63 protein-coding genes, 2 tRNA genes and 1 pseudogene (1 of these 66 running past the window's edge) are annotated in these 57,671 nt (G+C 43.6%); 15 read left to right on the top strand and 51 right to left on the bottom strand.

The window, feature by feature from the left end; all coding sequences use genetic code 11:
- Positions 1-155: 155 nt before the first annotated feature.
- The 3 genes from DEH07_01470 to DEH07_01480 all read right to left on the bottom strand — a co-directional run bounded on the left by DEH07_01470 (position 156) and on the right by DEH07_01480 (position 3,087).
- Positions 156-794 carry an MBL fold metallo-hydrolase gene (locus tag DEH07_01470; protein ID HBY03222.1) on the bottom strand — a complete coding sequence of 213 codons (639 nt, stop codon included), beginning with the start codon at positions 792-794 and terminating at the stop codon, positions 156-158.
- A 150-nt stretch (positions 795-944) separates the two neighbouring features.
- Positions 945-2,276 carry a tRNA (N6-isopentenyl adenosine(37)-C2)-methylthiotransferase MiaB gene (gene miaB / locus DEH07_01475; GenBank protein ID HBY03223.1) on the bottom strand — a complete coding sequence of 444 codons (1,332 nt, stop codon included), beginning with the start codon at positions 2,274-2,276 and terminating at the stop codon, positions 945-947.
- A gap of 94 nt (positions 2,277-2,370) precedes the next feature.
- Positions 2,371-3,087 carry an N-acetylmuramoyl-L-alanine amidase gene (locus tag DEH07_01480; protein ID HBY03224.1) on the bottom strand — a complete coding sequence of 239 codons (717 nt, stop codon included), beginning with the start codon at positions 3,085-3,087 and terminating at the stop codon, positions 2,371-2,373.
- 155 nt (positions 3,088-3,242) lie between these two features.
- On the opposite strand from DEH07_01480, the gene DEH07_01485 reads away from it, so the two are divergent.
- Entirely contained in the window at positions 3,243-3,491 is a 249-nt protein-coding gene (locus DEH07_01485) for a hypothetical protein (protein HBY03225.1), read from the top strand.
- Positions 3,492-3,619: 128 nt separating this feature from the next.
- Here DEH07_01485 and aroF read toward each other — a convergent pair whose 3' ends face one another.
- From aroF to dprA, 17 genes are all read right to left on the bottom strand, one after another.
- Entirely contained in the window at positions 3,620-4,636 is a 1,017-nt protein-coding gene (gene aroF / locus DEH07_01490) for a 3-deoxy-7-phosphoheptulonate synthase (GenBank protein ID HBY03226.1), read from the bottom strand.
- A gap of 113 nt (positions 4,637-4,749) precedes the next feature.
- Positions 4,750-5,367: an N-(5'-phosphoribosyl)anthranilate isomerase gene (locus DEH07_01495; protein ID HBY03227.1), complete on the bottom strand. Its 618-nt coding sequence runs from the start codon at positions 5,365-5,367 to the stop codon at positions 4,750-4,752.
- A gap of 1 nt (position 5,368) precedes the next feature.
- A complete protein-coding gene (locus DEH07_01500) occupies positions 5,369-6,151 on the bottom strand; it encodes an indole-3-glycerol phosphate synthase TrpC (GenBank protein ID HBY03228.1) in 783 nt (260 codons plus the stop codon).
- Entirely contained in the window at positions 6,148-7,182 is a 1,035-nt protein-coding gene (gene trpD, locus DEH07_01505; GenBank protein ID HBY03229.1) for an anthranilate phosphoribosyltransferase, read from the bottom strand. The genes DEH07_01500 and trpD overlap by 4 nt, the downstream gene beginning before the upstream one ends.
- Positions 7,163-7,786 (bottom strand): anthranilate/aminodeoxychorismate synthase component II, encoded by a 624-nt coding sequence (locus DEH07_01510; GenBank protein ID HBY03230.1) that lies wholly within the window; start codon positions 7,784-7,786, stop codon positions 7,163-7,165. The genes trpD and DEH07_01510 overlap by 20 nt, the downstream gene beginning before the upstream one ends.
- A 98-nt stretch (positions 7,787-7,884) precedes the next feature.
- Positions 7,885-9,360: an anthranilate synthase component I gene (gene trpE / locus DEH07_01515; protein ID HBY03231.1), complete on the bottom strand. Its 1,476-nt coding sequence runs from the start codon at positions 9,358-9,360 to the stop codon at positions 7,885-7,887.
- A 195-nt stretch (positions 9,361-9,555) separates the two neighbouring features.
- Positions 9,556-10,200 carry an RNA polymerase sporulation sigma factor SigH gene (locus tag DEH07_01520; GenBank protein ID HBY03232.1) on the bottom strand — a complete coding sequence of 215 codons (645 nt, stop codon included), beginning with the start codon at positions 10,198-10,200 and terminating at the stop codon, positions 9,556-9,558.
- Between the two features lie 132 nt (positions 10,201-10,332).
- Complete coding sequence (locus DEH07_01525; GenBank protein HBY03233.1) at positions 10,333-10,848, bottom strand: NYN domain-containing protein; 516 nt, start codon at positions 10,846-10,848, stop codon at positions 10,333-10,335.
- Entirely contained in the window at positions 10,826-11,596 is a 771-nt protein-coding gene (locus tag DEH07_01530; GenBank protein HBY03234.1) for a 23S rRNA (guanosine(2251)-2'-O)-methyltransferase RlmB, read from the bottom strand. Before DEH07_01530 ends, DEH07_01525 begins: the two co-directional genes overlap by 23 nt.
- A gap of 57 nt (positions 11,597-11,653) precedes the next feature.
- Positions 11,654-12,085, bottom strand: a complete 432-nt coding sequence (locus tag DEH07_01535; protein HBY03235.1) for a ribonuclease III — start codon at positions 12,083-12,085, stop codon at positions 11,654-11,656.
- 106 nt (positions 12,086-12,191) lie between these two features.
- A complete protein-coding gene (locus DEH07_01540) occupies positions 12,192-13,640 on the bottom strand; it encodes a cysteine--tRNA ligase (GenBank protein HBY03236.1) in 1,449 nt (482 codons plus the stop codon).
- A gap of 191 nt (positions 13,641-13,831) precedes the next feature.
- On the bottom strand, positions 13,832-14,617 hold the full coding sequence (locus DEH07_01545; protein ID HBY03237.1) for a GTP-sensing pleiotropic transcriptional regulator CodY: 786 nt from the start codon (positions 14,615-14,617) through the stop codon (positions 13,832-13,834).
- A 71-nt stretch (positions 14,618-14,688) separates the two neighbouring features.
- The gene (locus tag DEH07_01550; GenBank protein HBY03238.1) at positions 14,689-16,086 is read right to left on the bottom strand and encodes an HslU--HslV peptidase ATPase subunit; all 1,398 of its coding nucleotides are present in this window, start codon (positions 16,084-16,086) and stop codon (positions 14,689-14,691) included.
- A gap of 18 nt (positions 16,087-16,104) precedes the next feature.
- Complete coding sequence (locus DEH07_01555; protein HBY03239.1) at positions 16,105-16,689, bottom strand: HslU--HslV peptidase proteolytic subunit; 585 nt, start codon at positions 16,687-16,689, stop codon at positions 16,105-16,107.
- 30 nt (positions 16,690-16,719) lie between these two features.
- Positions 16,720-17,625, bottom strand: a complete 906-nt coding sequence (xerC, locus tag DEH07_01560) for a tyrosine recombinase XerC (GenBank protein HBY03240.1) — start codon at positions 17,623-17,625, stop codon at positions 16,720-16,722.
- On the bottom strand, positions 17,625-19,790 hold the full coding sequence (locus DEH07_01565) for a type I DNA topoisomerase (GenBank protein ID HBY03241.1): 2,166 nt from the start codon (positions 19,788-19,790) through the stop codon (positions 17,625-17,627). The genes xerC and DEH07_01565 overlap by 1 nt, the downstream gene beginning before the upstream one ends.
- A gap of 107 nt (positions 19,791-19,897) precedes the next feature.
- Positions 19,898-20,989 carry a DNA-protecting protein DprA gene (dprA, locus tag DEH07_01570; GenBank protein ID HBY03242.1) on the bottom strand — a complete coding sequence of 364 codons (1,092 nt, stop codon included), beginning with the start codon at positions 20,987-20,989 and terminating at the stop codon, positions 19,898-19,900.
- Between the two features lie 508 nt (positions 20,990-21,497).
- On the opposite strand from dprA, the gene DEH07_01575 reads away from it, so the two are divergent.
- Both DEH07_01575 and DEH07_01580 read left to right on the top strand, forming a co-directional pair.
- A tRNA-Gly gene (locus DEH07_01575) sits at positions 21,498-21,571 on the top strand.
- A gap of 29 nt (positions 21,572-21,600) precedes the next feature.
- Entirely contained in the window at positions 21,601-22,203 is a 603-nt protein-coding gene (locus tag DEH07_01580) for a hypothetical protein (protein ID HBY03243.1), read from the top strand.
- Here DEH07_01580 and DEH07_01585 read toward each other — a convergent pair whose 3' ends face one another.
- The 4 genes from DEH07_01585 to DEH07_01600 form a co-directional block, all read right to left on the bottom strand.
- Positions 22,204-23,868, bottom strand: coding sequence for a ribonuclease J (locus DEH07_01585; protein HBY03244.1), 1,665 nt, complete (start codon positions 23,866-23,868; stop codon positions 22,204-22,206).
- A gap of 175 nt (positions 23,869-24,043) precedes the next feature.
- On the bottom strand, positions 24,044-24,268 hold the full coding sequence (locus DEH07_01590) for a hypothetical protein (protein HBY03245.1): 225 nt from the start codon (positions 24,266-24,268) through the stop codon (positions 24,044-24,046).
- Between the two features lie 51 nt (positions 24,269-24,319).
- Positions 24,320-25,300 carry a stage II sporulation protein P gene (locus DEH07_01595; GenBank protein HBY03246.1) on the bottom strand — a complete coding sequence of 327 codons (981 nt, stop codon included), beginning with the start codon at positions 25,298-25,300 and terminating at the stop codon, positions 24,320-24,322.
- Between the two features lie 160 nt (positions 25,301-25,460).
- A complete protein-coding gene (locus tag DEH07_01600) occupies positions 25,461-25,799 on the bottom strand; it encodes a hypothetical protein (protein HBY03247.1) in 339 nt (112 codons plus the stop codon).
- Positions 25,800-25,929: 130 nt separating this feature from the next.
- Here DEH07_01600 and DEH07_01605 point away from each other — a divergent pair, with 130 nt between their 5' ends.
- Positions 25,930-26,196 (top strand): 30S ribosomal protein S20, encoded by a 267-nt coding sequence (locus DEH07_01605; GenBank protein ID HBY03248.1) that lies wholly within the window; start codon positions 25,930-25,932, stop codon positions 26,194-26,196.
- On the opposite strand, the gene holA is transcribed toward DEH07_01605, so the two are convergent.
- The 6 genes from holA to DEH07_01635 form a co-directional block, all read right to left on the bottom strand.
- A complete protein-coding gene (holA, locus tag DEH07_01610; GenBank protein HBY03249.1) occupies positions 26,193-27,287 on the bottom strand; it encodes a DNA polymerase III subunit delta in 1,095 nt (364 codons plus the stop codon). The genes DEH07_01605 and holA overlap by 4 nt on opposite strands.
- The gene (gene mobB / locus DEH07_01615) at positions 27,284-27,787 is read right to left on the bottom strand and encodes a molybdopterin-guanine dinucleotide biosynthesis protein B (protein HBY03250.1); all 504 of its coding nucleotides are present in this window, start codon (positions 27,785-27,787) and stop codon (positions 27,284-27,286) included. Before mobB ends, holA begins: the two co-directional genes overlap by 4 nt.
- Positions 27,784-28,221 (bottom strand): MOSC domain-containing protein, encoded by a 438-nt coding sequence (locus tag DEH07_01620; protein ID HBY03251.1) that lies wholly within the window; start codon positions 28,219-28,221, stop codon positions 27,784-27,786. Before DEH07_01620 ends, mobB begins: the two co-directional genes overlap by 4 nt.
- A 41-nt stretch (positions 28,222-28,262) precedes the next feature.
- Complete coding sequence (gene moaC, locus DEH07_01625; GenBank protein ID HBY03252.1) at positions 28,263-28,697, bottom strand: cyclic pyranopterin monophosphate synthase MoaC; 435 nt, start codon at positions 28,695-28,697, stop codon at positions 28,263-28,265.
- A gap of 73 nt (positions 28,698-28,770) precedes the next feature.
- A complete protein-coding gene (moaA, locus tag DEH07_01630; GenBank protein ID HBY03253.1) occupies positions 28,771-29,748 on the bottom strand; it encodes a GTP 3',8-cyclase MoaA in 978 nt (325 codons plus the stop codon).
- A gap of 113 nt (positions 29,749-29,861) precedes the next feature.
- Positions 29,862-30,815, bottom strand: coding sequence for a hypothetical protein (locus DEH07_01635; protein HBY03254.1), 954 nt, complete (start codon positions 30,813-30,815; stop codon positions 29,862-29,864).
- A 117-nt stretch (positions 30,816-30,932) separates the two neighbouring features.
- Between DEH07_01635 and DEH07_01640 the strand changes: the two are divergent.
- From DEH07_01640 to DEH07_01650, 3 genes and pseudogenes are all read left to right on the top strand, one after another.
- Positions 30,933-31,148: pseudogene (locus DEH07_01640) on the top strand (hypothetical protein).
- Positions 31,149-31,275: 127 nt separating this feature from the next.
- A complete protein-coding gene (locus tag DEH07_01645) occupies positions 31,276-33,036 on the top strand; it encodes a formate--tetrahydrofolate ligase (GenBank protein HBY03255.1) in 1,761 nt (586 codons plus the stop codon).
- Positions 33,037-33,066: 30 nt separating this feature from the next.
- Complete coding sequence (locus DEH07_01650; protein HBY03256.1) at positions 33,067-33,798, top strand: hypothetical protein; 732 nt, start codon at positions 33,067-33,069, stop codon at positions 33,796-33,798.
- Between the two features lie 12 nt (positions 33,799-33,810).
- Here the strand turns inward: DEH07_01650 and DEH07_01655 are convergent, their stop codons facing one another.
- The 3 genes from DEH07_01655 to DEH07_01665 all read right to left on the bottom strand — a co-directional run bounded on the left by DEH07_01655 (position 33,811) and on the right by DEH07_01665 (position 35,932).
- Entirely contained in the window at positions 33,811-34,491 is a 681-nt protein-coding gene (locus DEH07_01655; GenBank protein HBY03257.1) for a rhomboid family intramembrane serine protease, read from the bottom strand.
- Positions 34,492-34,579: 88 nt separating this feature from the next.
- The gene (locus DEH07_01660) at positions 34,580-35,449 is read right to left on the bottom strand and encodes an ATP phosphoribosyltransferase (GenBank protein HBY03258.1); all 870 of its coding nucleotides are present in this window, start codon (positions 35,447-35,449) and stop codon (positions 34,580-34,582) included.
- A gap of 33 nt (positions 35,450-35,482) precedes the next feature.
- Complete coding sequence (locus tag DEH07_01665) at positions 35,483-35,932, bottom strand: nucleoside-diphosphate kinase (protein HBY03259.1); 450 nt, start codon at positions 35,930-35,932, stop codon at positions 35,483-35,485.
- A gap of 147 nt (positions 35,933-36,079) precedes the next feature.
- Between DEH07_01665 and DEH07_01670 the strand changes: the two genes are divergently transcribed.
- Complete coding sequence (locus tag DEH07_01670; protein HBY03260.1) at positions 36,080-36,721, top strand: nitroreductase; 642 nt, start codon at positions 36,080-36,082, stop codon at positions 36,719-36,721.
- A gap of 47 nt (positions 36,722-36,768) precedes the next feature.
- Here the strand turns inward: DEH07_01670 and DEH07_01675 are convergent, their stop codons facing one another.
- From DEH07_01675 to DEH07_01745, 15 genes are all read right to left on the bottom strand, one after another.
- Positions 36,769-37,212, bottom strand: coding sequence for a universal stress protein (locus DEH07_01675; protein ID HBY03261.1), 444 nt, complete (start codon positions 37,210-37,212; stop codon positions 36,769-36,771).
- A 28-nt stretch (positions 37,213-37,240) separates the two neighbouring features.
- Positions 37,241-38,029, bottom strand: a complete 789-nt coding sequence (locus tag DEH07_01680; GenBank protein ID HBY03262.1) for an ABC transporter permease — start codon at positions 38,027-38,029, stop codon at positions 37,241-37,243.
- A gap of 1 nt (position 38,030) precedes the next feature.
- A complete protein-coding gene (locus tag DEH07_01685) occupies positions 38,031-38,807 on the bottom strand; it encodes an ABC transporter (GenBank protein ID HBY03263.1) in 777 nt (258 codons plus the stop codon).
- Positions 38,808-38,840: 33 nt separating this feature from the next.
- Complete coding sequence (locus tag DEH07_01690; protein ID HBY03264.1) at positions 38,841-40,037, bottom strand: VWA containing CoxE family protein; 1,197 nt, start codon at positions 40,035-40,037, stop codon at positions 38,841-38,843.
- A 10-nt stretch (positions 40,038-40,047) separates the two neighbouring features.
- Positions 40,048-40,914 carry a MoxR family ATPase gene (locus tag DEH07_01695; protein ID HBY03265.1) on the bottom strand — a complete coding sequence of 289 codons (867 nt, stop codon included), beginning with the start codon at positions 40,912-40,914 and terminating at the stop codon, positions 40,048-40,050.
- A 104-nt stretch (positions 40,915-41,018) separates the two neighbouring features.
- Complete coding sequence (locus DEH07_01700; protein ID HBY03266.1) at positions 41,019-41,519, bottom strand: HIT family hydrolase; 501 nt, start codon at positions 41,517-41,519, stop codon at positions 41,019-41,021.
- Between the two features lie 122 nt (positions 41,520-41,641).
- Positions 41,642-43,279 carry a diguanylate cyclase gene (locus DEH07_01705; protein ID HBY03267.1) on the bottom strand — a complete coding sequence of 546 codons (1,638 nt, stop codon included), beginning with the start codon at positions 43,277-43,279 and terminating at the stop codon, positions 41,642-41,644.
- 62 nt (positions 43,280-43,341) lie between these two features.
- A complete protein-coding gene (locus DEH07_01710) occupies positions 43,342-43,560 on the bottom strand; it encodes a hypothetical protein (protein ID HBY03268.1) in 219 nt (72 codons plus the stop codon).
- Complete coding sequence (locus DEH07_01715) at positions 43,494-44,117, bottom strand: hypothetical protein (protein HBY03269.1); 624 nt, start codon at positions 44,115-44,117, stop codon at positions 43,494-43,496. The genes DEH07_01710 and DEH07_01715 overlap by 67 nt, the downstream gene beginning before the upstream one ends.
- Positions 44,118-44,134: 17 nt before the next feature.
- Positions 44,135-44,605, bottom strand: a complete 471-nt coding sequence (locus DEH07_01720) for a hypothetical protein (protein HBY03270.1) — start codon at positions 44,603-44,605, stop codon at positions 44,135-44,137.
- Positions 44,606-44,742: 137 nt separating this feature from the next.
- On the bottom strand, positions 44,743-45,873 hold the full coding sequence (gene alr / locus DEH07_01725) for an alanine racemase (GenBank protein HBY03271.1): 1,131 nt from the start codon (positions 45,871-45,873) through the stop codon (positions 44,743-44,745).
- Between the two features lie 16 nt (positions 45,874-45,889).
- Positions 45,890-47,443, bottom strand: coding sequence for a bifunctional ADP-dependent NAD(P)H-hydrate dehydratase/NAD(P)H-hydrate epimerase (locus DEH07_01730; protein ID HBY03272.1), 1,554 nt, complete (start codon positions 47,441-47,443; stop codon positions 45,890-45,892).
- Positions 47,444-47,445: 2 nt separating this feature from the next.
- Positions 47,446-47,826, bottom strand: a complete 381-nt coding sequence (gene acpS, locus DEH07_01735; GenBank protein ID HBY03273.1) for a holo-[acyl-carrier-protein] synthase — start codon at positions 47,824-47,826, stop codon at positions 47,446-47,448.
- A gap of 23 nt (positions 47,827-47,849) precedes the next feature.
- On the bottom strand, positions 47,850-48,647 hold the full coding sequence (locus DEH07_01740; protein ID HBY03274.1) for a DNA-binding response regulator: 798 nt from the start codon (positions 48,645-48,647) through the stop codon (positions 47,850-47,852).
- Positions 48,619-49,806, bottom strand: a complete 1,188-nt coding sequence (locus DEH07_01745) for a sensor histidine kinase (GenBank protein HBY03275.1) — start codon at positions 49,804-49,806, stop codon at positions 48,619-48,621. The genes DEH07_01740 and DEH07_01745 overlap by 29 nt, the downstream gene beginning before the upstream one ends.
- Positions 49,807-50,216: 410 nt before the next feature.
- On the opposite strand from DEH07_01745, the gene DEH07_01750 reads away from it, so the two are divergent.
- The 4 genes from DEH07_01750 (at position 50,217) to DEH07_01765 (ending at position 52,251) form a co-directional block, all read left to right on the top strand.
- Positions 50,217-51,140, top strand: coding sequence for a sugar dehydratase (locus tag DEH07_01750; protein ID HBY03276.1), 924 nt, complete (start codon positions 50,217-50,219; stop codon positions 51,138-51,140).
- A gap of 193 nt (positions 51,141-51,333) precedes the next feature.
- A complete protein-coding gene (locus tag DEH07_01755) occupies positions 51,334-51,591 on the top strand; it encodes a prevent-host-death protein (GenBank protein HBY03277.1) in 258 nt (85 codons plus the stop codon).
- Positions 51,584-51,916 carry a type II toxin-antitoxin system mRNA interferase toxin, RelE/StbE family gene (locus tag DEH07_01760; protein ID HBY03278.1) on the top strand — a complete coding sequence of 111 codons (333 nt, stop codon included), beginning with the start codon at positions 51,584-51,586 and terminating at the stop codon, positions 51,914-51,916. The genes DEH07_01755 and DEH07_01760 overlap by 8 nt, the downstream gene beginning before the upstream one ends.
- Positions 51,917-51,987: 71 nt before the next feature.
- Positions 51,988-52,251: a prevent-host-death protein gene (locus DEH07_01765; protein HBY03279.1), complete on the top strand. Its 264-nt coding sequence runs from the start codon at positions 51,988-51,990 to the stop codon at positions 52,249-52,251.
- 179 nt (positions 52,252-52,430) lie between these two features.
- On the opposite strand, the gene DEH07_01770 is transcribed toward DEH07_01765, so the two are convergent.
- A tRNA-Pro gene (locus DEH07_01770) sits at positions 52,431-52,509 on the bottom strand.
- A 106-nt stretch (positions 52,510-52,615) separates the two neighbouring features.
- Here DEH07_01770 and DEH07_01775 point away from each other — a divergent pair.
- Together DEH07_01775 and DEH07_01780 are read left to right on the top strand one after the other, a co-directional pair.
- Positions 52,616-54,394: a fibronectin/fibrinogen-binding protein gene (locus DEH07_01775; protein HBY03280.1), complete on the top strand. Its 1,779-nt coding sequence runs from the start codon at positions 52,616-52,618 to the stop codon at positions 54,392-54,394.
- An 11-nt stretch (positions 54,395-54,405) separates the two neighbouring features.
- A complete protein-coding gene (locus tag DEH07_01780; GenBank protein HBY03281.1) occupies positions 54,406-55,227 on the top strand; it encodes an Asp23/Gls24 family envelope stress response protein in 822 nt (273 codons plus the stop codon).
- On the opposite strand, the gene DEH07_01785 is transcribed toward DEH07_01780, so the two are convergent.
- Together DEH07_01785 and DEH07_01790 are read right to left on the bottom strand one after the other, a co-directional pair.
- A complete protein-coding gene (locus DEH07_01785) occupies positions 55,216-55,824 on the bottom strand; it encodes a non-canonical purine NTP pyrophosphatase (GenBank protein ID HBY03282.1) in 609 nt (202 codons plus the stop codon). The two genes, DEH07_01780 and DEH07_01785, sit on opposite strands and share 12 nt — an antisense overlap.
- Positions 55,825-55,836: 12 nt before the next feature.
- The gene (locus tag DEH07_01790) at positions 55,837-56,613 is read right to left on the bottom strand and encodes an MBL fold metallo-hydrolase (GenBank protein HBY03283.1); all 777 of its coding nucleotides are present in this window, start codon (positions 56,611-56,613) and stop codon (positions 55,837-55,839) included.
- Between the two features lie 198 nt (positions 56,614-56,811).
- Here DEH07_01790 and DEH07_01795 point away from each other — a divergent pair, with 198 nt between their 5' ends.
- Positions 56,812-57,671, top strand: partial view of a glycosyl transferase family 1 gene (locus tag DEH07_01795; protein ID HBY03284.1) — the 5' portion only. The gene runs 445 nt beyond the window's last position; 860 of the gene's 1,305 nt are visible here — the first part of the coding sequence; it begins with the start codon at positions 56,812-56,814; its stop codon lies off the right edge, out of view.

The raw sequence follows: 57,671 nt of genomic DNA on the forward strand, positions 1-57,671 counted from the left end.
TTTTTGGGCTGTGAATAGTAACGAAGGGGTTTTTATTTGTGTAATCACTGGAACGATATCTTGGCTGCCAGCCTGGACATATTAACATAAAATGAAACAGTGTTAAAAGGCGGCAGATTAGAATATTTCTTTAGGCGCCTACTTGATATTGACAGTTATGGTTTTGTAAGATTTAACACTACTACCTGCAATTTTTCATGTTTTTTTCCGGGAGAAAGGTCCAGTTGGTCAGCAACTATATGTTCCGGGAAATATATTAAAAAATTATCCACCGGACTTATCGGCAGTTTCAGGTGTGGTGTTTTATAATGCATAGGCACGACGTAACTTGGTGTAATCAGGGATATCACCTCTTTAGCCTCAGAGGCGTCAATTGTATAAAGGCCTCCTACGGGAATTAGAAGTACATCAATATTCCCTATTTCGCCAAGCAGTTTCTGATCAGGTATGTGGCCGAGGTCTCCGAGGTGACAAACACGAAAGCCGTCTTCCTCAAAAACAAAAATTAGATTTTTCCCTCTGAGTGAACCTTTAGCGTTATCATGATAACAGGGGATACCTGTTATTTTTAAACCATTCACCCTATGTTCACCGGCAGTTTGAATAACTCTTGGTTTTCCCGAAACCATTTCTACGGCATTGTGATCAAAGTGCTGGTGGCTGACCGTGATCAGGTCTGCCGCTGCCCGGGGCTGTGGGTAACCAACGGAGTCATCAAAAGGATCGGTAATGATTGCAGTTCCGTCAATGCTTCTAATTAAAAAACAGGCATGTCCCAACCAGGATATTTTCAATTCTAACTACCTCCCTTGAGGAAACAATATTCTTTGGAACATTCTTCGTTATACACAAAATTCCTTCATCTGAAAATAAGATTTTCATAATTTTTGGCGCCGCTGGCGGCATGTGGAACTATCCTGAAAATCGATGTTCATTAGGGAGTTTTAGCAGTAATTATCCAGCCATTTGCCTTCCAGATGGGTAAGCTTCCCTTCCGTTATTTCAACTTCTGCGATTTTTCCATTTAGATAATGTGGTCCCGGAAATATAACCGTCTTGTTGGAACGCGTCCGGCCGCTTAAAAGTTGGTTGTTTGTCTTGCTTGTCCCTTCAACAAGTAGCCAGTGTTTTTTTCCAACTTCCCGCAGATTTATTTCTTTGCTTATTTTGTTTTGAAGATCAACTAAGACTTTAATTCTTTTACTTTTTACATGATCAGGGATCTGTCCTTCCATTGAAGCTGCCGGTGTTCCCTGGCGCTTGTTGTAGACAAAGGTGAAAGCGCTGTCGAAACGTATTCTTTCGATTAAGTCCAACGTATCCTGAAAATCCTGATCGCTTTCACCGGGAAATCCAATCATGATATCAGTTGTAACGGAAACGCCAGGAATGCTTCGCCGGATTGATTCCACAAGGTTAATATAATGTTCCCTGGTATATCCCCTATTCATCCTCTTCAGAATGTGGTTGCTTCCGGCTTGTACAGGCAGGTGAATGTGTTCGCATATCTTTTCGCAGCTTGAGATAGTTTCAATAAGTCGCTGGTTAAAATCACGCGGGTGTGATGTTACAAATCTAATTCTGTCAAGACCGCTTATTTTGTTAACCTCAGTAAGAAGTCCTGCAAAATCTGAAGGCTGTTCCAAATCCTTTCCATAAGAATTAACATTCTGGCCAAGAAGGGTAATTTCTCTGTAACCATGGGCGATCAGGTCTTTTACCTCTGAAATAATATGTCCAGGCTGGCGGCTGCGTTCGTTTCGCCGTACATAGGGGACAATACAGTAAGTGCAATAGTTATTGCAGCCGTAAGTAACAACCACCCAGGCACGGAAGCCGCTTGCCCTCTTAATCGGAAGCCCTTCAATAACAGGGTTAATTTGGTGTGAGAGTTGTAAAACTGTTTTTTGACTGTCCTGTGCAGTTTTTAAAAGTTCCGTAAAGTTATGATAGTTTTCAGTTCCATAGATAAGATCTACAAAAGGAAAACGATTTTTAATCTTTTCCGCTGTCCGTTCCTGCTGAGTCATACATCCGCCTATGCCTATAAATAATGCTGGTTTTTCATATTTGAGCTTCCGGAGTCTTCCCAACAGGCCATATATTTTGTTTTCAGCGGTTTCCCTTACGCAACAAGTATTTATTAACAGAATATCTGCCTGTTCCTTATTTTCAGCGGCTGTGTAACCGATGTTTTCCAGGATACCTGCCATAACTTCGGAGTCGTGCATATTCATTTGGCAGCCAAAAGTAAGGATGAAATATTTTAATGGCATATCCTGTATATTCTTCTTTAAGATGATTGCTTCTCTCCTTTTCACAGATCAATATGTTGAATGCAAATAACTATCTTGAAAATTAATTTACTCTTTATAGAATACCCAGTTTATCAAGTATATCAGCAAGTATTTCCATTGTGATTGGTTTATTTTTTTCAAAATGTTCGGTTAGTTTTGCTTTTCTGATCAGTTTTACAAGAGGAGTTTCCTGGTATGAATAATCTAAATCCGGTAAAAGCTGAAGATTAACGCCGAGGAAAGAGGCAATTCCGCTGGCAATAGCCCATCCCGCCCTTTCCTGAAAATCATCAGTTTTTAACAAGGTCTCTTCCTGCGGGTTGGTAATAAATGCTACTTCAACCTGTGCGGAAGGGCATTTTGTGTGGCGTAAAACTGCCAGATCCGCCTCTTTTAAACCCCTGTTCAGCAAACCCAGAGCGGGAGAAAGCCTGTTGTTTATATTTGCTGCAAGCAGCTTACCCTTTTCGTTGCCGGTATAGTAATAAGTTTCCACTCCGTGATCTTGTTCTTCTATGGAGCTGTTACAGTGAATGGAGACTAAACAGGCTGCGTTAATACTGTCCGACATACTCGCTCGGGCAATCTGATCAGCCATTGAGTTTCTTGTAAGGGCTTTATCTTCCGTACGCGTGAGGTAAACATCTACTGTGGAAGACAGATATAACTGTGTCTTTTTAGCAATAGACAAAGCAACCTGGGATTCATTTGTACCATTTGGACCTATCGCACCCTTGTCATAACCACCATGTCCGGGATCAAGAACAACGGTTAATCCTTGAACAGGCATTAATTAATCCACTTCCCTAAGAAAGAGAGCTATCCTGAAAAATGGCGCTATTTTTGTGTTTCCTTTTCTTGAACAGGATCATTTTCACCGTAAAACAGCTTCATGCATGTGGTGCAGTAAAAGCGGTAAGTTGGTGAGTCTCCTCCAATAAAACAATGCGAGTTTTCTTTATAAATAGGCAGGGAACAACCATAACAAAGTATAAAAGGGATGACCTTTGTTTTCCCTGCATATTCGAAATTCAATCCTTTGACAGATTCATCCGTTTAAATCATCCCCTTTTCTTAACCGTTATTTGCCCCGGCTGCCAGGAGTTGCATTTGTTGCTAGCGTCAATATATACAAAAGAAACCTCTTTTGTTACTACAAAAATAAAAATGCAATTCTTGACGGAGCCGGTGTGATTAATTATTTTCTTTGAAAGTCACTTTTATCCTGCGTTATTTTAAAAATAATTTAATACGTGCTTTCTTTATAAAAAAACCGCCTTTTAAACGGCGGTTAACAATTTACTGATCTACTGCTTTGTTATTTAAAGATTCTTTCCCATTACCTTGGCAATATTACGCAAATCAGCCATCATAGCGGCGAATTTTACCGGGTTAAGTGATTGCGGACCATCACACCAGGCTGTCTCGGGACTTACATGAACTTCAATTATAAGCCCGTCCGCTCCGGAAGCTATGGCAGCACGAGACATTGCCGGTACAAATCTCCACTTTCCAATCCCATGGCTGGGATCGGCAACAACCGGAAGGTGGCTTAAATGTTTGACTACGGGAATAGCACAGAGATCCAGGGTGTTGCGTGTATAAGTATCAAAACTGCGTATACCGCGCTCGCACATAATTACGTTATGATTTCCGCCGGCCATAATATACTCCGCCGCCATAAGCCATTCTTCTATAGTGGCTGACAGACCCCTTTTAAGAAGGACTGGTTTATTAACAGAAGAGACTTCCTTTAACAAAACGAAGTTCTGCATATTACGGGCGCCGATTTGTATTATGTCGGTATACTCATTGACTACTTCCACAGTGCGCGTATCCATTACTTCAGTAACAATATAAAGACCTGTGGCTTCCCTGGCCTCAGCGAGCAGCTTGAGTCCTTCCTCCTCCAATCCCTGAAAAGAATATGGCGATGTCCGGGGTTTAAAGGCGCCGCCGCGCAGAATAGTAGCGCCTGCCTCTTTAACCTGCCAGGCTGTTTCAAAAAGCTGTTCCCGGCTTTCAACGGCGCATGGCCCTGCCATTATATGGATCGTATCGCCACCTATAACCAGATTCCCTACCTTTACTGAGGAATCCTCTTGTTTGAAAGACCTGCTGGCCATTTTAAACGGCTGAAGAATGGGAATGATTTTTTCTACCCCAGGCATTACTTCCAGACTGAGGACTTCGGGATAATTACGCTTGTCTCCAACAACGCCGATTAATGTTTGCTCCATACCGCGTGAAACATGCGCCTGTAATCCAGCGTTTTCGACCCGTCTGACAACATCGTCGATCTGTTCCTCTTTCGCCCCGTTAACCATAACAACAATCATTTCTCCAACCTCTTCCCGTATGCTCTTTTTTCTCTGTCTATATAATGTTAGCATAGCTGTTTCCCTCAAGCAATCTCTTTTTTATCAAGAAAGAGCCATCTTTATTTCTTTTATTATAAGTGAGTTACCTCTTTCACCGAATTGATAAACTGCATAATTTTTACAAGATCTTTTTTTTGGTTTGTCTCGACCCCGCTGCTTACATCTACACCATCCGGCCTCACAGACAGGACAGCTTCTTTTACATTGGATTGATTAAGTCCTCCCGCTAAAATCACCGGTTTTGTCCTGTTTAAGGATTCAAGGGATTTCCAGTCAAAGACTTCACCTGTCCCGCCTGCCTTGCCCGGTAAGAAGGTATCAATAAGAACGGCGTCGGCGGGGTAAGAATCTATTAAACCGAATAGAGGGCTTTGAACGTTGAAGGCCTTGATAACCTTACAGTTACCGTTAATCTGCCGGCAGTATTCCTGTGATTCATCGCCATGCAGCTGAGCAATATCCAGGCGGCAAAACTCTATTATTTGTTGAACTTCCTTAATTGTTGAATTAACAAATACACCGGCTTTTAAGACCCTTGATGGAAGCTCCAGGGAAATTAGGCGGGCCGCTTCCGGTGCAATCCTTCTTATACTGGGCGCAAAAACAAAACCCAGCGCATCTGCGCCGGCTTCCGCTGAATAAAGGGCGGTTTCCAAATCAGTTATCCCGCAAATCTTTACCCAGACCATATCAATATACTCCTGTCAGTTCTTTTACTTTTGCTTTAATATTTTCACTGCGCATTAAAACTTCACCAACCAGGACAGCGTCTATTTTATTGCGATACAGCTCATCAACCTGCGGCCTGCTGCTTATTCCGCTTTCGCTGACTACTACTGTGGATTGATCAGTTATATAGCGCCGCAGATTAAAAGTAACATTTAGATCAATTTCAAACGTTTTTAAATCCCGGTTGTTAATACCGATTAAAGAGGCGCCTGAATCTAAGGCCATTTGAAGTTCTTCCTTATTATGGACTTCTACAAGGCACTCCAGGTTCAACTCTGACGCCAGTTTTTGAAAAAAGACAAGTTCATACTTATTAAGAACTGCGACAATCAGCAGCAGGGCGTCTCCTCCAAGTACTCTCGTTTCATATATCTGATATGGGTCAATAATAAAGTCCTTGCGCAAAACAGGCAATTCTGTTCTTGAACGAACCGCTTGAAGATAATCCGGCTTTCCATAAAAAAACTTCTCTTCGGTAATTACGGAAATGGCGGAAACTCCGCTGAGGGTGAAGTCATCTGTAATCTCTTCCAGATTAAAATCAGGACGGATCATTCCTTTTGAAGGAGATGCCTTTTTAATCTCAGCCAGAATTGATACTCTGCCTTGCTTTCTAAGGGCGGCTTTTAATGACCTGCATGGCGGCATGCCTTTCAGACTACTTAAAAGTGAATCTAAAGGGCGCCTTTCTTTAATTGTTTTTAGATCATGCCTTTTTTGAGAAATAATCTGTTCCAGAATCACTGACTGCACACCTGTTCTTTCGCTGAATTGGTAAACCTGATCAGATGCTGAAGTTTCTTCAACGCAGAACCGTTTGATATGCTTTCTGCCGCCAGATCCAGCCCTTCGGATAGATCTTTCGCTAACCCGGACGCCATCATCCCAAAAGCCGCATTAATAAGAACGGCATTTGTGCGCGGGCCGCGTTCCCCATGTAAAATAGATAAGGTATACGCGGCGTTTTCAGATGGAGATCCACCGAAAAGCTCCTTTACCGGAGATTTCGGCAAGCCGTATTTTTCGGGATCAACAGTATATTCACTTATCTTTTCGTTGTTTATTTCACATACATAGGCGGGTCCGGAAAGGGAAATTTCATCAACTCCCTGAGCGCCGTGGATGACAAAGGAATGATCAGTGCCTAAACGGGCAAGCACACCGCCCAGCTTTGTTGTAAGTTCACGATTATATACTCCCAGCACCTGAGCTTTTGCCCCGGCAGGATTGGTCAATGGGCCCAAAACATTAAAAACCGTACGGATTCCGATTTCCCGGCGCGGCCCCGCAACGTGCTTCATCGCCGAGTGCATTAACGGCGCAAACAGGAAAGCAATACCTGTTTCTTCAAGGCAGGACTCGATTTGGTCCGGCTCCAGGTCAATGCGGACATTCAGAGCCTCAAGGAGATCAGCCGAACCGCATTTGCTGGAGACGGAACGATTGCCATGTTTTGCAACCGGGGCTCCAGCGCCGGCTACTACGAAGGCAGCAGTGGTTGAAATATTAAAGGTGTTGGCGCCGTCTCCGCCTGTTCCGCAGGTATCGACAACGACCGGATATTTAGTGTTAATGCGGGTCGCCTTTTTGCGCATTACTTTCACAAAACCGGTAATCTCTTCAATAGTTTCTCCTTTTAATCTTAATGAGACCAAAAGCGCTGCTATCTGCGCGGAGGTAGCCTGGCCTTCCATAATTGCTTCCATAACATTTTCAGACTGGCTTTCCGTCAGGTCTTTACCGGCTGTAAGGTATTCAATTGCTTCCTTGATTATCGAAATATCCTGAGACATCTTTATCTCTTCCTCCTTTGGTATGGTTGTTAATAAAATTGCGCAGCAGGTCAAGGCCGTGCTCGGTTAAAATCGATTCCGGATGGAACTGAACACCTTCGACCGGCAGTTCCTTATGCCGCAGTCCCATTATTTCACCTTCTGAGGTCCAGGCGCTAACCGCCAGGCAGGAGGGGAGATTCTCATTTGAGACCATCAAGGAATGATAACGGGTTGCCTGAAACGGGGACGGTATACCTTTGTAAATTCCCCCGCCATCGTGGTAGATTAAAGATGTTTTCCCGTGCATCAAACGTCCGGCGTTGACAACACGCCCGCCAAAAGCCTGGCCGATAGCCTGATGCCCAAGGCAGACACCCAGTATGGGTATACGGCCGGCTAACTTACTGATTACATCAAGTGAGATTCCTGCTTGATCGGGCGAACCGGGACCCGGAGAGATAACGATGTGGGTTGGATTTATTTGTTTCAACTGCGGCAGATTAATCTGGTCGTTGCGCCAAACGCCCACTTCTACCTTTAATTGTCCGAAATATTGAACCAGGTTGAAGGTAAATGAGTCGTAGTTATCAATCATTACCAGCAACAATAGCGCCTCCTTTTGTGGTAAATTAATTTTTGCTTTAGGGGGGTCAACTGCCTACATGCCAAGATATTGACCCCTTTTTTGATGAATTATCCCTTTTATGAAAGAGCAATAGTCTGGAATAATGCCTGAGCCTTATTAACAGTTTCCTGATACTCTTTTTCAGGTTCTGAGTCGGCGACAATTCCTGCTCCTGCCTGAATATACGCATAATTCCGGTGAAATAAAATAGTCCTGATTGTGATTGCGGAGTCCAGATTGCCATTATAGCCAAAATACCCGACCGCTCCTGCATAAGGTCCCCGTTTTGACGGTTCAAGTTCATCGATAATTTCCATAGCCCTTACTTTAGGAGCGCCGGAAACCGTTCCTGCCGGGAAACATGACTTTAATGCGTCAAACGCAGTAAGACCAGGGGAAAGTTTACCGCGGACAGCGGATACCAAATGCATTACATGCGAATATTTTTCTACTTCCATGAACTGAGGGACCTCGACCGTTCCAGGTTTGCAAACACGTCCCAGGTCGTTTCGTCCCAAATCGACAAGCATAATATGTTCCGCTTTTTCTTTAGGGTCGTCTAAAAGTTCCAGACTTAATTTTTCGTCCTCCAGGTGAGTGGCGCCGCGTGGTCTTGTTCCCGCTATCGGTCTGGTTTCAACTTCATCTTCCTCAACGCGCGCCAGCATTTCCGGTGAGGAACTGGCTATAACCAAATCTCCGAAATCAATATAATAAAGATATGGAGAGGGATTTATTGAACGCAAACGACGGTAAGTTTGAAAAGGATTACCTTCAAAGGGAAGACGGAAACGCTGCGAAAGCACGACTTGAAGAATGTCTCCGCTTCTGATATATTCTTTTGCTTTAACCACACCGTTTAGAAAAACTTCACGTTTCATATTGCTTTCAATGCCTGATACGCTTATTATTTCTTCATGTTTAGCTGTTAAAAAATCATTTTCACCAGGAACGGGCGCACTTATTTTTTTAAAAACCCGCTCAATTTTTTCCAGGGCCAGGGAATAAGACTTCTCCGGCGATCCATTTATAGTGTTGTTAACCACGATACGAAGTGAATGGTGCAGGTGGTCAAAAATCAAAATTGTTCCGCAGAACATGAACATGCAATCACAAAGACCGAGATCAGCTTCTGCTGTATGTGGAAGCCGTTCAAGCCATTGGGACATTTCATAACCGAAATAGCCTACAGCTCCTCCAAAAAATCTTGGCATCACGGTCTGTACAGGTGTTATATAGGCGCTGAGGAGATTATTTAGAATCTTGAAGGGATCACCTGTTACTTTCTTGATCTTCTCGCCTGAATTATTTTTGATCTGGCCGTGATTACCAAGGTGGCTGTATAGGATCTCCGGATCGAGACCAATAAAAGAATAGCGGGCAATCTTTTCCTTTCCTTCAACGCTTTCCAGAAGAAAAGACGGTCTTCCGTCAGCTGTTTTCCTGAACAATGTTATTGGTGTTTCAGTGTCAACGGGGAATTCGCAGCTAACAGGAATCAGGTTGTAGAACTTGCTTAATTGGATGTACTCATTTAACACAGGCTCAATCAATATAGTTTTTCACCTCCTGTACAAAAATAGAAAAACCGACGTTCCAGACGAACATCGGTTTTGGGCAAAATAAAAAAACCATGCTCATCTCATCTCAACTAACTCTACTCAGCTAAACTAGATAATTATTCAATTATAATATATTCTAATCATAAAAGAAACAAAAGTCAATTGTTACTTGTTCTTAGACACCTTCTACGCTTCACGTTTTTCAAGATATCTTTCCAGCTTTCGCTTAACTCTCTGCAGAGCGTTGTCAATTGATTTTACGTGACGTTTTAAGTCCTCGGCTATTTCCTGGTAGGACTTACCTTCCAGGTAAGACATAAGCACCTTCCATTCCAGAGAGCTTAGAATTTCACCCATCTTCTCTTCTATGTCATAATATTCTTCCCTGCTGATGATCATTTCTTCGGGATCTGCTACTTTGGAGCTGGAAATAATATCTAAAAGAGTGCGGTCAGAATCTTCCTCATAAACGGGTTTATTTAAGGATACATAAGAATTTAGTGGAATGTGTTTTTGCCTTGTAGCCGTTTTGATGGCTGTAATTATCTGTCTTGTAATACATAATTCCGCAAAGGCCCGGAAGGATGATAGCTTGTCCGTTCTAAAATCGCGGATAGCCTTATAAAGACCAATCATACCTTCCTGGATAATATCTTCCCGGTCTGCTCCTACTAAAAAATAGGAACGCGCTTTTGCCCGCACAAAATTCTTATATTTATTGATAAGGAATTCTAGGGCGCCATTATCACCTTCCCTGGCAAACTCAACTACTTCTTCGTCAATCATTAACTGGTAAGAGGCGGCGATATCTCTTTGAACGCTTAGATTCACTATATCCCCCCACTTTAATTAACCTAATCTGTTAGTTAAATAATATGTAGTTATTGAGCTACCCTTGGACGAGCCTCATTGGCCTAGCCTATTATAACGTAGGGTAAAAACTCAGTCAAGGAAAATTCCAATTTAACTTCTTTTACGACGCCATTTTTCAAAAATCGAACGGACATTTTCAGTTAAGCTTCTCTCCAGATAACCGTCAACAGGTGTTCCGCCTGTATAATGACCTTCTGCATCTTTTTTTGCACGTTCCACCCAGGACAGGAGTTCTTTAGGTGTAAGCCGGAATGCTCCGTGTCCAAGTATCATCCGCTGTTCCAGCCAATCTGATGTTGCCACATAAACGGTTTCCAGCCTCGACAGCTCCTTCGTGAGTTTTTCAATGACGTTGTCGGCGGTTTCTCCTTCCATAGTATAAATTGCTTTTAGCCCGAAAGTATTTTCAATCTCATGCTGTGAGTCTTTTGTTTTTGCAGCGTCGAAAACAATCGTTGTTTGAATACCGGTTATAGCGGCATGGTTGATTAATGTATTAATGAGCCTGTTTCTTGCGCTTTCCAGACCATTCTTTTTCATTTCATCAGATGTTTCCGGCCAGGCAAAAATAACATTATAACCATCAACGATCAGGTGGTCTCCCATGAGCAGCCAATCTCCTTTGCCTGAATACTTCATAAGCCAGCAGGGCTGCGGCTACAGAAGCATTTAATGAATTTAACCTGCCTGTCATTGGCAAACTAACAAGGATATCGCAATATTTTCTAATCAGGGGGCCGAGTCCCTTACCCTCGCCTCCTATGACAAGAGCTACAGGTCCATCAAGGCGGGAATCCCAAAAAATCTCTTTTGCCAAAGGGTGTGCTCCTACTATCCAAATATTTTTTTGCTTAAGATATTTTATTGTCTGGACCATGTTTGTTACCCTGCATACAGGCACGTATTCGAATGCTCCTGCCGAGGCTTTAACAGCCGCCGGCGTGAGTGATACACTGCGATGCGCTGTAATTACTAGACCATGCGCGCCGGCTGCTTCAGCGGTACGGGCAATGGCGCCAAGGTTGCGCGGATCATTAAGTTCCGGCAGAAGGAATAAGAATGGCTCTGCCCCTGCGGAAAGCAATAACTCATCAATCGAAAGATAACCTTTAGCGGCGCTTATGGCAGCGGTACCCTGGTGTACGACTCCGGGGAACATTTTATCCAGGTATGTTCTTTCGACAAAGACAACGGGAATATTTTTCTCTCTGGCCAGCATTCTGATTTCATGCCCGGGGCCGGTGTCTGTTTTTCCGGCCAGAAGAAGCTTGTTGATTGGGCGGTTGGCCTTTAGAGCCTCTCGCACAGGATTGCGCCCGACAATATAATCTTCATGTACCCTGTCCGGGTTCACCTAAGATTTCACCTGCTTTTTAGCAATTTGAAAACACTCTTGCATCAAGGAGGTCGTTCACCTAAGCTCAAAATTTTCGCTTGCGTCGACCGCCTCACGTGCCATTGTTAAAACTTCCTGGAGACGGGTATAATTCCTCTTTAAATACAGATAACCAATAAGCGCCTCCAAGCCTGTACTATAATGGTAAAGACCTATATCTTTGCCCTTTTTCGGATGTCCGCTTTTAGCGTTGCGTCCTCTTCTGACCACTGCCGCTTCATCGTCACTTAAACTTTTCTCAAGAGACCGTATGGCAATTGCCTGTTTTTCGGCCTGCACATAACCTGTTGCTTTTTGATGTAATACATTAAGCCGTGTTATACCCTGTTCAATAAGATACTGGCGGATGTACAAGTCATAAACAGCATCTCCCAGGTAAGCCAGTACTAAAACCGGGGTTTCTTCGGGAGAGCATTTTTCATTTTGCAAAAAACTATTCACTTCCATTATAACTACCCCGGAAAATAGTTTTTCATATCAAATAAGGGGTCAGGCTTGACTTATTACAAATATTGACTTATTGGATATCTTTCATTGAACCCTTTGGACGGTTCTATTGAGTACTTATTTTCCATCTGGCGCCGTCCGGAGTATCTTCTATTATAATTCCCATTTCATTCAGACCGTTGCGGATCCGGTCGGCTGTTGCCCAATCTTTTTTTGTGCGGGCTTCCTGACGGATTTTAAGAAGCAGCTCAATTAAAGATTGGATAAGGCTGTCGTCGGTGTGTGATTTCTCATCAAGGATGAATTTTCCGTCGGGATCTGTTTTAAACAGACCCAGAACATTGTTAAAATAGGCATACAACTCAATTGCCCTGACTAAATCAGCTTTATCAAATATTGTGTTTTGGTTTAAAAACGTATTTACTTCTTTGGCAGCTTCGAAGAAAACACCGATGGCCAGAGCAGTGTTAAAGTCATCATCCATTGCCTGGTTAAAACGCTTTTTTAAATCGATAAGCCTTGTTTGAAAATCTGAATCCTTTTCTTTAAGCCCGGCTGACGACCGTTTTTTAATGGCCTCCTCAAGAAGTTCAATGCTGTTTTTTAGACGTTCCAATCCTTGTCCGGATGCTTCCAGTTTTTCGAAATCAAAATCTAACGGACTGCGGTAATGTGTGGAAAGAAGGAAAAAGCGGACAGAAAGGGGATTGAATTTTTCAAAGATTTCTCTGACCAAAAAAAAGTTGCCTAATGATTTTGACATCTTATCCTGGTTAATGGTTATAAAGCCATTATGAATCCAGTATTTCGCAAAAGGTTTTCCTGTAGCGGCTTCTGATTGGGCGATTTCATTTTCATGGTGGGGGAAGATCAGGTCCATCCCGCCTCCGTGAATGTCAAAACCGGAACCAAGGTATTTTAAAGACATTACCGAACATTCTATGTGCCAGCCAGGTCTGCCGGCGCCCCAGGGGCTTTCCCAGAAGGGTTCGCCTTCTTTGGCTGCCTTCCAGAGTGCAAAATCCGCCGGGGTTTTTTTTCTGGGATCTACCTCTACCCTTGCGCCAGCCAGTATTTCATCGCTTGATCTATGGGATAGTTTGCCATATTCACGGAAAGACGGAACATCAAAATATACATCACCTTCGACTTCATAGGCAAATCCTTTCTCTATTAAGACAGAGACCATTTCTATAATTTCTTTCATGTGCTCGGAAACCCTGGGATGGCGGTTTGCTCTTGTTACGTTTAAAGCATCGGCATCCCTGTAATATTCTTCAATATATCTTTGGGAGAGAACTGCTGCGTCTAAACCTTCCTTAATGGATTTTTTGATGATCTTGTCGTCGATATCCGTAAAGTTCTGGACATAGTTAACCTGAAAGCCTTGCTGTGTGAAGTAGCGGCGAACAGTATCGAAGAAAACAAGAGGCCGGGCATTTCCAAGATGGATATAGTTGTAGGTCGTAGGGCCGCATACATAAATGCATACTTGCCCGTCATCACGGGGAATAAATTTTTCTTTTCGTTTTGTTAAAGTATTATAGATCTCCAAAATACACTTCCCCTTTTAATATCCTGAAAATTAACTTGCTCTAGGGAGGTCAAATGCTATGCGTGCTCATGTTCGCCTCAAGCAGCGCATAAAAAAACCGAAAGTTCACAATGTATTAGACATGGCAATACTTTGGTTTGTGTGTATAAAAGCAATAAACCACAGCTCCAGTGGAACTGTGGTTTTATTGCTTAATATTGTTTAAGCCTTTCAAGCTCTTCCAGCAGCCTGTCGTTTAACACCCTGATGTACGTTCCTTTCATACCCAGGGATTTTGATTCAATGACTCCAGCGCTTTCAAATTTACGCAGAGCATTTACTATAACAGATCGAGTTATTCCTACACTATCTGCTATTTTGCTTGCTACCAGTAAGCCTTCATCACCATTTAACTCTTCAAAGATATGATGTACCGCATCTAGTTCCGAATAAGACAGTGTGCCGATAGCAATTTGCACTGCCGCCCTCTTACGGGCTTCTTCTTCCATACGTCCTGCCCTGGCGCGCAGTATTTCCATGCCGATAACTGTGGCGCCGTACTCAGCTAAAATAAGGTCTTCATCATTAAACTTTGGCTCAAATTTGGCTAGCATAAGAGTCCCTAATCTGGAACCAGCCCCCACAATGGGTACTACCGTCATAACTTTATTATTGAATTTACAACCTGTTTGCTGGTTAAAAACACAGACACCCGGTGTCTGTGTAAAATTTGCGTTTGTTTCATCCATATGCAGCAATGTTTCGTTGTATTCCTCAGGAAAACCAACAGGGGATTCAACAAAGTTATCCATTATTTCACAACTAAAACCTTTTAGATATGAGTACCCGAGGGTTTTACCGCGCCGGTCAACGATATAAACGCTGCATCCGATGTTTTCTCCAAGAATGGCCGCTATTTCTCTGAAATCAACTGGGTATCCTGCAGATTTCTGCAGTAACCTGTTTAAGGAACGTGTTTTATCGAGAAGGTTGCGCATTTTAATCAATTCCTCTCTAGGATTATTGGTCTTAACCAGGAAAACAGTTTTTTAAAGAGGAATACATTTTGCTATAGGATATAACGGCTAAGATCCTCGCTCTTGACTATCTCCCCGAGTTTCTGACGGACATATATTTCGTCTATAGAAATAGTTTGCCCCGTCATTTCACTAGCATTAAAAGAAATATCTTCCAGGAGCTTTTCCATAATGGTGTGAAGCCTTCTGGCGCCTATATTCTCTGTTTGCTCGTTAACAGTATAAGCGATTTTAGCAATCTCTGCAAGAGAATTTTTTGAAAATTGTATCTCTAAGCCTTCTGTTGCCATCAGACTGGTATATTGTTTAATAAGGGAGTTTTCAGGCTCAGTGAGAATCTGTAAAAAGTTCTGTTGGGTTAAGCTGTCAAGCTCTACCCGAAGCGGAAAACGTCCTTGAAGTTCCGGAATAAGATCGGAAGGCTTCACACCATGGAAAGCGCCTGCTGCAATAAACAGTATGTGATCAGTTCTGACAGGTCCGTATTTTGTCATTATAGTTGAACCTTCAACAATCGGCAGGATATCCCTTTGAACACCGCCCCGGGAAACATCAGGTCCATGACCGCTGTCGCGGCCAGCAATCTTATCTATCTCATCCAGAAAGACAATCCCGTCCTCTTCAGATCTTTTTATTGCTTCGGAATATACTTCATCCATGTCAATTAGCTTTTGGGCTTCCTGCTGTGTCAGGATCTTACGAGCTTCTGTTACGGTAACTTTTCTCCTGCGTTTCTTTTTGGGTAAAATTCCGCCAAGCATATCCTGAATATTAATGCCCATCTCTTCCATTCCGGAACCTGTAAAGATCTCAAGCATGGGAGGCGCCGGGTCATCAACCTCTATTTCCAGGTATTCCGTTTCAAGTTCTCCTTTAGCCAGCCTGCTGCGAAGGGTTTCTCTCTCCACCTGAATACGGCGGTTTTTTTGTTCCTGGATTTGATCAACCTGTTCTGTTTGTTTTGTTCCGCCGAAGAGCATTTCCAAGGGATTACGGAGGCTTGATTCTTGTCTGTATAGAGGAGCAAGGAGTTCAACTATTCTTTCTTCTGCTATCCTTCTCGCTTTTTCCTCAACCAGAGTAATTTTTTCTTGTTTGACCATTCGGATGGAAGTTTCTAAAAGATCCCTGATCATGCCTTCCACATCCCTGCCTACATAGCCAATCTCGGTAAATTTTGTTGCCTCTACTTTAACAAAGGGCGCCTTAACAAGCCTTGCGAGCCTGCGCGCTATTTCTGTTTTACCAACACCGGTCGGGCCAATCATAAGAATATTCTTGGGAACTATTTCTTCCCTTAAATCCTCGGGAAGCTTGCTGCGCCGGTACCGGTTGCGAAGTGCTATCGAAACGGCTTTTTTTGCCTTTTCCTGTCCGACAATAAATTTATTTAACTCCTTCATAGTATCCCGCGGGGTTAATCCTTCCATTTATGTTTTCCTCCCTTTTTACGTTTGCGAGTTGTTCGCTGTTTCACTGCCCTCGCGTGATAGCAAATCCGGCTTAATATCTTCGACTGTAATTTCCTTGTTGGTGTAAACACAAATATCCGAAGCTACTTCCATTGCTTCACGGACAATTTCTGAAGCTGTAAGCTGCGTATGTTTTAACAAAGCCCTTGCCGAAGCAAGGGCGTATGGCCCGCCGGACCCGATGGCAGCTATGCCGTCGTCTGGTTCAATTACTTCCCCGCCTCCAGATACAACAAGCAAATGGTCAAGGTCAGCAATAATCAAGAGCGCTTCCAGCCGGCGAAGAACTTTGTCCATCCGCCATTCCTTGGCTAGTTCAACGGCTGCCCTTTGAATATTCCCATTGTGTGTCTCCAACTTGGCTTCAAATTTTTCAAAAAGAGCAAAAGCGTCAGCCACAGAACCTGCAAAACCGGCAAGTACGCGGTTGTTATATAAACGCCTAATTTTCTTTGCCCTGTGTTTTAAGATTGTATTTTGGCCGAAGGTAACCTGACCGTCACCTGCCATGGCCACCTGACCGTTTCTTCTTACTGCTACAATTGTTGTCGAATGAAACACTATATAACCATCCTTCTTTATATTTTAATCCTATGCCCGGGGATGAAATTGCTGGTAAACTTTCTTTAATTTCTCCTGCGTAACATGAGTATATACCTGGGTAGTCGACAGACGCTTATGGCCGAGCAACTCCTGGACTGCTCTTATATCAGCTCCCTTGTTCAACATGTGAGTGGCATAAGTATGGCGAATCAGGTGGGGGTTTACATGACGGTTAAGGCAGCTTTTATAGACCTGTTTATTTATTATCCCCCGGATTCCCCTGGTGGTCAGTCTTTTCCCTGTTCTATTTACAAAGACCGCCTGTTCAGAATCAAGTTCGCCGGCAAGTCTGGGCCTGCCGTCCTCCAGATAAATTCTTATACTATCGGTTGCAGGGAATCCAATGGGTATAATCCGTTCTTTATTACCCTTGCCCATAAGCTTTAAATAACGGGAAGTCAGGTCAAGATCACTTAAATTTAAATTAACCAATTCACTAACCCGCATACCTGAAGCATAGAGAGTTTCCAGCATGGCGCGATCCCTTAAGCCTAAAGGGTTATTTCTTGATGGGGCTTCAACCAGCGCCCTGCATTCATCTTCGAATAAAAACGAAGGCAGCCGTTTCTCCAGCCGCAAGTAGCTTATTCTGGAAAACGGGTTGTCTTTAATTATTTCTTCCCTGCTTAAATATTTAAAGAAAGATCTCCAGCCAGCCAGCTTTCTGTTAATGCTGGAACGGGCAATTTTTTCCCTGTGCAGTTTCGATAAAAAAGCCCGAATAAGCTGGTAGCTAATATCGCCTGGCTGCATTTCAAAATCTTTTTTTCCAAGAGAATGTGAAAAAAAATCTATTCCCTGAAACAGGTCTCGCTGGTAACCTTCCAGCGTGTGGACAGAAACATTTTTTTCTAACTGCAGATAGTCAAGAAAATTGTCAACATATGGATACATCAAGTTGTTGCCTTCTTTATTACTACGTTATTACTTGCATTTCTTTTCTTGGTTTTTTTCTGATCAGCTTTTCGACTTGGAACGCTATTTTCCGCTTCTGAATTAAAGCCGCACTCAGCATTAATGCATGAAAGACGGGTATGTCCACCGCTATTCTGCTTTGAGACCATTAATCCGCCACAGCGGGGGCATTTTTCCGGACTGGGCTCATACCAGGTCACAAAGTTGCATTCGGGATAACGGCTGCAGCCGAAAAAACGGCGTCCTTTCTTACTTTGCCGCACGACCAGTTCACCTTCGCATTGTGGACAGGGTACTCCCGTAGATGCAACCAAAGGTTTAAGATAGCGGCATTCCGGAAATCCCGGACAGGCAAGAAATTTGCCGTGCCTGCCGAACTTGATAACCATATTTCTGCCGCATTTTATGCATTTTTCTTCAGTTTGTTCTTCCTGCAGCATTACTTTTTCGATCTTTTCAGCTGCGGTCTCGACGGTTTCCCTGAAAGGAAAATAAAAATCCCGAATCATTTCGACCCAATCCAGTTTACCTTCTTCGACTTTGTCGAGTTTTTCCTCAATCATTGCTGTAAATTCAACATCTATAATGTTATGAAAATGATTTTTAAGAAGATCGACAACAACTTTGCCCAATTCAGTAGGCATAAACTGCTTTTTTAACCTGTTCACATAACCTCGTCTTAAGATTGTCTCCACGATTGGAGCATAAGTACTGGGCCTGCCAATTCCTTTCTCCTCCAGTGTTTTAATTAATGTTGCGTCTGTATACCGTGGAGGCGGTTGTGTGAAATGTTGTTTCGGGGCCAAAGACTTGGCTTTATATAGATCGCCTTCAAAAAGCTTTGGCAGTGTTACGTCAAATTCCTTTAATTCATCCTGGCCGGATTCAATGTAAACACGCATGAAGCCGGGAAATTTTATAACCGAACCTGAAGTTCTGAAAAGATAGATTCCTGTATCCAGATCTACACTGGTAGTTTCAATCAGCGCCGGACTCATCTGGCTGGCGGCAAACCGTGACCAAATAAGTTTGTAAAGTTTATACTGGTCTCTTGATAAATATTTCTTAACCGTCTCCGGTTCACGGTAGATGGAGGTCGGTCTGATAGCCTCATGGGCATCCTGAATTTTCCCTTTTTGTACGGCATGTTTTTGAAAGTTTGAGACGAATTCCTGGCCAAACTTTTCCTTAAGAAAACTCACTGCCTCTGTCTGGGCAGATTCAGAGATCCTGGTGGAATCAGTCCTTATATATGTCACAAGCCCAACAGGGGTTTTCTCACCTACATCCAGTCCTTCGTATAGTTGCTGTACGATCCCCATTGTTCGTCTGGCTGTATAATTTAATTTGTGGTATGCTTCCTGCTGCAGGGTACTGGTTGTAAACGGCGGAGACGGGTAGCGGGTTTTTTCCTGAGTCGTAATCTTTTTTACACGGTAGGAAACTCCGGTAAGATCTTTGACAATTTTATCAACCTGCTTTTTATCTGAGATGACTGCTTTTTCGTTATTTATTTTATATAACTTCGCCTCGAAGGAAACACCGTCTTTTTGAGCAAAGTTAACAGTAATCGTCCAATATTCCTCTGGCAGGAAGGATTCAATCTCGTTTTCCCGATCACAAATCAGACGGATTGCGACTGACTGCACCCGTCCCGCGCTTAGTCCATTCTTTACTTTTTGCCACAACAGGGGGCTCAGATTATAACCTACCAGGCGGTCTAAAATACGCCGTGCTTGTTGAGAATTAACACGGTTGAAATCTATTTCACGCGGGTTTTTAATAGCTTTCTGGACGGCCTGTTTGGTTACCTCATTGAATTCGACACGGCAGGGGCTGTCTTTTAGCTTCAGCATTTCACGCAAGTGCCAGGCAATGGCTTCACCTTCACGGTCAGGATCAGGGGCAAGTAAAACACAATCAACTTTTTTTACCGCTGATTTCAGATCTTTGATTATTTCTCCTTTTCCCCTGATTGTAATATACTTTGGTTGGAAACTGTCTTCGGTTTGAATTCCCAGGCTGCTTCGCGGCAGATCCCTTACATGCCCCATCGAAGCTTTGACAGTGTATTTACTTCCCAGGAACTTGCTTAGACTTCTTGCTTTGGTTGGTGATTCGACTATAACCAGCGTTTTTGTCAATAATACTCACTCCTTTCTTTCTGAGGTATCAACTGTCCGTTATCTTTATATGCGAGTATACATTAAAAAATAATTTTTCAAAAGTCAACAAAAAAAATGGCTAAGATTTATTCATGTGAAGTATAAAGTCTGCCGGGCAGCTGTCTGACCAGTCCCTTAATTTCAAGGAACATAAGCGCTGCTAGTGTTTCCTGTGCGGAAAGTCCCAACTGCTCTATTATATCGTCAAGATCGCATGTGTTGCCAATAAGCAAACGATAAATGTTTTCTTCAACCAGGCTCATTTTTGGAAGAGTCTTTGTTTTTATTTCATCCTGCCTGAATAAACTGCCAAGCCCGATTTCTTCAAAAACATCTTCTGTCTTTTCAACCAGGCGGGCGCCCTGTTTGATCAAACGGTTTGTTCCCTTACTCATGGGACTGTTTATATTTCCGGGTACCGCCAGCACTTCCCTGCCCTGTTCAAGAGCGCAATCAGCTGTAATTAATGTGCCGCTTCGCTCAGATGCTTCAATCACAACTATTGCCCTGGAAAGTCCGCTGATAATCCGGTTTCTGACAGGAAAATGCCATGCTTCCGGAGGAGAGCCCAAAGGGTATTCACTGATTACTGCGCCGCTTGACGAAATATTATCCTGAAGTTCCCTGTTTTCTCGCGGGTAAACAAGATCAACGCCATTCCCCAAGACTGCAATAGTCCGGCCGCCAGCTTTCAAAGCTCCCCTGTGGGCGCTGCTGTCAATACCCCTGGCCAGGCCGCTGATTATTGTTAAGCCGCTTTCCGCTAGTTCTGCCGCCATCTTTTCGGCAACTGTTTTTCCGTAATGGGTTGGCCGCCTTGAGCCTACAAGGGCAACTGCAACGTTATCCTGTGAAACGAAATCTCCTTTATAAAAGAGTCCTGGCGGTGGATCAAAAATGTTCTTCAATGGTTCGGGATAAGAATGTTCCTGGTAAGTTATATATCCAATCCCCTCTTTGGCCAGGCGAGCCATTTCTGCTTCCGGTTCCGTATCTTTCTTCTTTTTGTCCAAATTTATGGCAATTTCAGTTGAACAACCGCCAGTGCTGATAAGTTCTTTGACAGATGCTTCCCAGGCTGTTTTGGGTGAACCAAAACGCTCAACAAGATGCCAGATCCGTTTTGCCTGACCGGGCAGCAGAATCTGCCAGCCAAGCCAAAAAGCTTTTTCCTTCATATTCATTATTCTCACCACTTTTTTATGGCATTCGTTGAAGGAAGCATGATCTCCTGCCAAATCAGATAATATTTTCTATTTAAAACACTAATTACATAGTGGAGATATTTCAATCGTCAATCCCTTGATTAACGCCAAATTGGTCTCTATAACGAAGAAGTTTTGGATTTTGAAATGCCAAAATCACCAATTTATCAACTTTTTCAAACAGAATATCTCTATTCAGAATATCTCTATTATAACAGATTTATATCCACCATGCAATTAACGTTTTTTCTATTTTAGGATATGGGCGGCATTATTTACGCTGCTCAGGTTCACTCGTTCTTTGAATTAAGGCTTAAAATTGCACTTAAGGCATTGCCCTTTCTTTGTCGATGAATTTTCATCCTTTAAGCTGGCGCCGCTTAAAGCAGCATGAATATCTAATTGGTTTATATAGATAATTGGTTTTGACTTGTCTGGATTTATTAAGTATAATAAAATAAATATACAAAAATTGCGATTAGCGGGTGTAGCTCAATGGTAGAGCATCGGCCTTCCAAGCCGAGTACGTGGGTTCGATTCCCATCACCCGCTCCAAATATATCATTTAGTAAAGGGTGGGGATCATGTTGGGCTTTAACCCTTTTGTTTCACCAAGGGCTGATCAGATAAGGCAGAAGATCAATTCTCTCAAGCAAAATCATCCTGATCTATCAAATCGTGAAATTGCCGGTATTATTACGAGTGAAAAGTGTTTAAAGTGTGCTTTGGTTGGTATAATTACCGCTCTTCCCGCTCTGGTCCCCGGGGCCGGCTCCTTAATTTCCCTTCTCGGAGGCGCGGCGATAGACATTTTATTATTCACTTATCTGTTAGCTACGATGGTCGTTGAAATTGCCGCAGTATTTGATCGTGATTTAACCGGCAGGGCTTTTCAGAAAGAAGCTTTTTGGGCATTTTTAATAGCTACCGGCACAGGCAGCGCCGGTAGTAAAATATCCCAATCCGTTGTAGCAGCGTTAACAAAAGAAACATTAAATGAAATGACCGAACGAGCGCTTATCTCTCTTGGAGTAAGGAGTACCGCACGGGTAGGACTGATTCGGATTATTCCATTTTTAGGGTTGTTGTTCACAGGAGGGATAAATTACTGGGTGAGTAAAGCGATAGGTAAGCGCGCTCTTATATATTACGAAAATAGGAATTTTGCGGATGAAAGACCTTATTAATCATATTTCCATTATAATCGGTAAGACCATTGGCCGCCTTCTGGTTTTTTCATAAAGAAATTTATTCAGAGTTTCCCTGACCTGAGATTTGATTGCCCCCCGTTCTGAAAACCCCTGTTCAAAACAATTATCCAGAGCATTTTTTACCCTTTCCCGTGCTTCGTCCATCAATTGTTCTGACTCCCGTACATAAACAAAACCGCGGGATACAATATCTGGTCCCGCCATAATCAAACCAGTTTCTCTGTCAATAGTAACAACAACTATTAAAATACCATCCTGAGAAAGTTGTTTGCGATCACGTAAAACAACATTTCCTACGTCACCTATTCCAAGGCCGTCGACCAGCACACGACCGGATGAAACCCTGCCGGCTAACCTTCCTGAACGATGTGTAAATTCCAGCGCCTGGCCATTTTCAATAATAAAGACTCTTGACGCTGGAATTCCCATGCTTTGGGCCAGTTCTGCATGTTTGATCAGCATGCGGTATTCGCCATGAATGGGCACGAAAAATTTCGGTTTAATAAGGTTAATCATCAACCGGAGTTCCTCCTGGCTGGCATGACCGCTTACATGAACACCCGAGATATTTTCATGGATAACATGGGCTCCCTTCTTAAATAACAAATCAATAACCCTGGAGACCAGTTTTTCATTTCCCGGGATTGGGGCTGCAGAAATTATTACTGTATCACCGGGAAGAATATCAACCTGACGGTGGTCACCCCATGCCATTCTGGTTAACGCGGACATTGGTTCACCCTGACTGCCTGTGCTTAAAAAAACGACCTTGTTGCTTGGGAGTTTGCCTGCCTCATCAAGTTCAACAAGTGTGCCTTCCGGTATAATAAGATACCCCAATTCACTGGCAATAGAGATAACATTGACCATACTCCGGCCAATTACGGCTACTTTACGCCCGTAATTAAAGGCAGTTGTTATTGCCTGTTGCAGACGGTGTATATTTGAAGCGAATGTGGCAATAATTATTCTTTCTTTTGCGTGCCGGAAGGTCTCGTCAAAAGTATTGCCGATAAGGCTCTCAGACATGGTGTAACCGGGCCGCTCAACATTGGTGCTGTCGGACATAAGTACTAAAACGCCTTTTTCACCAAGTCTGGCCAATTGAAATAAATCAGTCACCTGTCCGTCTACCGGTGTATGGTCGATTTTAAAATCCCCTGTGTGTACCAGAACTCCTACAGGGGTGTGGATTGCTATTGCCACAGCGTCCGGTACACTATGAGAAACTCTGATAAACTCGACCTTAAAAGGCCCGATTACAACTGAATCCCTCGGTTTGACTACTTTTAAGCAGGCTCCGTCTGCAATACCCTGTTCCTTGAGCTTGCCCTCAAGCAAACTCAAAGTAAGCTTAGTTCCGAAAATAGGAACATCAAGTTGTTTGGACAGATAAGGCAAAGCCCCGATATGATCCTCGTGTCCGTGTGTCAATACAATTCCACGGACAGAATTTCTGTTTTCCAAAAGATAGCTGATATCAGGGATCACTACATCAATTCCTAAAAGCTCTTCTTCGGGAAACATAAGGCCACAATCAACAACCAGGATATCTTCACCCAGCTTGATTGCCATTATGTTTTTACCTATCTCACCCAAGCCGCCTAACGGAATAACGGTCAACTTTGGTTCTTTGGCCAGATCAGGCGCCTCCATTTGATTAAATAAAAAATCAAACCATTATTCAAAAAAACACATAAAATCTTTATCTTTTATTAAGCATAAAAAAACTTGTCCTTTATAATTATATTAGAACTGGACAAGCAGAACAAGCCGTAATAATTTAGCAAGAAAACTATTTAAGGCTTTTTACATCTCATCTCCTTAACCAGGTCCTGTCAACATTTATCTCAAAATCCCTGCCCATTACTTCAAAGTGGTACTCCAGCGGTGATAATTTTACCATTGCTGCAAAACGGAAAGGATCAGGATCTCCCACGGCATCGTTAAAACATTTCAAAGATTGATGCAGGCCGTACGAGACAGTTCCAATAAGGATGCCCGATATAATAATAAATAAGAATTTTCTCTGATTAAGCAATATCTTCCTCCGTTATCCTGATATATTTATTTTTGACTATCCTGTTAATATTTAGTCGCCGCCCGAAATTTCATCGCCCAGAACATCAGCAAATAAACGGGCTGTCGCAACCGCTTCCTCTGTGGAATTACTGGCGCTCCCGATTTCTACCAGGATGGATCTGGGATGTAAGAACTGGTTATACCTTCCCTTACTGATACGTACTCCAAGACAAAGGCCCGGGTACTTTTCGTCCAGTTTCTTCGACAGATGGCTTGCGAATTGATAATTATCCTTCCAGTTTGGAAAAGGCTGCCTGGAATCAGAACCAACAATGAAGCAAAGCGGAGCTATTTGCTGGCCGTTTATTTTGACCAGGCTGTTCTTGCGTGATTTTCCCGCGTCCCGGTGAATGTCAATTATTACGGAAACCTTTGGATTATCGGATAAGAAATTACGGACAGTCTTTTCTGATTCCCTGTAGGAAACAGCATACTGCCGATCATGGATCTTAACACTGTGAATGACTTTTAGACCGTAATTATTTTCCAGAACTTCTTTAACGGTTGAGCCGGCGGTTACAACACCACCACATTTACCCTCAAGCCTATCCATACCGTCCGTCAAGGTATAAGTCTCACCGGTATGGGTGTGGTAAATAAAGACTGTATTCCGGCCGGTTAGGGGCTGCAATTCAATTAAAGGGTTTTCATCCGGTATTGTAACTGCGGGTTCAGTTGAATCCGTTTCTACAATTTCATCCGGTTTTATAAAGGCTAAAAGAGGTATTTCCGATTGCAGGAGAAACTCAGGTTCAAAGCTTCTCCAGGAAAGCGCACCATTGCCGTCATTTTTTTGAAAGATCAAAGGAGACGCTGCCCAAAGCAGCCATTCGGCAATATTGTCGCTTAAAGAAAAGAAATTATAAGGATTTATTTGCCTGTTGACTATAAAAGAGTTAAATCTATTGCCTGTCAAGAATAATAAAGAGAAAATGGCTAATATAACAGATAAACGAATTACAGCATTTCGGGCAAAGACAAGGAAGAACACAGCGAAGGCCCCTTTCCAGTGTTTTCCTAGAAAATGATATGCCTAAAAAGGGACATTTATGTGAAAGACAAAAGGGACCAGGTGTGAAATCCCTGATCCCTTATTACTTAAGACATTGATCTCCCTTTGCTGATGAATCTTCATCATCGTAACCTCGTCGTTAACGTAAAACCGTAGGTACAACTGCATCAATAAGTCCGATAATAAATGCCGAAATCAAGGCGCCAACCAGGTTCACACTAAGGAAACCTGGAATTATAAACTGGGCCAGGTAAATCACAATTGCTGCTACTATAAAACCTACAATTCCTTTGCTCTGCGGACTCACCCTGTCTCCCAGGATTGCTTCGGCAAGGTATCCTAACAGCGCTATTACAACAGCGGCTACAATGGCGCCGACAAAGCCTCCCTTAACTACAAATCCGGGGGAAAGCCAGCTAACAACGATTAGTACAAGAGCAGAAACAACAAAACGGACGATTAGACCAACCCATTGCATTTTTATTCACCTCCTTATAAAAAAGATCATCTTTAGGATAAACAAAAAAAAGATGTTCTATACAGTCCTGGCAGGTTGCTTTTTTTATTAACGCATGTTAAAATGACTCTCATTGGGAGGTGAAGAATAGTTGGCAAATACAAAAACAGCTAAAAAAAGGATTAAGATAATCGAGAACCGCACACTTCGCAACGCAAGTATAAAATCAAATTTGCGTACTTTTATCAGGAAGTTTGAAAACGGTCTTGCGACTGCAACCGAGGAAGAGAATAGATCAGCATTAAGGAAAGCAGTTGTTATAATTGATAAGGCAGTATCTAAAGGGATCCTCCATAAAAATAACGCTGCCCGTAAGAAATCCCGTCTGATGCGTGCGTTTAATAAAAAAGTAGGTTAAACAAGTTTAGAAACACATTCTATAATAAACATTTCCATGGCGGAATAGAAATCCTGTCCCCCTGTTTTTACACTTAGATCCAGCTCTAGAAGCTTTTCAAGAATTTCTTTAACCTGAGCAGGTTTAAAGTTATAGCTTTGAGCCAATATCTTTTTGGCTGCAAAGGCTTGAACTCCTAGAGACTTGCTTAATTGTGCTCCTCTGTTCCCCTGTCTGGCCAGTTCATGAGCCTGCAGAATCAGTCTGAACTGCCTTGCCACCATATAAGAAATGTATGCAAAATTGTAACCGGCTTCTAAAAGCTCTCTCAGCCCTTTAAGTCCTTTTCTTGATTCGCGTTCGCCTATAGCATCAACCATTTCAAATATGTTTTCCTCTGCGTGCGGCGACGTAATTTTAAGAATATCCTCCCCGGTTATATCATTCCGGCTCCCAGTGTAGAAGATGAGCTTGTTAAGTTCATTTTCCAGTGTGTACATGCTTTTTCCCAAACGGTTGATAAATAGTTCCACACACTCGGGCGACATAGTTTTACCTATCCTGTCACACCGCCTGGTTAACCATCTGAACAACTCGGCCGTTGTCAAGTAATTGAACTCAATTAAATGTCCCTTTTTGCTGATTATTTTTAAGATCTTTTTCCGCTGGTCAACCTTCTGACCGGCATCGAAAATCAGGCAGGTTGTTTTACAAGGGTTTTCCAAGTATTTTATTAGAACTTGATCTCCGGGCGCTACAATGCCTTCCTGTTCTTTCGGACCAGAAATGTCCGGATCATCCTTCCCGTGCGATTCTGCGCGTTGTCTTTTGGGCGGCGCAAAATACGGCGAATGGTGGACGACAACAAGTCTTAGCCCTGAGAAAAAAGGCGGTGTTTCAGACAGTGAGACTATATCTCTAACTTCAGTCTCCTCGCCGTCAACATAATCAAAATTAAACTGTGCGCTTTCTTCCGTCAGGATACGTCTCTTTAATTCCTCAATGGCCTGCCTGCGCAGATAATCCTCCTGCCCATATAATAAGTAAACGGGAGCAATTCCCTCCCGTTTGACGTTCTCCAGAAAATCAATAAAAGCACGCAAAATACTCACTCCTTGAGAAAAGGCTGCAAAAAATTAACCAGTCCCTGAACGTCATCCGGTTCAAAGGCTGGTATGTCCTTGAAATTGTCGCAATGACCCACAGTACAGATTACTTCAGGCGCAGGATCTGCCTGCCGTGCGGGATCGCCGCTGCAGACGAGGATTTTGGGCCTGTTCGATTCTTTATACCCTTCGGCAAGCACAATGTCAACTTCACCCATCAAATCTACAATTTGCTCCAGGAGCAACTCCTGTTCCACCTTTTTAATCATTGCCGCTTTAAAAAAAGAAGAAAGAAAAACAACATCAGCTCCGGCCTGGGAGTGCCTCCAGCTATCTTTCCCGGGGTAATCAATTTCAAAATCTCCGATATGATGATGTTTTACTGTTCCGACTCTAAAACCCTGCCTCTTATATTCTGCAATTAGCTTTTCCACTAATGTCGTCTTGCCTGCATTCTGTGACCCTACTACGCACAATACGAGGGGGGTTGATCTGCAGTGTTTCATAGCACTTCAACAGGATCTCCAGTCTGCACGGGGCCGCCGGTATGTATACGGAGAAATACTCCTTCCCTTGGCATAATACAGTCATTTAACTTACGGCGGATTTCACATTCTCTATGGCATTCCTTGCCTATTTGAGTTACTTCGCCTATGGCTGAAGAGCCTATCTTAATACGTTTCCCGATTGTAAGGTCTTCGAAGTTCAAACCCTCAATCGTCAAGTTTTCAGCAAAGTCACCGGGTTTGATATCCATTAACCCCAACTCCTGTACTTTTCTGATGCTTTCCATGGGCAGCATACTGACCTGCCGGCGCCATGTCCCTGTATGCCCATCACCTTCAATTCCGTGCCCGGCAATTAAATTTCCTTTCCCAACGTCTGTCTTGGAAGTTCCCCTTCCGGTACTTATGCAGACAGCCCTGATTATCCCGGCCATAATTTCAACCACCTTTCTTAATCTTTCTTAATATGCTTTTATTATTCCTCTCTTTTAAATTCTCCGCTTTTGCCGCCTGCTTTAAAAATCAAACAAAGGTTATCAATTATCATTGCACGATCGACTGCCTTGCACATATCATAAATAGTCAACGCCGATACAGAAGCGGCTGTCAGAGCCTCCATTTCAACACCTGTTTTCCCAACCGTATGCACCCTTGCTTCTACCTCCACAGTTTGCGGTTCAATCATCTTAAAATATATATCTACACCGGTTAATGTAATCGGGTGCGCCAGGGGAATCATGTGTCCGGTCCTCTTTGCGCCCATAATCCCAGCCAAACGGGCCACTCCAAGCACATCTCCTTTGGCCATGCCTCCCTTTTTAATCAACTGCCAGGTCTCGGGCAGCATTCTTATTTCACAGCGTGCAATTGCCTCGCGGAAAGTATTTTCCTTTTTGCTGACATCTACCATTCGAGCCTGGCCGTCACTGTCAAAATGGGTCAGTTTTGGATCTTTCGAGTCAGATTCTTTATTCAATTCGGCGCTACCCTCCTATTTGATACATCATAGATCTGTAGGCGCCCAGATCAATTTCTGAATGCTTTTTTGGTTTGTTCTGTACTGAATTTGCGATAATTTCCGAGAGCGTTTTTAATGAGGCTCCACATCTTAAAGCCGTTTTTATATCTGCCTCGCCGTCCGAGTACAGGCACGGCCTCAAACCGCCGGTGGACGTGAGCCGCAAACGGTTGCATTTGCTGCAAAAATGCTCGCTTATAGCAGAAATAAATCCGATAGTGCCGGTTGCCCCTTTAAAGTGGTAATATTGGGCAGGCCCGTTTCCTTTTGGTTTTTGTATTCTGTCCAAACGCCCCAGTTTTATTTCGATTATATCCTTCACTTCCTGAGCAGGAATAAAACGTCCGCTTGCCCATGCCTGTGAGGTTCCGATGGGCATTAGTTCTATAAAACGGATATGCAGGGGCTTTTCCATAGTTAAACCTGCAAATTGAATAATCTCATCGTCGTTAAAGTCCCTGATTAATACCGTATTTATTTTTACAGGTTTGATATCTAATCTTATTGCTGCTTCAATTGATTCCCAAACCTTGTCCAGGTTTCCCCCGCGTGTAATAAACTTAAAGCGATCCTTTCGCAAACTGTCCAAACTGAAATTTACTCTTTTAAGACCGGCCTGTTTAAGCTCTTCAGCCTGTTCGGCAAAGAGGATTCCGTTGGTTGTCAGGGCAAGATCGTCTATTTCAGGCATTGAATTAATCCTGTTGATCAGCAGACTGATTCCTCTGCGGATTAGAGGTTCTCCTCCGGTTAACCGGATCTTTTTTACACCAACGAGTGTCGATGCTTGAACTACTCTGGCGATCTCTTCCAGACTTAAAATGTCATTATGAGAAACGATATCGATACCTTTTTCAGGCATGCAATACATGCAGCGCAGATTGCAGCGATCTGTAACCGATATACGCAAATAGTCAATTTCTCTGGAGTATTTGTCCTTCATTACTAGCAGCCTCTTTCGGTTATAGTAACTATCCTGGCGTAGTCACAGTATTTCAACGCTCGCTCTGATGCTTAAGCACCAGCAGTACAGCAGTGTGGTTTGCTTCGGAAAGCTTACTTTCGCGCCTTTCTTTTTAAATAATCAACTACACCCTCGGCGCAAAGCTGTATATCAATAAGCGGAATAAACTCACGAAGATCAAGATTGCTGAAATCCGGTATCTGCATACTTATAAGTTGCCAAAGTTCTTCTTCAATATCTTTAACCGATCCGTTCTCCGATAATATTATCCTTCCGGCGGCGCTGGTAAACTGCTGCAGAAGCTGGCGGTTTCGTTCGAGAATGTAACTGATATTTTTCGAAATCCCAAAGTGTGAAAAATAGAGCACTTCCGGCGCAAGCCCGCCGACCATATCACATACGTCAATTCCTTCTGCGGGATCAAATTCGGAAGGTGGAGTAGCCGGAATAACAAAATCACGTCCGATTATTCTTGACAGCGGCTTATATACTGCGCCCAGAGCGTCGCCGCAAAAAAGGCCCCTGGTCAAGTTATCGTAAATTGCCATATGATGACGGGCATGTCCGGGTGTATAATAAAAAGTTAATACCCTGTCTTTTCCTAAATCAAGCTGTTCGCCTTCTTCAGGGGTATATATAAATCCCTCTTCTACAGGCTCAACCTGCCCAAAAACCTGATCAAAACAGTTATCATATACTGTATATGCCGCTCTTGTTCCTTCGACTAGCCGCGTTGGATTCATTAAATGCCCGGCGCCTCGCGGATGCACCATTAAACGGGCATTGGGTGTCTTCTTAATAAAAGTTCCAGCTCCGCCCGCATGGTCAATATGGATATGAGTTAAAATAATATAGTCTATATTAGGAAGGGAAATATTTAAGGAATTTAGTCCGGAAAGCAAGTTTTCCGTACAGGATGAAGCGCCAACCTCTACTAAAGCGGTTTTGTCGCCCCTAATCAGATATACGGAAGTTCTTTCCGGCTTTCCTCCTTCATAAATATCAATTTGATAGGTTTCTTTGCCTAAATCAACAACTTTCGACAAAAAATATCCCCCCCGCTTTTTTTAATTATAAACTACCAGAGAAGTTATGACAACCGGATGCATTATAAAAAACACATTTTACTATTTCAGGAAGGAATCATATGTTTCAGATCTAACAACATATTCTATGCAAGAATATACGGCGCAGCGCTGTCGATATTCCGTACCAGGACATGGCTTGAAAGCATTAAGCAGAAAAGCGCTGTAATTATGCAGAGCTATTCAATGCTTAGCGGCCGGCTGATCAACCAGCAGTCAATGCTGCTGGAACTGGCCATAGTTTTGTTGTTTCTTTTGGATATAATCTTAAGCTTGTTTAGTTTATTGCGCTAAGCTTATATTTTTTACCTTCCTGTTTACCAAACCAAACAAAAAATATGATATAAAATATAGAAAGATAAAAAAACAATAGGAACTATGATTAAAAAGATATAATTAAGAAAAGGAAGAGGATACTGGAATGGTTTATGACGTAATGAAAATGGCAGATTGGGAGATTGCCCTGGAAGCTGAAAAGAATTTACCGACAGCTTCCGAGTGGCAGGAACGTTTAGGACTTAAAAAAGATGAAATTATCACTTACGGCCGCATCTGCAAACTTGATTCAATGAAAATCATTAACCGCCTTGGCCGCAAACCCTGTGGCAAGTACATACAAATTACCGCTATTAATCCCACCCCGCTTGGGGAAGGCAAAACGACAACTTGCATGGGCCTTTTAGAAGGACTGGGAAAAAGAGGCAAGCTGGCGGGAGGCTGCGTCCGGCAGCCGTCCGGCGGACCTACCATGAATATCAAAGGAACTGCAGCCGGGGGAGGGAATTCCCTTCTTATTCCCATGACAGAATTTTCGATGGGGCTTACAGGCGATATTAACGATCTGATGAACGCCCACAACCTGGCCATGGTAGCGCTAAACGCCCGCATGCAGCATGAAAGAAACTACAATGACTACGAACTTGCCTTGCGGAACCTGAAAAGGCTCAGCATTGATCCGACAAGGGTAGAAATGGGATGGGCTGTTGATTTCTGCGCCCAGGGCCTGCGTAATATAGTCATGGGTATCGGCGGCAGAATGGACGGATATATGATGGCTTCAAAATTTGGCATGGCGGTAAATTCCGAATTAATGGCCATCCTTGCCGTTGTCAATGATTTAAAGGACCTGCGTGAAAGGCTTGGCAAGATAATAGTAGCCTATGACAAAAACGGCGCCCCTGTCACTACGGAGGATCTTGAAGTAGCCGGCGCAATGTGCGCATGGATGAGGAATACAATTAACCCGAACCTCCTTTGTACTGTTGAATACCAGCCCTGCCTGGTTCATGCAGGACCGTCCGCAAATATTGCCCTTGGCCAGTCTTCAATCATCGCAGACCGGATTGGCTTAAAAATGTTTGACTACCATGTAACGGAGAGCGGTTTTGGCGCAGATATAGGTTTTGAGAAGTTCTGGAACGTAAAGTGCAGGCACAGCGGCCTTATCCCCAACGTATCGGTTATTACGGTCAGTGTCAGAGCTTTAAAAATGCATGGCGGCGGGCCGAAGGTGATCCCCGGCCGGCCTCTTCCCGCTGAGTATAAGGAAGAAGATTTGCAACTTCTGGAAAAAGGTATACCGAATCTGTTGCACCATATAGAGATTGTAAAGAAGTCAGGGGTTAATCCTGTAGTCTGTATAAATGCATTTGAAACAGATACAAAAGAAGAAATTAGGCTGGTGCGCCGTTTTGCCGAGCAAGCCGGGGTCCGGTGCGCCTTTTCGGAGCATTGGCTGAAAGGCGGCGACGGGGCTCTGGAGTTGGCCGACGCGGTAATAGACGCCTGCAACGAAGAGGTCAACTTTAAATACCTCTATCCTCTTTCAATGCCGCTGCGTAAAAGAGTTGAAGTAATCGCCAAAGAGGTGTACGGCGCTGACGGAGTAAGTTGGGTGCCGGAAGCGGAAGTCAAAGCGAAGCGATTTGAAGCCGATCCCGGGATGAAGGATTATTCTACGGTTATGGTCAAATCCCACTTGAGCCTCTCCCACGATCCTGACCTTAAGGGAGTCCCTAAAAACTGGATGCTTCCTGTACGGGACGTAATGGTATTCGCCGGGGCAGGCATCTTCTGCCCGATAACAGGCGCAATCAGCCTCATGCCGGGTACTGGTTCCGATCCCGCGTTCAGGAGAATAGATGTTGATGTAAATACCGGTAAAGTGACAGGCCTGTTTTAAAAAATGAATGGCTTTCTTGGAGGTATTCTTATGTACCCTCAGACGCATGTTTTCTTTGCGCATAAACTCTTTGGATTTTTGTCTGATGCTTTAGTTCTGGGAAGTATCTTTCCTGATATTGCAGCAGGTTTATATAACGACAGGAATGAATCACATGGAAGAGGAGTTGACATGCTTCTTTTTCTTCAAGAAATAGGGGAATTGAATGAGTTTGTCATGGGTGTAATTACACACGGTATAGATCCAAAAGGACTCGATTATTATGGAGATGAAAGATTTCTTTCTTATGAACGCGGTTACTGTTTTGAAAAAGGACGCTTGATAGTTGACGAGACTATCGAAGCATGTAATTTACCGGCATCAATGGGCTGGTGGAAGTCACATAATATCATTGAAATGGGTATAGAACTGTATATCAACAACAGTTTTTGCAGCACGGCGCTTGAATCCGCTTTCGCAAATGAGGTTATGGTTTTAGAAGTAAGCAAATATATGTCCCGTTTTTATGCCACAGAGCCAAACAAGTTTCAAAACCGCATCCAAAATTTCTTTAATTATATAGAAATCTCGAAAATCAGCGCCGAATCTTTGGCTGCCCGCTATGACATGCAAATGTACACACGTCACAGAATCCATATTGATGTACCAAGAGTAACCGGATTGATTTTTAAGGCCGTTGAGTTAATTGCAGATGATTTTAACGATTTTTTTAATCTTGCTCTTGACAATGTGAGGAAGAGCTTATCGGAACTGCAGGCTTAAGCGCCTGAATTTTTAACGCGGCAGGCTATTTGAATGCCTTGGGGCAAACAGTTTGATCAATACAGCGCCTGCGAGAAAGCCTCCGACATGGGCTATCCACGCCACGGGGTTGGCGACTCCGCCTAACGAAACGGCGCCGTTAACCAACTGCAGGATGAACCAGAAGGCAAGAAAAAAAACTGCAGGAATCTCAACCAGGAAAAAGATAAAAAAAGGCGCCAGAGAAAGAATTCGCGCACTTGGGAACAGAAGGAAATATCCGCCCAAAACACCGGCAATTGCGCCGCTTGCGCCAACTATAGGAACAGGTGAACCGGCGTTCGCCAAAACGTGGGCAAGACTCCCGATAACACCTGTGATCAGGTAAAAAAGCAGGTAACGCGAGTGTCCGAGAAGATCTTCTACGTTATCACCAAATATGAATAAGTACCACATATTACCAATGATATGCAGCCAACCGCCATGTAAAAACATAGCTGTGATAAAGGGAATAATTACGAGATGCCAGGATGCTCCTGTTTGCAGAAGGTGAACAACCCTTATAGGAACAACCCCATACCGAAAGTAAAGTTCTTCCAGTCCGTTCTGGGACAAACCTAGATAGCCGAAAAAAACTATAAAATTAATAATAATCAGCAGCCAGTTTACGTATGGTTTGTGCCGTGCCCTGAGGCTGTCGCGTAAAGGTATCAATTTGGCGCCTCCTTGTTAAACTGCCCCAATTACTAATATTCCCTTGTTTTGCTTTAAGTGATGCAATAAAAAAAATTATTTATTTTAGCTAAGGGATTACTTTGTTCAAGGGGTATTCAATGATATCATGAGCGCCGATTTTCTTTAATGCCGGCGCCAATTCACGGACCTTTTTTTCATTCAGGACGACTTCTATCGCCACCCAGTCGCTGTTAACCAACTTGGAAACAGTCGGATGCCTCATAGATGGCAAAACCTTTAGGACTTCATCAAGCTTTTCTCCCGGAACGTTCATTTTTAGTCCTACTTTATCATCAGCTCTTAAGGCGCCTTCCAGTAAAACCGCAAGATTCTGAAGCTTTTCCTTTTTCCAGGGATCATCCCAGGCCATCCTGCTGGCATGCAGGCGAGGGGTCGATTGAAGAATCGTTGCAATTATACGAAGGTTATTTGCTTGAAGAGAACTGCCCGTTTCCGTTATATCAGCTATTGCGTCAACCAATTCAGGCACTTTTACTTCTGTAGCTCCGTACGAAAATTCTATTGTCGCCTGCACATTATGATCGGACAGGAAACGCCTGGTCACCTGTACCAATTCGGTGGCGATACGTTTACCCTGTAAGTCTTTTATTTCTTTTATTTCACTGTCTTTGGCCACAGCAAGCGCCAAACGGATTGGATTAGGTGTGTTTTTTGAGTAAACCAGTTCAGCTACTTCAATTACATCAGCGCTGTTCTCCATTATCCAGTCATAGCCGCTTAGGCCGGCGTCCAAAACACCATCGCTTACATAACGGGGGATCTCCTGGGCGCGCATAAGCATTATTTCAAGTTCCGGATCATCTATGACAGGGTAGTATGAACGGTCGGGAAGCTTGATGTTGAATCCCGCTCTCTTGAATAGAATAAAAGTAGCTTCCTGGAGGCTGCCTTTAGGCAGACCCAGGCGCAGTATCATAATCTATGATCCTCCTTTTTAAAGTATCTGTTTCTATTCATAAATCCAGGGTTCAATACTCCTTGTGTAATCGATTAATTCTTCTGTCTTAAAAAAGTTGCCGATTTCCCTATCGGCGCTGGCCAGTGAATCTGAGCCATGGATAATATTTCTGCCCATATCCATACCGTAAATTGCCCTGATTGTTCCCTGTTCAGCCTTTAAAGGATCCGTGGACCCCATCATGGCGCGTACAGTGCTTACTGCGTTTTTGCCTTCAAGTACCATGGCGATAACAGGACCGCAGGTTATATATTTGACCAGGTTTTCAAAAAAAGGCTTGCCGATGTGTTCTCCGTAATGTCTTTTTGCCAGGTCCTCGGAAATAACAAGCATTTTCATGGCAACCATTTTCAAACCTTTATTTTCTAGTCTGGCGATTATTTCTCCCGCCACTCCTCGTTGTAATCCTTCGGGTTTAATCATTACGAAAGTTTTCTCCATTGGTTTAACCGGAAAAATCCGGCAATAATCACCTCCAATAAAATTAAAGAACATTAACGCATCAATAATAACATATAAAAGTTAATCTAGCATAATAAAACCAGCTTTTTTGTTAAGTTGGAAATAGAAAAATAATGTATAATAAAGATGGTCAATTGTATAAATAAGAAAGGGAAGGTAAAATTGCTCACGACCAAGGAAGCAATCGAACAAAGACGCAGCATCAGAAAGTTCAAGCCCGATCCTGTTCCTCGGGAACAGATTGACGCGTTGTTGGATTCAGCCAGACTGGCGCCCTCGGCCTGTAATGCTCAACCCTGGCGTTTCAAGATTGTTAAGGATGAAAAGACGCGGCTGAAATTGTCGCAGGCTGCTTTTAACCAGGCATTTATTGCCGGCGCACCTGTTGTATTTGTCTGTTGCGTGGACATAAACGGTTATCTGGACGGAAGTGTTTCCGGAACACAGGACCTTGGGAGGATCAAAGCGGTAGATGAAAATGTAGTCGAGGTCGTCCTGGATCGTATTAACAACGTAAGCAAAATGAACTTCGAAGAAATTGGAGTTAGAATTGCCCTGAACACTGCCATAGCAATAGAGCATATTGTGTTAAGGGCTTTGGATTTTGGACTTGGTACCTGCTGGGTAAGGCTATTTGAAGAAAGGAATATAAAAAGTATTTTCGGCTGGGGAAATAATATATCCGTGGTAGCCCTTCTTCCAACCGGTTATCCCGCAGAATTTCCTCCCCCGCGGAACAGGTTGTCTCTTGGGACGGTTATAATCTAAAGGTTGATTGAAGGCAACTTGTACGGCATAAGAAAATACACAGGTATTTATTTTATAACGGTTACAGGACACTGGCACATATGCAAAACTTTATAGCAAACTCCGCCAAGCCAGAATTTTGAACCTTCATCCTCTTCATATCCGTGGAATCCTATAACTACAAGGTCAAAACCGCCTTCCACCGCAAACTTGCTTATTGCGGCAGCCGCATCGCCGCGGCTGATAGCCTTTTCAATAATTGAGCCTTTATGACCTGTGATCTTGTCAATTTTTTTAAATACCTCATTTGCTCTTGACTCAATTTCCTTGTCCAGTTCCTTTTGTTGAAACCCCGAAAAAGCTCCGGGCTCAGGAAAAAGATCGTAACATGACGGGCCAATATAAAGTGCAGTTACATGCACATGTGAACTGAGTTTCTTTAACTGTAGAGCATGGCTGACCGCTCTTAAGGAACTTTCGGAACCGTCTACTGCCACAACAATCCGCTTCATTTGTTCGAACCTCCTTATTAACCCGTGGTTACCTGATCATTAACTTGCGCATTAAAAAAAATGGGACAGGCAGCAGGATAAGTACCGCTGCCGCCATCCAGATAAAATCCCAAACCAAACTAATACCCACCCTGCCGAGGATCATTCCGCGGGTTAGATTGACAAGGTGGTATAGCGGGCTAATCCAGACAATTTTTTGAACTATTACGCTCATTCCTGTCAGTGGAAAAAAAACGCCGGAAAAAAGAAACAACGGAGTCATAACCAGTGAGAAATAATAGTTAAAGCTTTCGATGTTAGGTACAAGCCCTGTCCAAATAATCGACAAAATAGCGAATAAGGCGCCCCCGGCAAACATCACACATGGAATAAACAAAGCCCAGGGTGATTTAACAAGACCAAGGGCAAAGATAACCACCAGGATGACCAGACTGTATAAGATACTTTTAAAAACCCCGTAAAGGATTTCACCGGCAATTACGTCATCTATGCTTACCGGAGTTGCCACCATTGCCTGAAATGTCTTCTGGAATTCCATACGTATGAAAGTACCGTATGTACACTCATAGGCGGTGGCAAAAACCGCGGAAGAAGCAACTAACCCCGGGGCCAGGTAGTTAAGGTAAGGAACACCCTCAATTGGTTGAACATATGCGCCCAGTCCAATTCCCAAAGCAGTAAGGTAAAGAAGAGGTTCAAAGAAATTAAAAGAAACATTTACTTTCCAGCTCCGGCTGAAAACAATCAAATGCCTGCGAAAAATCTTCCAGACCAGAGGTGAAATATCTATTCGTAATAATCTTTTTAACGTTTCCACGTTAATCCTGTAGTTTTCTGCCGGTCAGTTTGAGAAAAACATCTTCTAATGTAGCCGGCTGTTCTTTTTTCTCTTGAACAATTTGGCCTGAAGTTTCAGCAGTATAGTCGGCTACTAATTTTTTAGGGGTTCCCTCTACCAATATTTCCCCCAAATTCATAATTACCAGACGGTCGCAAAGCTGACTGGCTTCCTCCATGTAATGGGTTGTTAGGATCAGGGTCACGCCCTGCTCTTTCAGAAGGCGCAAGCGCTGCCAGACTAGATGGCGGGCCTGCGGATCAAGACCTGTTGTCGGTTCGTCAAGAATTAAGAGGTTTGGTTTGTTGATCAGCGCACGTGCTATCGTCAGGCGTCTTTTCATGCCGCCGGAAAGGGATTCTACTACTTCCCCCGCTTTTTCTTCCAAGCCGAAAAAATCAAGCAGTTCTTCTGCCCTTTCCCTGGCCAGACGATCGTTAATTCCAAAATAACTTGCATAGACCAGTAAATTCTGAAGCACTTTCAAGTCGGGATCCAGGTTATTATCTTGAGGGACAACACCCAGAAAACGTTTTATATTTCTGATATCTGTCCTTACATCCATTCCAAAGACTGTCAGTTTTCCTAATGTTACCGGCGAGAAGCCATAAATCATTTTAACCAGGGATGTTTTGCCGGCGCCGTTGGGCCCTAAGAATCCAAAACACTCTCTGTCCCTGATTGTAAAGTTTACTTCTCGCACTGCTGTAAATCCATTATATTGTTTAAGCAATTTTTCGGCAATTACAATATCCAAAAATTCTCCACCAGATTTCCCCGTTGCTCCTGGTTAAATCTTAGCTTTCAGACCTTTGACAGCCTGTTCCAAACCGTCCACTGTCAGCTCAAACATGGGGAAAACTCTCCTGATCAAGCTTATCGACTCGGAGCCATAAAATGCTTGCCAGTATTTACCTGGGATAGGATTTAACCAGACTGAAAATTTGAAGTAAGAAAACAACCTTTGCAGCCAGGTAATGCCCGGTTCCTCGTTGTACTCCTCCCAACTGATAATGCCGCCGGGCATCATCAACTCACCGGGCGACATACTTGCGTCCCCGACTATGATTAACCGGTAATCACGGCCGAGGTTATTTAAAACCTCTGTTGTAGAAAGAGAGTTTTTCTTCATACAGTAAGGATCAAGGTATAGGCGGTCATAAACACAATTATGAAAAAAGTAATATCTGGTGTCCTTGAAATGATTGATTTTGCTTGCGGCGTTAAAAAGCTGGCTGCACAACCTGGAATAAGGGTGCATGGAACCGCCGGCGTCCATCAGCAGGACAAGTTTAATAATGTTTTTTCTTGGCCTTTCCCAGACCAGTTCCAGGTTTCCTGCCTTTTTACAGGTAGCGTCAATGGTGCCTTCCAGGTCAAGTTCTTCCTTTGGCCCTTCTTCGTTGTAGCTCAGTTCGCGCAGCTTGCGCAGGGCTACTTCAAACTGGCGTGTAGTAAGGGTATCATCTGTGCGAAAATCACGGTAGCGCCTCTGGGCTGCAACTTTTACCGCGGAGTGATTTACTGATTCCCCCCCGATTCGTATACCGGCCGGGTTGTATCCCGAATGTCCAAAAGGAGAAGTGCCTCCGGTTCCAATCCAGCGCCCTCCTCCATGATGTTGTTCCGTCTGCTGGTTCAACCGTTCTTCAAGCGCTTTGCGCAGTTCTTCCAAATCCCACGGGCTGAAAGGCTTACGCTCGTTCTGATCAATTTGCTTTGGCGGCAGCGATTTTTCAAGCCATTTCATAACCCTTTCAGCAAGTTCCGGTGAGGTTTCAATATCCTGAAAAAAACGGTAGAAAGCAAGGTCAAAACGGTCAAAATACGTTTCGCTTTTAACCAGCAGCGAACGCGCCAGGTAATAGAAACCGTTCAGGCTGGCGCCGGACAATCCTTTGTGTAAGGCTTCCATCAAAGTCATCCATTCGGTCAGGGAAACAGGGACTCCTTCTTCACGCAGGGTATAAAAAAGTCCGGTAAACATAATCTGTACCTCAATAACCGCGGCGGTTGCTGGTTGAAGACGTTTTCTTTTGAACGCCTCCCGCCTGCAGGCGTCGGAGGACAACTTCAAAATCCTGATTCTTCTTTAACAGGACACCTAAAAAGGGCAGGTCGGAACAGATTCGATTGTAACTTATCCCGCCTACCACAAGAGCCTGAACCCAGTCTAAGAGTTCGCTGGTGCTGGGTTTTTTCTGAAGGCCATTTATACCTCTAATCCAGTAAAAAGCGTTTAATGCTTCATCAAGCAGCGTTTTTTCCATATCGGGGTAATGCACCTTGATTATTTTCAGCATCATATCTTCATTAGGAAAATCAATGTAATGAAAAACACAGCGCCTAAGAAATGCGTCAGGCAGTTCTTTTTCGGCGTTGCTGGTGATTACTACAATTGGCCTGTGTTTGGCGGTGATAGTCTCTTTGGTTTCCGGAATATAGAAATTCATAATATCAAGTTCCCATAAAAGGTCATTGGGGAACTCGAGGTCTGCCTTGTCAATTTCATCAATCAGAAGCACGACGCGTTTATCTACATTAAAAGACTCACCCAGCTTGCCAAGTTTAATATACTGTTTTATTTCTGAAACGTCATGGTCGCCAAATTGACCGTCATACAATCGCTGGACTGTGTCATAAACGTAGAGTCCTTCCTGGGCTTTGGTGGTTGATTTAATATTCCAGATAATAAAATCAAGAGCCAAAGACTCGGCGATAGCCTTAGCCAGCATGGTCTTGCCGGTTCCCGGCTCACCTTTAATCAAAAGCGGTCTTCCCAGGGCAACAGCAATGTTTACAGTATTGCGCAGGTCGGTTGAGACCAGGTAACTTCCGGTACTGTCAAAAGCGGGTCTATCCACAAAAAATCCCCCTTGATGTTCTTAATCAATCTTGCTCTGGAACATTATAGCACCTTTATAATTCTCCAACAAGACTGTCCAAGCTATCAGTTTTTAATCATTTTTTATCCTGGGAATTTGATAACTTCCATTGCTGCTCTGAGTTTTTTGTATGTTGTGTCAAGCGCTTCAGAGATAACCCTGACATCTCCTACAACACTCATGAAGTTCGTGTCGCCGTTCCAGCGCGGCACAATGTGGACGTGAATATGACCTGGTATGCCTGCTCCGGCTACTTTTCCCAAATTGGCTCCTATATTAAAGCCGTCGGGTTTAAAGACTTCTTTCAACAGCCCGGCCATATATTTTGTTACTTTGCCTATTTGGAGAAATTCATTCTCTGTTAATCCGGCAATGTCTCCCACATGTTTTACAGGAGCGACCATAATGTGTCCGTTGCTGTATGGGTATAGGTTCAGCAAGGTAAACACCTGATCGCTTCTTAATAACAGGTAGTTCTTTTCATCATGTGAGTGGTCGGACTGTATCTTTTCGCAAAAAATGCAGCCTTCATTTTGTTTGCCGCCTACATAGACAGTCCTCCACGGCGCCCAGATACGTTCCACAAATATTACTCCTCTCACAACATGTATTAAACGTGTATTATCAGAACATATATTATACATAAAAAATACCGGCTTTCCAACCGGCCGTAAAAATGTTCCAGAAAAGCGCTCCGCGCAATTTTTTATATTATTGTGTTTATAAAAGCTTCCACCAGCGCAGGATCATACATTTTGCCCGAATATTTTCTAAGCTCTTCAAAAGCTTCCTCATGTGTCATACCCTTGCGGTATGGCCTGTCTGTTGTCATCGCGTCAAAACTGTCTGCGATTCGCATTATCCTGGCGGAGAGAGGAATGTTTTGACCGATCAGACCATCAGGGTAGCCGGTGCCGTCGTAATTTTCATGATGATGTCTGACCAATGACACCAGGCCCTCCAGTGACAATAAAGGCCTGACAATATCGCTTCCCCAGACCGGATGCTGTTTGGTAATTTCCCATTCTTCAAACATCAGGGGACCATTCTTATTTAAAATATCGGCCTCTATATCAACCTTGCCTATATCATGAAGGTAAGCTCCGTACTTGAGCTCCGTTTTCTGCTCTTCAGGAAGGTCTATTCTTTCAGCGACTGCCACAGCATAGGACATTACTCTTTCCGAATGGGCAAATGTATACCTGTCCTTGACGTTGATAATTGTTAAGAGAGCTTTAAAACAGTCAAACAAATCCTTTTCCGACTGGCTGAGGGAATATAACTGGTCGATGACGGAAAAGCAGATCCGGCTGCGGCTGTGTTTGGACTGGTAGCAGGCGTCGTCTGCGGATTTGACTAAATCCCTGGGCTTTTCTCCGTCCTCGGGGAAACAGGCCAAGCCCAAAGAGACGGTTATTTTTCCTCCCGGTTGGGTGTGATCGCCTTCAATAGAATATTTTTTTATTTTCTCTTCAATTTCGCCTGCTTTCTGCAAGGCCTCCAATCTATTGATACCCGGCATTACTACGGCAAACTCATCCCCTCCATAGCGGGCCACAAAAGAAGGCGGAGATATCAGACCTTCCAGGATCCTGCCAATTTCTACAATAACCAGATCTCCTTTTTGGTAACCGTAGATGTCATTGAAAAATTTAAAATAATTTATATCAATCATAATCAGGGATACAGGTTTAGACCTGCCCCGTGCAATTTCCAACTCTTCAGTCAGCTTTTCATAAAAATGCCGGTGGTTGGTAAATCCGGTGAGGGTGTCAGTATTGGCGAGTGAGAGAAGCTGAACCTGTGTCCGCCTTTCAATGTCCGTAAGCCCGCCAATCAACCATGCTATGGTAAACAATATACCCGTATAAATTAAATCGATCTGAAAAGCAGGAGAAACAGTATGAATAAAAAACTGTCTCAGGTCGAGGACAAAGATTGCTGTACTGGCTATTAATGCGCTTAGGACACCTATGGTCTTACCATAGCTGCTGGCTGCAATAACCACCGGGACAAAAAGAAGCACCTTGGAACCGTCAAAGCCCTTTGTCAGATAAATTAGTGCCAAAATCAAGGGAAATAAAATGACCAGTAAAAGGGCTTCGCCTGTCCAAGGCTGTGAGCTGAACTTTTTCGATAAATATGGTATAACGACAACCAATAAGAATAAAACTACACCGGTATAATAATAAAGTGCAGTAAGATATACCTGACCGAGCTTAAAGCTAACATTCAGCGCCATGATGGCCAGAAAGACAACGAGTACGCAGATAATATGGGAGACAAGGATATGTTCAGCAAGCTCTTCTTTTCTTTTCGCCAGCGGGTGTATTTTTTCCGCCATTTGATGTCACCTGTCTCCGCATAAAAAAAGTGGGGGTATCCCCCCTTAATTGGCGCGTGTCATTATTTTCTTAAGCTTTTTGGAAGTTCGGGCTGATAACACATTATCATACAGGTAGGCCTAACACTAAACGCAGCCAGAAGGACCAGAACACTGAAAAAGGACGAAAAGACAAAGTAGGAAAACTTTTTCATTTTTTTACACCTCCTTTCGCTTAAAATAGACTGTCTACTGTTGCTATAAGACGGTGGCCTGCTTGAGTCATGGAAAAGATTTGCCATAAAAGTCCCGCTTCTATGGCCAGAATTATCACTGTAGCCAGGGAAAGCGGACTCAATAAAAGAAAAGACACCTGAGCAGAAACCGCCAAGAAGACAAAAACTATTGAGAACAAACGCAATTGCCGCCTTTGTTTCTCAGAAGAAATGGGCTTTTTAGGCGACTCCACCGGGGCCAACCGCCATACTGCGGCCAGAGATACTATAAAACCGCCGGCGATTACCAAAACCAGCGCAGAATATGAAAAATAAGGCGCTGCTATAACGGCCAGCTTGCCAAAAATCGAAACCACCATTATACTGACCAAAATACAAACATAAGGAGAAGAGCTGTGAGCGCCGCCGGCGAAAGAGCGCAGCAACATTCCCACAGTTAAAACTATTAAGGTAACAACCAGACATTTAAGCAGCCATCCTGCAATGCACACCAGAAGAACACCTGCGCCGCCGTAGATAATCATCTCCAGGCTGTAAGCAGCGACTTCTTCTTCATCCCTGTTTAAACCCAGCCTGTCCTTTAAAAAACCTGCCGCAGATTTGGGGAGGTCTACTTTAAACAAAAATTAAATGCACTCCCTTAAGCTGAAATTTTTCCCCGCCGGCGGTTGTAATAATTTTTACCCAGAGCGACAGCCAGCAAAACCAACTCGTAGGGAAGGCTGTATAGTTCCCTGAGTACAGGGTTGGCAAAAAATTCTTCATAGGTCCTGCCTGTTAAATTTAATAACGGCATCATATAAATCATTTCCACCAAACCACAAATTACAAAGGTCCCAATTACCGTCAGGAAAACCCTGCTCAAGCGAATCTTTGTGATCAAGTGCACATATACAGCCAGGGAAATGACAAGAACTACCGTATGAACACCAAAGGCAATGGGCAACAAGCGCACTAAATTGGTTACAGTCTGAAGTACGGCGATTGCGGTTATCTTTTTAAAATCAAATCTCAAGCAGAGGAAACTAAAAACAACCATCACACAGACTATACTTTCAGGAAAATCCTGTATAAGTAAGGCGGTCAATTCTCTTGTCAATATTGCAGGCATGTATATCTTTCCAGTTCCTATATTTGTATCTGAACCCGGACTTTTCTTCACATTCCGTGTATTCTAAAAATTAAAACCTACTTACCACTATTTTCGTCATCCAACAAATAATTCCTTCTTTCGCAGCCAATATTTTTCTATTGTCCTTTCTGGTTTAAATAATATCTCGGCACGCGGCTGTTGACCATGCAGACTATTTCATAACTAATCGTTCCGGTTAATTTCGCAATTTCTTCAACAGGAATGGTTTCTCCCCCGCCGGATCCAAAGAGAACTACCTCATCACCGGGATACACATCATTGATATGCCCGACATCAACCATGCATTGGTCCATACAAACACGGCCGACAACTCTCGCCCTTTGTCCATTGACAAGCACAATTCCCCTGGAAGATAAAAGCCTGCTGTAGCCGTCTGCGTAACCCGCCGAGATCACGGCGATGACAGTCGGATGTGAAGTTTGGTAAGTGGATCCATAGCTTACTTTAAATCCTGCGGGTACTTTCTTAATTTGTGCTATTCGTGTCTTAAAAGACATAGCAGGTTTTAGATTTAGTGAGTTCCGGATTTCGTTGGAAGGATACAAACCGTAAATGATAATACCGGGTCTGACCAGGTTTAAACAAGTCTGCGGGAGATCAAGCAGAGCGGCGCTGTTGGCGCAATGCCGGAGAGGAAACTCCAGCCCCGCTTTGCGGAGTGCTTCCAGAAAAGAATTGAACAGCTCGAGCTGCGCAAGCGCGAATGTTTTATCCGCGCTGTCAGCTGCGGCAAAATGCGTAAAGATTCCTTCCGGAATTAGATGAGGAAGCCTTGCGGCTTTAAGGACATCTTCAAGGGCTGATTTTCCCGGCGTTAGACCCAGACGGCCCATGCCGGTATCAATTTTAATATGAACTTTAGCCTGCCTGCCTGAGCGTTCCGCAATACTGTTCAACGCTTCAGCCATCTCCAGGCTGTATACCGTCTGGATCAGATTTAAATCCAGTACCTCTTTAAATTGGGCGCCGGGTGTATACCCAAGAAGCAAAACCGGGGCTTCAATCCCCGCTTTTCTTAACTCTTTTGCTTCTTCAACTCTGGCAACGGCCAGGCTTTTTGCTCCGTTAGCCAGAACAACTTTTGCCGATTCCAAAGCGCCGTGTCCATATGCGTTTGCTTTTACTACGGCCATAATTTCCGATTTTGGGGAAACAATTTTACGTATTTCCCGCATATTCTGTGCGATAGCGCAAAGATCTATTTCAGCCCAAACCGGGACTTTCAGGATCAGTCACCTGCCGTTAATTGCTTTCAGTTTCTAAAATAGCATCCGGTAAAAAGTCCAGAATATCACCGGCTACAAGGCCGCGGCAGCCTTTCCGCCTGACCGCAAGATCACCGGCCAAACCGTGAAGATAAGCCCCTGCCCCTGCTGCGTCAAACGGGTTTAACCCCTGGGCGATCAACCCGGCAATGATTCCGGTAAGAACATCTCCCGCGCCGCCTGTAGCCATGCCGGGATTTCCTGTTGTATTGATATAAGCCCTGGAATCGGGAGCCGCCACTATAGTCGAAGCGCCCTTCAATAATAAAACGACTCCCCAGTCTTTAGCCGCTTTTTCCGTTATCTCTAAACGCCGCTGCTGGATTTCGGCTGTAGTATTGCCTGTCAGCCTGCCCATCTCACCCGGGTGAGGGGTTAAGACAATTGGCGCTGACGTTAGTTTGAATACCTCCGTGTGACCGGCAAGGCAGTTTAAACCATCCGCATCCAACACACAAGGTATTTTTAACATAGGTAAAATTCTTTTTATAAAAGAAGCTGTCTCCGGATGTGTGGTGATACCGGGTCCGATTGCGACAACATCAAAGCGCTGCGCAAGAGTAAAAACTTCATCCAAAGCTTCGCTTCCAATTGTCTGTTCGGAACTCTCCGGCAAGGCGACAGTCATGATTTCAGTCAGTTTTGAAGCGGCAAGCTTTTGCACACCGGAAGGAACCGCCAGAGTTACCAGTCCCGCACCCGCCCGGGCTGCGCTCATTGCGGCCAGACAGGCGGCGCCGGTCATGCCTCTTGACCCGGCTACAATTAGTACCCTCCCATAATCACCTTTGTTGGAGGCGGGCTGACGCGGCTGAAGCCAACCGCGGACCAAATCCCTGGTTAACAACTGTCTCTTTAAGGATTCGTTATTATAAAGATACGCCGGTATGGAAATGTCAGCCACATGAAGTTTTCCAGTATGGCTTGCGCCAGGTTCCTGGACAAGCCCCAGCTTGGGCAGGCCGAAGGTAACTGTACAGGTTGCCTTAACGCAAAGGCCCTCAATAAGGCCGCTGTCCGCCTGTAATCCGGAGGGTATATCTACAGCCACTACCGGCTTCCCGCTGTGGTTAATCTGCTCAATTACACCAGCAGAGGGCTGGCCCGGAATTCCTTTGAAACCAGTGCCAAAAATAGCGTCTATAATGAGATCGCTTCCTGTAAGGGCCGTATGTAAATCATCGAAACGGAAGTTTTGATCTAATACTTCTATCTTTTGGCCCATATTCTCCCAGATAGACATATTTGTTTTTGCGTCACCGGAGATTTCTTCTTTTTCAGCTAAAAGAAAAACCTTTACATTGGCTTTTAAGTTATACAAATGCCGGGCAACAACAAAACCGTCCCCGCCATTGTTTCCCTTGCCTGAAAATACGCAAACAGCCTTGTTTTCAATATTAGGAAGCAGCTCCCGGATAACTTGAATGACCTGAAAACCGGCATTCTCCATTAGAACAACCCCGGGTATCCCGTAATCTTCGATAGTGGTGCGATCCAGTTCTCTCATTTCCGCGGCGCTGACTACTTTCATTTTTAGCCTCCTAAGGCCAGGGCAAATGCCAAAGCTTTGTCCTGATCGTGAGAAATGGTGATTAGTACTTTACTGATTCCTTTTTCCCCGGCGATTTCAACAGCCCTGTTATGTAAAGATACTTTTGGCCCATTGTCTTTTTCTGTTACTATCTCGACATCCCGCCAACCTATACCAAAGGCCAGGCCTGTCCCCAATGCTTTTAAAACAGCTTCTTTGGCGGCAAAACGGGCTGCAAAAGATGGAAAGGGATCCTTGCGCAAACTGCAGTAAGCCACTTCATCCTGTGTAAAAATTTTATTAAAAAACTTACCCGGATATTTTTCGGCCAATAACCGCAGCCGCTTGATTTCAATTATATCAGTGCCGATTCCTTTTACCAATGGCAAATCCGCCTTAAGTTTGTTTAGAAACCGATAATTCTTTTAAGCTTTTTTGCCTGTGCGCGGCTTACAGGGACTTCGCTTTTTTCTTTATCATCCACTATGAGGTTGTATGTCCCGTTAAAAAAAGGGACTATTTCTTTTACTTTATGCAGGTTGACCAGGTAACACCGGTGAGTTCTGAAAAATACTTTCGGATCTAAACGTTTTTCGAGTTCCTTTAAAGTAAATCTTACAAAAAGTTTTTCATCAAAGATCTTTAAATAAACGTAATCTTTTTCCGTAAAGGCAAAAACGAGATCTGATTCAGGCACCAGGACTGTTTTTCCTTTCTTTTCAGCAGGAATGCGGTCAATTTTAATCTGCTCCAAATCAAGGTTAATATCTGCCTGGTTGTAAACACTGGTTGTTTCCGCTTCCTCGATTTCTTGATTTTCCAGGTTTGCTCCGGAATCACCGATTAATTTCAGGACTTTGTCAATAGCCCTTTTTAAGCGGCTGATTTCCACAGGCTTCAAAAGATAGTCGACAGCGTTGATATCAAAGGCTTTCACTGCATATTCATCATAGGCGGTAACAAAAATAACGAACGGCTTACAGGGGAGTTCCTGAATCGCCGCTCCCAATTCCATACCGCTCATTCCGGGCATTGAAATATCAAGAAACAAAACCTGATAATCCAGCGCTTTTATTAATACAAGCGCTTCTTGCGCATTGGCGGCCTCGCCGATAACTTCAATGTTGTCAAAGTTCTTCAAAGCAAAGCGTAATTCCTGCCGCGCCGGGTATTCGTCATCCACGATCAGAGCTTTCAATTTCATTTCTATTCTCCTCCCCGTCCACATGTTTGAGATCCAGTGGAACCCGGAAAAATACAGATGTACCCATCCCGGGTGTGCTTTCTATTTTTAAGCCGTAATCTTCACCAAACAAGCTCTTCAAACGTTCGTTTACATTACTGAGGCCGACGCCGTTTCCCGAACCTACGCCAGGTTTAAGAATTTCAGGCAGCCTTTCCGGGTGGATTCCCACACCGTCATCATTTACCTCAAATAAGATTTCCCCGTCAGCGAGGCTGGCGGTAATTTTTACTGTTCCTTTGCCTAGCTTGGGTAATATACCGTGCTTGATCGCGTTTTCGGCCAGCGGTTGAATAGTAAGTACAGGCACCTCGCAGGATAAAAGAGTATCGTCGATATCCTTCATTATTTGCAGCTTCTCACCAAAACGCGCTTTTTCCAGAACAAGATATGTATTCAAATACTCAATTTCTTCTTTCAGGCTGTTGAAATGTCCTCTTCTTTTAAGCGCATAACGAAAAAAACTGGCCAGACGGATCAACAGGCGTCTGGCTGTTTCGGGATTCGTCCGGATAAACATGATAATGGTATTTAAAGTATTAAACAGAAAATGCGGGTTAATTTGCGCCTGAAGAGCTTCCAGTTCCGCCTTGGTAACCAGTTGGGTCTGCCGGTTCAGTTCCGCTAATTCCATCTGCATTCCAAATAAATGAGCCAGCCCGACAGACAGTTTCACTATTCCTTCCGGTACTTTGCCGGGTTTTGACTGGTATAGTTTTAATGCCCCGGTTACTTTTCCGTTGCATTTCAAAGGAGCGATCACGGCGGACTCCAAAGGACAGTTTGGAAAAGGACATTTCAAATCATATGGGTTATTCAATATTTTTAACTCCCCGCTGTAAAGCGCCGCCTTGGTGGCTTCTGTAAGAACAGGTCCTCCCGCTTTATGGTGATCGTCTCCCGAACCGATGTAGGCAAGTATTTTTTCTCTGTCGGTGATCGCTACTGCAGCGACTTGAGAAATCTCTTTTATTATAGCCGCCGTTTTAGCAGCTGTTTCTTCACTAAGACCCCGTCTTAAAAAAGGCAAAGTCTCATTGGCAATCTGGAGCGTGAGATCGGCAAGGCTTTTCTCTAGCTTGATATTTTGAAGTTTCTGCCTGTAGACAAACCTGTCCATCCCTAAAGCTGTTAGAATATTGGATATGAGCAGGACAATCGCACAATGCCAGATTAAAGGTTTCCATAAGATTAGTAATGCCGCAGCTGCAATATTAAGCGGCAGCCACCAGATAAGTATCCCGCGCAATATACTCCTGTCCGTTTTCCAGCCCCCTAGCCATAGACTGAATATTTGTAAACATTCGTCATTTAAAGCTGTTTTTGCTTTCACAATTTTCTTTTAACTATTATAATTAAGGAAAAAGTAAATGTCTATCGCAAAAACACCGCCGGAATTCTGAGGAATAACGAGCACCTGAGCGAACCGTGACAACGACGGCCTGAGGCGAACTGAGCACGTAGGCAGTTGACCTCCCTAAGACAAGCTTTTTTCAGGATAGTTTATTTTATAAAGGAGATCGGTAAAAAATGAAAAACATCCTGATTATTGGAGGGAGCTACTTTATAGGAAGGGTATTTATCCTAATGCTATCGAGGCGAAAAGAATATACAATCCACGTCCTGAACCGGGGCAACAGGCCGCTAAGGATACAGGGTGTCGAAGAACATATCTGCGACAGGAATGAATCTGAGAGAATAAAAAAGGTTATCCCTCCCTTGGATTGGGATGCGGTGGTTGACTTCTGCGCTGATCTTCCTCACGAAATAAGCAGTATGATTAATGATTTGCCCGGCAAGATAAACCATTATATTTATTTCAGTACCTGTGCGGTTTATAAAACATCTCTAGATTACCCCAAATACGAAGACTCACCCAAGCTTTCAGGATCTATTCCGGGCCCTTTTGGAGATTATGGCTATAAAAAGTATCTTGCAGAGCTTGAATTAGTTAAGAGTTGCGAGACTGAAAACATAAATTATACTGTATTAAGGCCTGCTTTCGTTTACGGGCCTTTTAATTATGCCCCGAGAGAATCATATTTTTTTGATCTTATCTTAAGCAACAAGGAAGTGCCGGCGCCGTCGAACTCAATTGCTCTTTTTCAGTTTGTTTATGTTACGGATATCGCCAACTTGTGCATTTCCTGTTTGGGCAACAGCACTGTCTATGGAAATGCCTACAACTTATCCGCGGAGGAAATGATCTCATATCAAAAGTTAATCAATGTATTTGAAGAAATCAGCGGCGAAAGAATCCGAACCAGGGAATACAGCTGTGAGGAAATTGAGCAAAAGAATATCCCTCTGCCCTTTCCATTAGAACAGCATGAACTCTATTCCGGCTCACTGATCACAAGGACTTTAAATTTTAAGTACACTCCCTTTGCAAAAGGCATGAAAGATACCTTTGAATTTTACAAGAAACACTCTTTTAAGAAGCAGCTAAAATAAAGCTCCAAGAACACAAATTCAAAAGGTGAAATAACCAGAGGGACGGTGATTTCATTTCAGCAAAAGTAGATATTTCATCAGCGGGGCGCACTCTATGAAAAATTTTCAACGCCCGTTAAATGCTGTTGTTTTTGCTGTTGTAATTTACGAATAATTAGCGCATAATAGTATCAACAAGGAAAGAGGTGATCTTATGCCAAACATCAAGCCGGTTTCGGATTTGCGAAATTATAACGAGGTTTTGAGGGATGTTGCTGTGGGCGCGCCAGTCTTTTTGACGAAGAACGGCAGAGGACGTTATGCGCTTATTGATATTACAGAGTACGAGAAAATACAGGCGACAATCAAGCTGATGGGCGAACTTGCCAAGGGCCGGAAATCAGGCGAGGAAAAGGGATGGGTTTCACGTGAAGCTGTGAGAGCACATTTCAAAGAGAAAACCAGTGAATAAGCTTCATTATTCTCCGGAGGCTTTAAGTGACCTTGACGAAATATGGGCATGTATTTTTGAAGAATTACAAAATTCCACCGCTGCCCAAAACACGGTGGATGGCATATTGGATAATATAGAAAATTTGCGAAAGTTTTCAGAAATGGGGGCGCCTCTGTGCTCAGTCATAGAGGTTGAAGGCGATTACCGTTTTCTTGTATGCGGAAACTACCTTGCCTTTTACCGCGTCAAGGGCGAGGAGGTCAACATAGACCGCATATTATACGGCAGACGCGATTATCTGCGTATCTTGTTCGCCAATTCATCGGAAGAAGCCATCAAGTAGAAACTAACATTTAGACCTTGTGTTTTGGGCAGAATAATGCTATAATTATGTACAATAGAGGAGGCGCAGTCATGCCGCAGATCAGACCGATTACGGATTTGAGAAATACCAACGAAATTTCCGACATCTGCCACGCCAAGAAAGAGCCAATTTTCATTACAAAAAACGGCTATGGTGATCTGGTAGTTATGAGCATTGAAACTTACGAAGCCATGCTGGAAGAACGGGAACTTGACGCCGCCATCATGGAAGCCGAGGCCGAGTATGCATCTGGCAGCCAGTTGTTGGATGCGAGGAAAGCTCTCTCCACATTAAGGAGACGGCACTTTGGATAAATACGCCGGTGGCTAGGAAACAGGTCGTCATCGTGACGGTGCGGTATTCCAAAAGCCAATTCTGATAGGATCACATATTGAAAGAAAAGACAATCATAAAAAATAAGACCAGGGTACATTGCCCCGGTTTATTTTTTAAAACGTTATATTGTCGTTATGGTGTAGAACCGCTATTTCCATGGTCGGGGCGACAGGACTTGAACCTGCGGACCTCACGGTCCCGAACCGTGCGCTCTAGCCAAACTGAGCTACGCCCCGTTAAAAAGTCAACAATGTAATTTTCACACAAAACCCGGAAGAAGTCAACGCCAATGTAAGTTGTGGTATAATAATACCAATCAGGAAACCGGCAGGGAGACTAAATATGCCATTCGACGGTTTTGTGCTTGCCGCAGTACGCCATGAACTGGAAGATAAAATAATTGGGAGCAGGGTTGATCGGGTCTATCAGCCTTCCAAGGACACTGTAGCTTTAAATTTGCATCGCACAAAGGAAAAGATGCGTCTGTTGCTTTGCGCACATCCTTCTTTTGCGCGTATACACCTGTTTAAGCAGCCAAAGGAGAACCCGGCTTCCCCACCCTCTTTCTGCATGGTCCTTAGAAAGCATTTGGAAGGCGGCCGTATAAAGAGTATAATTCAACCCGGCCTGGAACGTATTATCTCTCTTGAAATAGAAGCGCAAAACGAAATAGGCCAGGCAGTGACAAAACACCTGATCTGCGAAATTATGGGAAAACACAGCAATATTATTCTTGTCGATGTTCAAAGCAGAAAAATAACCGACGCCATTAAAAAATACTCCCATGTATTAAGCCGGCACAGGGAAGTGCTGCCGGGGCGCATATACATACCACCACCGGCACAGGAAAAGCTGGACACGTTGAATATGACGGAGAAAGACCTGTTCGAATCTTTGATGAAAAGGCCTTTAGACGATCTCATAGTTAAATGCCTGCAAAACTGCCTGGAGGGATTCAGCACTCCTTTAGCCAAAGAAATACTTTACCGTACAGGGCTTCCTGCGGAACTTACTTTAAACGAGTGCGGAGAGTACGAGCTTAATAAAATATGGGCAGTTCTTCAGGAGATAATAATTCAGGCAAGACAGAATCTATTTCAACCGACACTTGTTTTAAACAGGCAGGGGGAACCGGTAGAATTCAGCGCGTTTGACCTGACTTGTTACGGAGATCAATTGAGAAAAAAAGGTTCGATGAACGATAACGTTGAACAGTTTTATAGCCTTAAGGAAGACGATTTGCGGCGCGGGAAGGAAAGAAGCTTTCTTCTTAAAACAGTGCTCAAACAGACCGTGAACCTTTCTAAGAAGCTGGAATTCCAGCGCGAATACCTGGGAAAGGAAGAAAAAACTGAGCAGCTGAGGATATCAGGGGAATTGATTATGGCCAACATTCATCAAATAAGCAGAGGATCTGTAAGAGTTAGTCTTGATAACTTTTATGATGTGTCCGGTTCAAAAGCAGATATTAATCTAAATCCTGAATTGGGACCCGTTGAAAATGCCCAGGCTTATTTTAAGAAATATGCCAAAGCCAAGAGAGCTTCCAAAACAGCCGCCAGGATAGAAGAACAAACCTTAAAAGAACTTAATTATCTTGCCTGCGTCGAAACAAACCTGAATATGGCATCCGTTGATCAGGAAATATCCGAAATAAAAGAAGAATTAAACAAGCAGGGGTATCTTAAAGATAATTCCGGTCCTCGTAAGGTGAAAACAGTTCATAAAACGCCTCAGCCGCTGGTTTTCAAATTATCCGAAGGCTTTACGGCGCTAGTCGGTAAGACCAACCGCCAAAATGATTACCTGGTCACACATCTGGCTAAGGATAATGATATCTGGCTTCATGTAAAGGATTATCCGGGAGCGCATGTAATAATCAAAACGGAAAAGAGTTTGTCTGAAACACCTGCGGGTGTCTTACTGGAAGCTGCCTGCCTGGCGGCGCATTTCAGCAAGGCCAGACAGAATAAAAATGTTCCCGTGGATTATACATTTCGTAAGAATGTACATAAACCGCCTGGCGCAAAGCCGGGTTTTGTCACTTATACCGGCCAGCGAACGATAAATGCAAATCCTGATGAAGAGATGGTGCTTAAACTGGCCGGAAATAAATTGTAAAGGGGTACAAAGTGGAGGTTTTTGCGTTAACAGGCCCCAGCGGAACTGGAAAAAGCCACCGTGCAATAGCGCTTGCTCACGAGTTGGATGCAGATCTGATTATTGATGACGGCCTGGTCATCAAAGGAACTCAAATACTCGCGGGTTCATCCGCAAAAAAGCAGCCTACCCGGATAGGAGCCATAAAGACTGCGCTTTTTCTTGACAAAAACGAGGCGGAACTGGCCAGATCGGCAATTTTGAAATTTGTCCCTCAGAGAGTGCTGATTCTGGCAACATCCAAACGGATGGCTGAAAGAATAAGAAACAATCTCAGACTTGATTCTTTCAGCAGGATTATTTCTATAGAAGAAGTGGCGTCACCCAAAGAAATCCGCAAAGCCAGGATGCTTCGCAAGCAGCACAGCAAACATGTTATTCCTGCTCCTACTGTGGAAGTTCAAAAATCTTTTCCGGATACATTAATTGATCCTTTACAGGTCTTTTTAAAGCGCAAAAGCACACCCGAGATAAAAAGCTGGTCGGAGCAATCAGTTGTGCGGCCTTCCTTTACAGGCTATGGTAAAATCTCTGTTTCCCACAGCGCTTTAATATCTATTATTACCAGGGCAGCCGAAGAAATTGACGGTGTTAAGAAAACAGGCAGAGTGCATATTACACGATCGGAACAGGACGTTGTTCTGGATCTGTTTCCGACGATAATTCATGGCTATAACTTAAAAACTGTGAGCCACAAAGTGCAGTATGCGGTCAAGAAACGCGTTGAAGATATGACAGGTCTTACTGTTAAGGCAGTAAACGTTTTAGTTAAAGATTTGAGTTTAAAAGATTAATTTATTTTGAATTATTTCCAGCAGTATCTTATATGTACCGGCAAGAGCACGCGCCCGGTGGCTGATTTTATTTTTTACATCAGGTTCGAGTTCGGCAAAAGTCTTCTCAAATTCGGGTACATAAAAAAGAGGATCATAACCGAATCCTCCGGCGCCTTTTTGTTCAAAAGCGATTAACCCATGGCAGCTGCCTTCGGCGGTAAAAATCCTTCCGGATGGGGTGGCAATTGCCACAACACAAAAAAATCGCGCCTTACGTTGTTCCCAGGGTACGTTCTTCAATAATTTTAGAAGTTTCGTGTTGTTAGCAAGATCATCGCTTTTTTCGCCCGCGAAACGCGCTGAAAATATTCCCGGGGCGCCGTTCAAATAATCTACCTCTAATCCCGAATCGTCGCCCATTGCCAGGCAGCCGGTTGCCAGAGCGACAGTTTTAGCCTTCTTTAAGGCATTCTCAGTAAATGTAGATCCATCCTCAATGATCTCGGGCAATTCGGGATATAAAGACAGGGAAACCACCTCAAGATCAAGTGGGCTCAGCAAAGAAATTAGTTCTTTAGTTTTTCCCTGGTTGCGGGTTGCCAGAATTAGTTTCATATCATTATCCTTTTAATATAAGAAGTAAGTGTCTCCTTCCTGCGCAAGAACTACCGGACGGCCATATCCTTCCTGGGCCTGGGAGCGTAGCTGCTCAAGATCATATTCAGGGTAAAAGTGAGTTATAATAAGTTCCTTGACTTTAGCCCGCGCAGCCAGTTCCCCGGCCTGCCGCGCAGTAAAATGCAGCTCTTTGAAAGCCTCCAGGTCTTTATCCAGTCCGCTTGCCTCACAAAGGAAGATACCGGCTTTTTCAGCAAGCTCGGTTAACTCTTTGCCGGGTATTGCGTCCCCGGAATAAACCAGATAACCGGAGCCTTCTATTCCCAAGGCGTAGGCGCTCATGGTTGAATGATGCACTGGAAGAAAAGAAATATTCACTGCGCCGATCTTAGCCTGCCGCACACTGGCGCCGGAAGACAGCTTTTCAACCGGCAGGTCTTCAATAGGCGTTACCTCAAAGGCATCCGAGCAGGATTGAAGTTCCTTGAAAATATGGTGTGGTTCCGAGGGTAAAAACAGTTGTATGTGATTCCTTCTCAGACCGTCTCTTAGAGCGCCTCTAGTGGCATGCCGCAGGCAGTGCAAATCAACGTAGTGATCGGGATGCAGGTGGGTTATGACAGCCGCCTTTATATCTGCATGATGTATGAAATGTCCTAAACGGCTGAATGCGCCATGTCCCAAATCAAGTAGAATGTTGGCGCCGCCGTCCTGCAGCAGGTAGCCGGAACAGGCGCCGTCCACAGGTGCGTATGGAGCCCAACATCCGAGAACGGTTAAGCGCATTTTTATATTTGCCTCCTTGAAAAAAATATGCATTGGGTATTATATCACCCTGGAATTACAAAAGGCAACAATCTAATCTACACCCATTTACAACAACAACAACTCTGTTTAAAATAGAAAGAAACATGGCTTCAAATATAGAATAAGCTAAAAAATAATATAATGATTCAAAAATGAGAAGGAGAGGCGGTTATCACATTGGAAACAAATCTCCAGGAAAAAGAAGACCAGGCAGTTTTAAAAACAGAGAAAGGCATTCCTCCTGCAAAAACACTTGATCAATACGCTGAAATTGTCGGCCCGCAAATCATAGAGGAACTAATCAAGCTGGGAAACGAAGTTAAAGGGCTGAAAGTACAGCAGATCAATTCGGCGCGGTTCGGCGGCGGCGTTGCTGAGATGCTGCATTCAATAATTCCCCTTGAACGTGTCCTGGGGCTTGACATGAACTGGGAAGTTATTACGGGAAATATAGATTTCTTTAACTATACGAAAACGATCCATAATTTTATCCAGGGCAAGATGGGAATTCCGGATCTTGTCGGAACGAAAGTATATTGGGATACAAACAAGGCCAACTTTAAATTAATTGACCAGGACGCGGATATAATCCTTATCCACGATCCACAACCGGCCGGAATGATAAAATTCCTCGACACTGCAATAAGGAAAAAACAGAAATGGATCTGGCGGTGTCATATTCAGCTCCTGCCAAAAGATTTTTTTGTAACGGAGTTTTTAAGGACCCTGATCGAGTCCTATGACGCAACAATCTTTTCTTCACCTCAGTTCCTTCCGCCGTGGAAAGTACCGTCAATTCTTATTCTGCCGTATATTGATCCCCTTTCAGACAAAAATAAAGAATTGACGAAACAAGAGATACAAGCTGTGCTTGATAAATTTAGAATCGAAGATCCGAAAAAGAAACCCCTCCTTACGCTGGTCTCCCGTTTTGATCCTTTTAAGGGACATCTGGCAGCCATAGAGGCTTTTAAAAAGATACGCAAAATAATTCCCTGTCAGCTGTTACTGGCGGGAGGAACAGCTTACGACGACCC

The organism is Desulfotomaculum sp. (genome assembly GCA_003513005.1).
In the GTDB taxonomy this organism is placed as follows: domain Bacteria; phylum Bacillota; class Desulfotomaculia; order Desulfotomaculales; family Nap2-2B; genus 46-80.

Excerpts from the sequence above, each read along its gene's own strand:
- miaB (HBY03223.1), bottom strand. The coding sequence starts at position 2,276 with ATGCCATTAAAATATTTCATCCTTACTTTTGGCTGCCAAATGAATATG.
- DEH07_01480 (HBY03224.1), bottom strand. The coding sequence starts at position 3,087 with ATGCCTGTTCAAGGATTAACCGTTGTTCTTGATCCCGGACATGGTGGT.
- DEH07_01485 (HBY03225.1), top strand. The coding sequence starts at position 3,243 with ATGCGAGTTTTCTTTATAAATAGGCAGGGAACAACCATAACAAAGTAT.
- aroF (HBY03226.1), bottom strand. The coding sequence starts at position 4,636 with ATGATTGTTGTTATGGTTAACGGGGCGAAAGAGGAACAGATCGACGAT.
- DEH07_01495 (HBY03227.1), bottom strand. The coding sequence starts at position 5,367 with ATGGTCTGGGTAAAGATTTGCGGGATAACTGATTTGGAAACCGCCCTT.
- DEH07_01525 (HBY03233.1), bottom strand. The coding sequence starts at position 10,848 with ATGGGAGACCACCTGATCGTTGATGGTTATAATGTTATTTTTGCCTGG.
- DEH07_01535 (HBY03235.1), bottom strand. The coding sequence starts at position 12,085 with ATGGAAGTGAATAGTTTTTTGCAAAATGAAAAATGCTCTCCCGAAGAA.
- DEH07_01545 (HBY03237.1), bottom strand. The coding sequence starts at position 14,617 with ATGCGCAACCTTCTCGATAAAACACGTTCCTTAAACAGGTTACTGCAG.
- DEH07_01550 (HBY03238.1), bottom strand. The coding sequence starts at position 16,086 with ATGGAAGGATTAACCCCGCGGGATACTATGAAGGAGTTAAATAAATTT.
- xerC (HBY03240.1), bottom strand. The coding sequence starts at position 17,625 with ATGTATCCATATGTTGACAATTTTCTTGACTATCTGCAGTTAGAAAAA.
- dprA (HBY03242.1), bottom strand. The coding sequence starts at position 20,989 with ATGAAGGAAAAAGCTTTTTGGCTTGGCTGGCAGATTCTGCTGCCCGGT.
- DEH07_01580 (HBY03243.1), top strand. The coding sequence starts at position 21,601 with ATGTTGGGCTTTAACCCTTTTGTTTCACCAAGGGCTGATCAGATAAGG.
- DEH07_01600 (HBY03247.1), bottom strand. The coding sequence starts at position 25,799 with ATGCAATGGGTTGGTCTAATCGTCCGTTTTGTTGTTTCTGCTCTTGTA.
- mobB (HBY03250.1), bottom strand. The coding sequence starts at position 27,787 with ATGAAACACTGCAGATCAACCCCCCTCGTATTGTGCGTAGTAGGGTCA.
- DEH07_01620 (HBY03251.1), bottom strand. The coding sequence starts at position 28,221 with ATGGCCGGGATAATCAGGGCTGTCTGCATAAGTACCGGAAGGGGAACT.
- moaC (HBY03252.1), bottom strand. The coding sequence starts at position 28,697 with ATGGTAGATGTCAGCAAAAAGGAAAATACTTTCCGCGAGGCAATTGCA.
- moaA (HBY03253.1), bottom strand. The coding sequence starts at position 29,748 with ATGAAGGACAAATACTCCAGAGAAATTGACTATTTGCGTATATCGGTT.
- DEH07_01645 (HBY03255.1), top strand. The coding sequence starts at position 31,276 with ATGGTTTATGACGTAATGAAAATGGCAGATTGGGAGATTGCCCTGGAA.
- DEH07_01650 (HBY03256.1), top strand. The coding sequence starts at position 33,067 with ATGTACCCTCAGACGCATGTTTTCTTTGCGCATAAACTCTTTGGATTT.
- DEH07_01660 (HBY03258.1), bottom strand. The coding sequence starts at position 35,449 with ATGATACTGCGCCTGGGTCTGCCTAAAGGCAGCCTCCAGGAAGCTACT.
- DEH07_01665 (HBY03259.1), bottom strand. The coding sequence starts at position 35,932 with ATGGAGAAAACTTTCGTAATGATTAAACCCGAAGGATTACAACGAGGA.
- DEH07_01670 (HBY03260.1), top strand. The coding sequence starts at position 36,080 with ATGGTCAATTGTATAAATAAGAAAGGGAAGGTAAAATTGCTCACGACC.
- DEH07_01675 (HBY03261.1), bottom strand. The coding sequence starts at position 37,212 with ATGAAGCGGATTGTTGTGGCAGTAGACGGTTCCGAAAGTTCCTTAAGA.
- DEH07_01690 (HBY03264.1), bottom strand. The coding sequence starts at position 40,037 with ATGTTTACCGGACTTTTTTATACCCTGCGTGAAGAAGGAGTCCCTGTT.
- DEH07_01705 (HBY03267.1), bottom strand. The coding sequence starts at position 43,279 with ATGGCGGAAAAAATACACCCGCTGGCGAAAAGAAAAGAAGAGCTTGCT.
- DEH07_01710 (HBY03268.1), bottom strand. The coding sequence starts at position 43,560 with ATGGCAAATCTTTTCCATGACTCAAGCAGGCCACCGTCTTATAGCAAC.
- DEH07_01720 (HBY03270.1), bottom strand. The coding sequence starts at position 44,605 with ATGCCTGCAATATTGACAAGAGAATTGACCGCCTTACTTATACAGGAT.
- DEH07_01730 (HBY03272.1), bottom strand. The coding sequence starts at position 47,443 with ATGAAAGTAGTCAGCGCCGCGGAAATGAGAGAACTGGATCGCACCACT.
- DEH07_01740 (HBY03274.1), bottom strand. The coding sequence starts at position 48,647 with ATGAAATTGAAAGCTCTGATCGTGGATGACGAATACCCGGCGCGGCAG.
- DEH07_01745 (HBY03275.1), bottom strand. The coding sequence starts at position 49,806 with ATGGACAGGTTTGTCTACAGGCAGAAACTTCAAAATATCAAGCTAGAG.
- DEH07_01750 (HBY03276.1), top strand. The coding sequence starts at position 50,217 with ATGAAAAACATCCTGATTATTGGAGGGAGCTACTTTATAGGAAGGGTA.
- DEH07_01755 (HBY03277.1), top strand. The coding sequence starts at position 51,334 with ATGCCAAACATCAAGCCGGTTTCGGATTTGCGAAATTATAACGAGGTT.
- DEH07_01765 (HBY03279.1), top strand. The coding sequence starts at position 51,988 with ATGCCGCAGATCAGACCGATTACGGATTTGAGAAATACCAACGAAATT.
- DEH07_01775 (HBY03280.1), top strand. The coding sequence starts at position 52,616 with ATGCCATTCGACGGTTTTGTGCTTGCCGCAGTACGCCATGAACTGGAA.
- DEH07_01785 (HBY03282.1), bottom strand. The coding sequence starts at position 55,824 with ATGAAACTAATTCTGGCAACCCGCAACCAGGGAAAAACTAAAGAACTA.
- DEH07_01790 (HBY03283.1), bottom strand. The coding sequence starts at position 56,613 with ATGCGCTTAACCGTTCTCGGATGTTGGGCTCCATACGCACCTGTGGAC.